Consider the following 57,671-nt stretch of genomic DNA (forward strand, 5'->3'; position numbering starts at 1 on the left):
GACGAGCCTGGGGTCAGCCCTCCCGTCCGGAAAAAGGTGAAGGCCGTCATCGCCGAACTGGGATATCGGCGTAACGACAGCGCCCGGGTGCTTCGCATGGGCACAACCCACAGCATCGGCTTTATCTGTGAGGATCTTGGCGAACCCTTCGTCTCGCAGCTGATCAGAGCCATCGAGAGCGTGAGCCTTGAAAACAGCTCGATGCTGATCGTTGCGGCGACCGGAGGCAATCTCGAGCGAGAACAGGAAGCGGTACGGGCGCTGGCTTCCCGCCAGGTCGACGGCCTGATCATCGCCCCGACCGGCCGGGAACAACCCTACCTCGGCCGCGAATTGGGCAACGGATTGCCGGTGGTATTCGTCGACCGTCCGTCGCTGCATCATCAGGTAGACGCCGTCCTGACCGACAATCACGCCGGCGCCCAGATGGCGACACGCCAGCTGGTGAAATGCGGCCATCACCGCATCGCCTTCTTCAGCAATGTCGATCAGCTGTTCACCCAGGTCGAGCGGATCGAGGGATATCGGCAAGCCTTGACGGCCGAGAGCATTGCCTTTGATGAGGCGTTGGTCTGCTCGGCATCCGGCAACCCTGCGGCCACCTTGGCTTCCCTCAAAAAGATGCTCGCTCTCGATGAGCCGATCACCGCCGCGATTACCGGCGACTCCCTTTGCACCTACGCCTTGCTCCGGGCCTTCAAGGCCGTCGGTCTGCATCTGCCGTTCATCGGCTTCGATGATTTCCCGCTCGCTGACCTGCTGGAGCCTGGAATCAGCGTCGTCGAACAGAACCCTTACGATATCGGCCGTGTCGCAACCCAACTGCTGTTCCGCAGGATTGGCGGCGACACCTCGCCGCCCCAGACGATCAAGCTGGGCACCAGACTGATACGGCGGGGATCCGGCGAAACCGGCCTTCAATCCTCCGACGGTTCACCCCATGCGAAGTTGGAATAGTATTCTCGTCGAGAATCGATATATCCGATCCTGTCCGGAGCAAACAACGCTCGCCTTCTGACGCTAACCAGCTAGTTTTCGATTGTTGACTTCTATCGAGGTCGCTGACCGGTCTCTTGATCCTTCATGGACCGCATTGACCGGCAGGCTGATGACGTGAGCGAACAGACCATTTCTGCTGTCGCCGTCCCAGTCCGACAGCATCTCCCAGAGATCGGGCGATTCCTTCGGAAGCGCCCTCGCCCAGCTTTCATGCCGAACACCGATGGCCTCCGCCGAGGCGCTGTCGTTCAGAAGATCGAGTACGCCGCTGAATGACGGCCGGCCGTCGGCCTGATACTTGCGGCTCGGCGGCACCGACAGAGCCTGACAGCAGCCCTCCTGCGGCAGGCGACGGAGGCGATGGTTGCGCGCCCGCAGGCCGGTCGAAGCGCTCGATTACCAGGGCGGTCGTGCCGCCGAAGCCGGCCAGCTCGCATCTTTCGATGCTGGTACTATCAGGATGTATTCGAAGCATCGCGATCGCCGGATGAAGGAGAAAGCCCCTCCGGCCCGATCGGAAGGCTCTGGCTCGGGTGCTCAATCCCGTCCTGCGATGAAAGCGCGCCAGCCGCCGAAATCCGAGATGTCGCGGGCGCCATCGAGGGCGATCGGCTCCGTGAGGAAACCCTTGGCGGTGCGACCGTCCTCGAGTTCGACGTTCCCTATGGCGAGCGGCGGCGGCACATTATCGACGAAGACGCCAAAGGCGGCCGGGGCGAGGCGCCAGACTTCGACCTCGATGCCGACGCCCGAGCCGCTGGCAACGCGCCTGAGGCCGGGCTTGGCCGGGCTCTGGCCGGAAAGCTCGTAGAGCCGATAGCTGGCGCTGGTGCGGGTGGCTTCGACGAAGGTGGCGCCGAGATCGACGAGCTGGCGGTTGAGCGGCATGCCCCGGAGATGAGCGCCGACCACCACGAGATCGATGCCGTCTGGCTTGCCGGCCGGCTGCTGCCAGCCGGCGGCCCCTGGGGCGAGGCCGCTGTTCCGGTGGAGGAGATCGGCCAGGCCGGCGGTGAGACCGTCGCGGCTGGCGGCGGCGAGCAGCGTGACGCTCATCGGCCGGCCGTCGACCCGGCGGCCGGTCGGCACGGCGATGCCGCAGAGGTCGAGCAGGTTGACGAAATTGGTGTAGGTGCCCAGGCGGGAATTCTCGCGGATCGGCTCGGCGTTGAGTTCGGACCGGGTGAAATGTCGCGGCGCCGTCGGCACGCATAAGAGGTCGACCGAGGCGATCAGCGGTTCGATCCGCCGCTTGAGATCCTTGAGGGCATAGAAGCCGTCGAAGGCGTCGGCGGCCGACAGCGCCTTGGCGCCGGCGTAGATCCGGCGCGTCACCGGGTGGAAACTGTCGACGTGACTGTCGAAGAAGTCGCGGACGGCGGCGTAGCGTTCGGCCACCCAGGCGCCTTCGTAAAGCAGGTCGGCGACGCGATAGAAATCGGCGAACGGCAATTCGACGATGCGATGGCCAAGTGTCCGGAGGCGGTCGAGAGTGGCCCCGAAGCCGGCGGCCATGGCGTCGTCGCCGAAGAAGCGGCGGTCCGCCGGCGCCGGTACGCCTATGGCAAGCGCGGCCGGTGCCGCCAGTGCGCCGACTGCGATGTCGCGGCTGTAGGCATCGGCGGGATCGGGCCGGGCGGCGGCGGCGAACACCCGATAGGCATCGTCGGTGGTGAGGGCAAAAATCGACACGCAGTCGAGCGTTCGGCAGGCCGGAAGGACGCCGGTGCAGGACAGGGCGCCGAACGTCGGCTTCAGGCCGACGATGTTGTTGAGACCGGCCGGCACGCGACCGGAGCCGGCCGTGTCGGTGCCGAGCGCGAAGCTGACGATGCCCTGCGCCGTGGCGACGGCCGAACCGGAACTCGATCCGCCCGGCACCAGCGCCGGGTCGATGGCGTTGACCGGCACCGGATACGGCGTGCGTACGCCGACGAGGCCGGTGGCGAACTGGTCGAGGTTGGTCTTGCCGACAACCAGTGCGCCGGCGTCCTTGAGGAGAGCCACGACGGTGGCGTCGGCAGCGGGCACGCGGGCATAGTCGGGACAGGCGGCGGTGGTCGGCATGCCCGCCACGTCGATATTGTCCTTGACGGCGAAGGGAATGCCCCAGAGCGGCTTTGCCGCCGGGTCGAAGGCGCCGAGCGCCGTCGCCTCGGCCTTGAGGGTGGCGGGATCGGCGAGATGGAGGAAAATGCCGGGATCGGCGACCTCGGCGATGCGCGCGTACACCCGGTCGATCACGGATTCGACGCTGCCGCCGGTGGCGTAATAGGCGTGGAGCGCGGCGATGTCGAAAACGGGAACAGGCGTCATGAAGAGGTTTCCTCGAGAATGATGACCGGCGTCTGCCACTGGATCAGCACGACGCAGCCGGGGCGGCTCCAGACCGAATGCTGGCTGCCCTCGGCGTTGACGATGAAACTGCCGGGACCGTAGTCACCGGCCTCGTCGGACTGTTCGCCGTCGAGTACCAGGATGGTCTCAAGCCCGGCATGGCGGTGGCGCGGCACGCTGGCGCCGGGTTGGTAACGCAACAAGGCAACGCCCGGAGCATCGGCTGCGAAGCGGTGAATCCAGTGGATGTCGACGCCCTGCCGGAAGGGCTCGAAGGCGAGCGCGTTCCAATTGCCGGCAGAAAGAAAACGCGTCGTCTCAGGCATCGAGCGCCTCCAGGATGGCATCGACACTGGCCGTCCAGCCGACGATCGCCCCCTGCGCCCGGATCATGGCAAGGGTGGCGGCCTTGAATTCGGGGAAGTAGCTCTCGGTGGCGTCCTCGGCCAGCAGGCATTCATGGCCGCGGTCGTTGGCCTCGCGCATGGTCGTCTGGACGCAGACCTCGGTAGTGACGCCGGCGAAAATCAACTGAGTCAGCCGGCGCCTCTTGAGTTCTTCGCCAAGCGACGTCGCGTAGAAGGCGCCCTTGCCCGGCTTTTCGATCACCAGTTCGCCCGGCAGCGGCGCCAGGTCGTCGAGAATGGCCGTGCCCGGTTCGCCGGCGATCAGGATGCGGCCCATCGGCCCCGCATCGCCGATGCGCAGGCGCGGATTGCCGCGGTGGCGTTTGGCGGCCGGCAGATCGCTGAGATCGGGCTGGTGACACTCCTGCGTGTGAATGACCGGCACGCCGGCGGCGCGGCAGCCTTCGATCAGCCGCTTCACCGCCGGCACGATGGCGAACAGGCGGCTCACGTCGTTGCCAAGGCTTTCGCCAAAGCCGCCGGGCTCGACGAAGTCGCGCTGCATGTCGATGACGATCAGCGCCAGTTCGTTGCGCCGCAACGGAAAGGCGTAGGGAAGGGCTCGAATGCCGGTCATCAATGGTGTCCCGCCATGTGCGCGCCGATCACCGCCACGTCGGCGGCCTGCGCCTTGGTCTCATAGACGATGCGGCCCTCGGACATGACGAGGATGCGGTCGGAAAGCTCGAGAAGCTCGTCGAGGTCTTCGGAGATCAGCAGGACCGCCGCGCCGGCGTTACGGGCGCGCATGATCCGGGCGCGAATCTCGGCCACGGCCGAGAAATCAAGCCCGAAGCAGGGGTTGGCGACAATGAGGAGGTCGACATCGCCGGTCAGTTCGCGCGCCAGCACGGCACGCTGGACATTGCCGCCCGACAGCGCGGCGATCGGCGAATCGAGCGACGACGTCCTGACCTTGAAGTCGGCGACGAGACGGCCGGCGTATCGGCGCATGGCCGATTTCGACAACCGGAAGCTATGGCGGCCGCCGGCCCGGTCGAAGGCGCGGAAATAAAGGTTCTCGGCGACGCTCATCTTCGGAGCGCAGGCATTTTGAAGGGGCTCCTCGGGAATGAAGCGCACCCGGTGTTCGACCGTCTCGCCGCGGCTCGCCGCATAGGACCGGCCGCCCACCAGGATTCCGCCGGACGCGAGCGGCCGCTGTCCCGCCAGCATCTCGGCGAGTTCCTTCTGGCCATTGCCGGAGATGCCGGCGATGCCGACGATCTCGCCGGCGCGGACATCGAGATCGGCGATCTCCACCGCCTTGAGGCCGGAACGGTCGGGCGCCACCGCCCGGCTGATCCGCAGCACCGGCTTTGCGCCGGCGTCGGTGGGGACGCGGTCGTCGAGTTCGGCGAGCTTGACGTCGCCGATCATCATCGCCGCCATTTCGGCGGTCGGGATGCCGTCGACCCGGCCGCCGCCGACCAGCCGGCCGCGACGCAGGATGGCCACCGTGTCGGCAAATTTGCGCACCTCGTGGAACTTGTGGCTGATCATCAGCACCGTCAGTTCGCCGCGCTCCGTCATGCCGCGCACGAGGCCGAGCATTTCGTCGGCCTCGGCCGGCGTCAGCACCGACGTCGGTTCGTCGAGCACCAGGAAGCTGCGGCCGAGGTAGAGTTGCTTGACGATCTCCAGTTTCTGCTTCTGGCCGGCAGCGAGATCGCGCACCGGCCGGTCGAGCGGAATGTCGAAGGGCATGCGGTCCATGAAATCGGCGAGCGCGCGCCGTTCCTGCGCCCAGTCGATCACCGCCGGCACCTCGGCGCGGCTGATCACCAGGTTTTCGGCGCCGGTGAGCGAGGGGACCAGCGTGAAATGCTGGTAGACCATGCCGAGCCCATAAAGCGCCGCGTCGCGCGGCGAAGCGACCTCGACCTCGCGGCCGCCGACCATCAGCGAGCCGGACGTCGGCCGGTAGAAGCCCATGATGCACTTGACCAGCGTCGACTTGCCGGCGCCATTCTCGCCGAGCAGGGCGTGAAAGCCGCCGGCCGGAAAGCGCAGCGACACGTCGTCGAGGGCGGTGAAGCTGCCGAACCGCATGGTCATGCCCAGCGTTTCGACGCTCACCGCCTGGCCGGCGGCGGGCAGCGGTCGATCGCGGATAACGGCCATGGTGCGCTCCTTTCGGGATCGGGCGGCGGCGGCGTCAGCCGAGCGCTTCGATGAGAGTGGCGGAATCGGCGACGGCGCCGAACACGCCGCCCTGCATCTTGACCATCTTGATCGCCGCGAGGTGGTTGCCATGGTCGGTGGCGCCGCAGCAGTCTTCGAGCAGCAGGCATTCAAAGCCGCGGTCGTTGGCCTCGCGCATGGTGGTATGGACGCAGACGTCGGTGGTGATGCCGGTCAGCACCAGGTTGTCGATGCCCTTTTGCCTGAGGATCAGCTCCAGGTCGGTGGCGCAGAACGAGCCCTTGCCCGGCTTGTCTATGATCGTCTCGCCGGGAAGCGGCGCCAGCTCGTCGATGATCTCCCAGCCGGGCTCGCCACGCACCAGGATGCGGCCGCAAGGGCCGGCGTCGCCGATGCCGGCGCCGATGCGTCGCGAGCGCCAGCGCTTGTTGTTCGGCAGGTCGGACAGGTCGGCCCGGTGACCCTCGCGGGTGTGCAGGACGTGGTAGCCCCCGGCGCGGAAGGCGGCGAGCACCCTTGAGATCGGTTCGATCGGCGCCCGGGTGAGCGACAGGTCGTAACCCATGGCGTCGACATAGCCGCCCTTGCCGCAGAAGTCGGTCTGCATGTCGATGATGACGAGGGCGGTGTTTTCCGGCCGGAGGTCGCCGTTGTAAGGCCAGGGATAGGGATCGGCGGCGAGTGTGCGGGACGTTGCGGTCATCTTTGACTCCTCAGAACTCACGCGGATTTCTCGCCGTAGCGGCGGTTCGGCGCGGCAAAGCCGCAGGACGTGCCGTCGGTTACCCTGACGCCATCCTCCCACGGCAGCCGGTAGCGGCCGGCCGCCAGGTCGTGCATGTAGGTGTAGGGAGCGTCCCCAGCGCCGCCGGCCACCGCGACGTAGCCTCGGTGGCCGAACTGGTAGATGTTGTTCTCGACGCCCCATCCGAGACGCGCCTCGCGCACGAGGTCCGGCCGCACTTCGGCGGTGATGATCTCATTGGCCCGTCCGGCCGTGCCGTGGGCGATGATCGAGCCGTCGAAGTTGCAGATCATGCCTTCGCCCATCGAATCGAAGGTGCCGTCGGAGCCGCACATGCAGACGCTCGCCGTCACCATCAGATTGCAGAAGGCGTTGGCCTGATTGGTGAAGCGCCAGGCGTCGCGGATCGGCGCCGTGTAGCCGGCGGTGCGGATCATGATCTCGGCGCCCTTGTAGGCGCATTCGCGGGCCATCTCCGGGAACATGCCGTCATGGCAGATGATCAGCGCGAGCTTTGCGCCCTTCGGACCATCGATCACGGGAATGCCGAGATCGCCCGGTTCCCAGGGCTCGACCGGTACCCAGGGGTGCATCTTGCGATAGTAGAGGCGAAGTTCGCCGGTATCGTCGATGACGACGCCCGAATTGTAGGGGTTGCCGCTCGGGTTGAACTCCATGATGGAGAAGCAGCCCCAGATGCGGTTGGCACGGCAGGCCGCGCGGAAGGCGGCGATCTCCGGCCCGTCGAGACGGCACATGATCGCCGGGTTGGTGTCCATGGAGAGGCCGTGCAGGGCGTATTCGGGAAAGACGACGAGATCCATACCCGGCTGGTTGCGGCGCGCCTTGCCGACGAGGTCGACGATCACCTGCGTCTGACGCGCGAGGTCGTCGGGCGTCACGGTCGTCGGCAGTTGCAACTGGACGAGGCCGATCCCGACACCGTTGTCCGACTTGTTGAGACCTCCGAGGCCGTTCATGCTGGATTCCTTGGCTGAGAGATTACTTGGTGAGCGACAGAGCGCCCGGCATGCCGGGCACCGGCCGGTTCGGCGACGAGGTGGCGATCATGATGACCAGCGTCAGCGCGTAGGGGGCGGCGTAGAACAGGTAGTAGCCGGAGGTGACGCCCACCGACTGCAAGGCCGGGCCGAGAGCGCCGGCGCCGCCGAACAGCAGGGCGGCGAGAAAGCAGCCGACCGGGTTCCAACGGGCGAAGATGACGAGAGCGACGGCCATCAGGCCCTGGCCGGAGGAAATGCCCTCGTTCCAGGCACCGGGATAGTAGAGCGACAGATAGGCGCCGCCGACGGCGGCGAATGCCCCGCCGATGGCGGTAGCGACAAGGCGCACCCGGTCGGGGTTGATGCCCATGGCGCGCGCCGCGTCGGTCGAGTCGCCGACGACGCGCAGGGTGAGGCCGAGACGGGTATTTGCGAGCGCCCAGCGCAGGGCGAAGGCCAGCGCCGCTCCGGCAAGGAACAGCACGTTGATGTCGAGGGCGGCCCGGACCTGCGGCAGGCCGGACCAGAAGCCGAAGGGGATCGACGGCAGATGCGGCGCCGCCGGCTGGATGTAGGACTTGCCGAGGAAGAAGGCGAGCCCGAGGCCGAACTGCATCATGGCGATGCCGATGGCGATATCGTTGACCTTCGGCAGACGGCAGATGAAGCCATGCACCAGGCCGAACGCCGCGCCGACCACCATGGCGCCCGCGACGCCGAGCCACGGAGAGCCGGTGACGACGGCAATGGCGTAGGCGGTCATGGCGCCGAATACCAGCGTGCCTTCGAGGCCGAGGTTGATGCGGCCGGACCGCTCGGTGATGGTCTCGCCGAGACTGACGAAGATGAAGGGCGTCGACACCCGGATGGCGCCGGCGAGAATGGCAAGGGGAACGCCCCAGAGGCCGATGGCGGTGTCGTCCATCAGAGGTTCCTCCTCCAGAGTTCGGGGTTGAACAGCTTGAAACGGCCGTAGAGGGTCTCGCAGGCCAGGATGACGATGAACAGCGTTCCTTGCAGCACCAGCACCGTGGCGTCGGGCAGCCCCATGCGTCGCTGGATCAGGCCACCCGAGGCGTCGATGCCGCCGATCAGGATGGCGATGGGGATGATGGCAAGCGGGTTGTGACGGGCGAGAAAGGCGACGAGGATGCCGGTATAGCCGTAGCCGGCGATGATGGCGCCGTTGGCGCTGCCCTGCACGGCGGCCACTTCGATCATGCCGGCGAGGCCGGCACAGGCGCCGGCCAGCGCCGTGAACCCAACGATCAGCCGGCCGACCGGCAGCCCCTGCACCTCGGCGGCCCGCGTGTTGCCGCCGGCGATCCGGGCGGCGAAGCCCCAGGTGGTGGTCTCGATCAAGAGGTAGGAGACGACGCAGGCGGCGATGCCGATGGCAAAGCCCCAGTGAACGTCCATGCCGGGCAGCGCGCCGATCATGTAGTCGGCCGGCAGCGGCGGGGTCGACGGCTTGTTGAGACTGGCCGGATCGCGCAGCACGCCCTCGACCAGTTGGTTCATGACGGCGATGGCGATGTAGGACATGAGCAGCGACGAGATGGTCTCGTTGACGCCGCGATAGTGGCGCAGGGCGCCGACGCAGCCGATCCAGACACCGCCGGCCAGCATGGCGGCAAGCGCCATGCCAATCAGCGCGGGAAACGGCGACAACAGATGGGTGAGCGGCAAGGCGGCCGCGGCGGCCGCCACGCCGCCGAGGGCAAGCGCCCCCTCGCCGCCAATGACAATGAGGCCAAGGCGGGCCGGCAGCGCCACGCAAAGCGCGGTAAGCAGCAGCGGGGCCGCCCGGCTGAGGCTGTTCTGGATGGAGAACCAGCTGCCGAAGCCGCCGGTGTACATCAACTGGAACAGCATCAGCGGCGATTTGCCGAGCGCCAGGATGAACAGCGAGAACAGCATCAGGCCGATCAGGATGGCGCCGAGGCCGATAGCCACCGGTTCGAGGCGGCGGGCAGTCCATTCGGCAAGGCGCCCGGCCCAGGAGCCGGCAGCCGGGATGGCTGCTTCACTCACCTCATCCATTCCGATCGTCATCGGCGCTCTCCGTTCAGCATGTCGCGCGGGCTGGCCGGGGGCCTCAGGAGGCCGAGCCGACGACGCCCTCGACGAGATAGTCCATGCTCTCAAGCTCGATGGCGTCCTCGGGATAGGCGGCGCCGGCGGTGATCACCTCGTTGCCCTTGTTGTCCTTGAGCGGCCCCTTGAAGACCGAGTATTTGGTCTTCATGATCTCGGCGAGCGTCGCCTCGAACCTGTTGCGCGCCTCGGCGGACACGGCCGGGCCGAGCGGGCTCATCTTGACGAAGCCGTCTTTCAGGCCGCCACGCACGAAGTTGCCGAGCTTCTCGCCGGCCAGCGCCTTCTTGACGAAGTCGGTATAGACGTTGCCCCAGGCCCATTCGGCGCCGGTGAGGTATTTGTCGGGGGCGAGCGGCGACTGGTCGGCGTGATAGCCGCAGACGAAGGCGCCGCGGCCGGCAGCGGTCTGCACCACCACCTTCGGGCTGTCGACGTGGCAGGTGATGACGTCGGCGCCCTGGTCGACCAGCGCGTTGACGGCTTCGGCCTCCTTGACGGCCAGCGACCATTCGCCCGTGAAGATCACCTGACAGGTGATGGCGGGGTCGACCGAGCGCGCGCCGAGCAGGAAGGCGTTGAGGTTCTGCAGCACCTGCGGGATCGGCTTGGCGGCGACGAAGCCGATCTTCTTGGACTTGGTGGCGTAGCCGGCGGCAATGCCGTTGAGATACTGGCCCTGATGGATGTAGCCGAAGTAGGAGCCGACGTTCTCGGGATGCTTGCCCGCCTGCCAGAGACCGCCGCAATGGCGGAACTGAATGTCGGGATACTTGGCCGCCACGGCCAGGACGTGCGGGTCGAAATAGCCGAAGGACGTCGGGAACAGCAGCGTGGCGCCGTCGAGGTTGATCATCGATTCCATTGTCTTCTGGACGTCGACGGTCTCGGGTACGTTCTCTTCCTCGACGACGGTGACGCCCTCAAGCGCCTTGACGGCGGCGGCGCCTTCCGCATGGGCCTGGTTGTAGCCGTAGTCATCCTTGGGGCCGACGTAGACGAAGCCGACCGTCAGTCCACCGGCGGCAAAGGCACGTCCGGAGGCAAGGCCCGGCACCGCGCCGGCAAGCAGCCCGGTGGCTGTGGTCTGGAGGAAACGGCGGCGGTTGAGGGAAAAGCGATCGATCATCAGCAGGCACTCCCAGGTCGCGGGTCTAGCGAACAAGAAAGTGTATGCAATCGCTGTGCCATAAGTTAATATATTGAAATTATTAAATAATGCGTGCCTCCACTCAAACGGCCGCAAAAAGTGCATGCAGTTTTCCGTTTGATAGCCTAATTTATGATCGGTGATCGAAATATATGCGATCATGCATCATTCTTGAGCGAAAGGGATGATTCAACCGCTTGGTGATATGAGAAAATATCGATATATAACAGTGGTGTGAGCCGCCATTTGACTTCCCGGTCGATACTTAGCATGTGTATGCAGATGAGGAGATCCGATGTGAAGCAAGGGCGAAGCCGCGATATCATCCGGGCCGGCACCACCGTCGAGCAAATGGTGCGCGCCATCTCCGGCCTGATCGTCACCGGCAGCCTCAGGCCCGGCGACAAGCTTGACGAAGGCTCGCTGGCCGGCCGCTTCGAGGTATCGCGCACGCCGGTACGCGAAGCCCTGCGCCAGCTCGGCGCCATGGGTCTCGTCAAGCGCGAGCCAAACCGCAGCGCCGTGGTGAGCACGGTCGACGAAAACCACCTCAACTCGATGTTCGAGGCGATGGCCGAACTCGAGGGCATTTGCGCCCGCCTCGCCGCGCTGCGCATGACGGTCGACGAGCGGCGCAGCATTGAGGCCGGGCACCGGGCGTCGCACAGGTTGATCCGCGATGGCGCCGAGGACGAGTACGCTGCCCACAACACGCGCTTTCACACGGCGCTCTATCTCGGAGCCCACAACGAACACATCTACGACCTGGTGACCCAGACGCGGGCGCGTCTTGCCCCCTTCCGGCGAGCGCAGTTCCACTTGCCCGGCCGCCTCGTTCGCTCCTTTGAGGAGCATGAGGCAATCGTCACGGCCATCCTGCGCGCCGATGCCGCGACTGCCGGCAATGCCGCCTATGCGCACGTGGCGACTGTCCGGACGGCAGCGGCGAGTGTCGTCGCCAATCCGCAGGTATTCGCCGATCTCTAGCTGTCTGATCCCGGACCTTGATGGCGCAGCCTTTTCAGGGGAGCGGACCGAAGCCCTGTGGGCCATGTTCTTCACCGGGGCGCCATGACAAACGGCCCCTCGGTCGCCGAGCTACACCACCTCAGGGGACACGACCCAATAAGTCACGCTTGTTCGTCCCGGTATCGACTTGGGCTCAGCCCCATCCGCTTGCGGAACATCTTGGAGAAATGCAGCGGGTTGGCATAGCCAACCCGGATCGCCACCTGCTTGACCGGCGCGTCGGTCATCTTGAGGATGCGGCAGGCGAGCTGCATCCGGAGGTCGTCGCGCCAGCTCATGATGCTGCAGCCGTAACGGTCCTGGAACAGATGCGACAGGCGCGACACCGACAGCCGCGCGTGGTCGGCGATGACTTCGAGGCTGAGCGGCCGGTCGATGTTCTCGGCGATATAGGAGCAGATGCCGGCCAGCCGTGGATCGTAGTCGGCCACCGGCTTTTCATTGTAGCGGCTGCAAATCAGGATGGCGCGCTCCAGGAGATTGAATGACATCTCCGTGGCGAAGGCGTCGGCGTTGATCGACCAGGCGTCGATCTCGGAAAAGATGCGGTCCAGCTCGCGGCGGAAGTCATCGTCCTGTCCACGCAGCAGCGTCGCCCTGGCACCGCCGCCGCGCCAGGACAGCTAGGGCAGCCAGGTCTGGCGCGGCTGGAAATACACCCAGCGGTGCCACCACGACGAACACCCGTCGCAGCGACGGTAGCGGTGCTCCACCCTCGGCGGGATCAGCAAGACATCGCCCTCCCGGAGTTCGACCTCGCCGGGCCGATCGAGCAGCAAACCCCGACCCCGCACGGTGAGAAGCAGCGTCCAGCCGTCGAGGCCGTTCGGCCGCTCGATGGCAAAGTCCAGAAGCCCGTCGCGCTCGATCGGCGTCAGGCCCGACATCAGCCTTTGGCCAAAAGTATATCCGGGTAATAACGGAGCAACCTCCGGGTCCTGCTGTCCATCCGAAAAGTTGTTCATGAATGCAAGGCGATGGATGAGGCGATCGGCCTTGGCATCCGTCACGCCGATCCTCTCAGCAAGATCTGACATACTCATAGCCAGTTCGCCCTCTGTCGCCGGCCGTCGGATGGGACTATAGCCAAATCAAATAGCCTATAAAACCGGCTCAACCAAGCGGGATGGCGAGAATCCGCGGCCGGACGGAACGACGACCACGGAGACAGATATGCACATGTCTTCTGGGCCGTATGATCCCCTTTGAACGGCTGCGGGGATTTCTGCGCTTGCCCGGAGAGACTGCCGGACAACGGCGCTCTATTTCGTGAGTTTGGATATCTTGTTTACCTACGGTCTCTTTTACCTCGTGCGGGCAAGCCAACACCGATCCATCGGAGAGTAGTGTGAAAAAGACGTTCGATGAAAAGCTGGCGATCCTCCAGGCGGATCCGTCCGCCGATTGCTTCATCCTGGCCGACGCCAAGGACCCCGACATGGCCCGTGGCGTTGCCTCGGCCGGCCGGACGGCGGACGGCAGACTCAGGTCGATCGACGACCTCCGCCAGGACATCCGCGACATCGTCAAGGCGGAGATGGTGGACATCATGCTGATGTCGGCGAGCACATCGGCCAGGTTGACCATCGAGGAGCGCATCTTCGACGGATCGCCGGTGCTGCCGGCCGTGCGCGCCAACGACACCACCGATCTCCACGTGGTGCGCGGCGGTCGCTATGTGACGGCCCCATCGGCTCCCTTCAGCACCGCCACCATCGACCATATCCAGGCCGGCAAGCTGAACCCCTCGGCCAGGGAACGCACGCGCGGCGCCAACCTCGGCCTCTACTCGGTGACCTTCAACAACATTCCCGACGCCGATCTCCTGACGCTCGAGCGCTACAACGCCTTCCGTATCGAGGCCGAGGAGAAGGGTTTCGACCATTTCCTCGAGGTGTTCCCGCCCAACGTGTCGCCCGAACTGCACGGCCTCGCGCCGGAAGCCATCCCCGGCTTCGTCAACGACCATATCGTCCGCCTGCTGGCCGGCGTGCCGAAGTCGGCCCGGCCGCTGTTCCTGAAGCTGCCTTATATGGGTGGCCGGGCCGTCGCCGAACTCTGCCACTATGATCCCAGCATCATCGTCGGCGTGCTCGGCGGATCGGCCGGCACCAGCCATGACGCCTTCTTCCTCATCGAGGACGCCAAGAAGCATGGTGCCCGCGTCGCGCTGTTCGGCCGCAAGATCGTCGCGGCCGAGGATCAGCTCATCTTCATCGAGCACCTGAAGCGCGTCGGCGACGGCGACCTCAAGGCCGCCGACGCCGTGAAATCCTACCATGCAGCGATCGGCAAGAAGGGCCTCAAACCCCACCGCTCGCTGGCCGACGACCTCGCGCTGACCACCAATACCACGGCCTACGGCGGCTGACCGAACGAGGGAGGGACAGATGACCAAGTCGACCAATCCGGAGCGGACCACCTTCGCGCTCTATTTCGGCAATCGCGGCTTCTTTCCGGCGAACCTGATCGCCGGCGCCCGCGAGGAGGTCGCCAGGGCGGTCGGCGATGCCGGCTACGGCTATCTTCTGCCGCCGGTCGAGATGACCCGCCATGGCGCCGTCGAGACCCGCGACGAGGGTCGCGGCTATGCCGAGTGGCTCTCCGCCAATCGCGGCCGCTATGACGGCGTCATCCTGTCGATGCCGAATTTCTCCGACGAGAACGGCGCCATCGCCGCCTTGCAGGATTGCGGCGTGCCGATCCTGTTGCAGGCCTATCCCGACGAGATCGGCAAGATGGACTTCGAGCACCGCCGCGATTCCTACTGCGGCAAGTTCTCCATCGCCGACGTCTTCCACCAGTACGGCCTGCCCTTCACCATGCTGGAGCCGCATGTGGTGCATCCGCTGACGGCGGCCTTCCGGCGCAACCTCGACGACTTCGCCGCCATCTGCCGGGTGGTCAAGGGCATGCGTCGCTTCTCGATCGGCTGCATCGGCGCCCGCACCACCGCCTTCAAGACCGTCCGCTTCGACGAGATCGCCTTGCAGAAGGCCGGCATCACCGTCGAGACCTTCGACCTCTCCGACCTGTTCCGGCGCGTCGCCGGCCTCTCGGACACCGCCGCCCGCGTTACCGACAAGCGCGACCGGCTCGCCGGCTATACAAACTGCGGCAAGGTGCCGGCCGACAAGATGCTGACGCTGGCCAAGGTCGGCGTCGCCCTCGACGACTATATCGACGAATACCATCTGGACACCGTCGCCATCCGCTGCTGGACGGAGATGCAGGCCGAGCTTGGCATCGCCCCTTGCGTGCTGCTCAGCGAACTCAACGACCGGGGCGTGGTATCGAGCTGCGAGATCGACATCTGCAGCGCCGTCACCATGCGGGCGCTGAACCTTGCCAGCGGCCGGCCGGCCGCCTGTCTCGACTGGAACAACAACTATGGCGACGACCCGGACAAGGTGATCCTGTTCCATTGCGGCCCGGTGGCCCAGTCGCTGATGACCGAAAAGGGCGAGGTCACCGACCACAAGATGTTCGCCAAGAGCCAGCCGGGTTGCGGCTGGGGCAGCAACGAAGGCCGGATCGCCGCCTTCCCGACCACGCTGTCCAACTGTAAGACCGAGGACGGCAAGCTGACCGTCTACGTCACCGAGGGCGAGTTCACCGCCGACCCGATCGAGAAGGAATTCTTCGGTTGCGCCGGCGTCTGCGCCATTCCCGGCTTGCAGAAGAAGCTGATCCGTCTGGGACAGGGCGGCTTCCGCCATCACACCACCATCGGCGTCGGCCACCTGAAGACCGCCCTCGATGAGGCCTTCATCCGCTACCTCGGCTATGACGTCGTCGAACTCGGCTGATCAGCCATGACGCGCTGCCGGCGCCGACATCCCGGATGTCGGCGCCGCTGCCACATTTTCCGGAAAGCGGAGTGTATCGTGGCGTTACTCGGCATCGATGTCGGCTCGACGGCCCTCAAGGCAACGCTCTACGCGCTCGACGGCGAAAGGCTCGCCGGCGCATCCCTCGAATATGGCGCCGCCAGATCCGGCGGCGGTCTTGCTCCCGACAGCCTGTGGCGGGCGCTGACCGACGTCATCCATCGTCTGCGGGCGGCCGCTCCGGCGACGGAGATCCGGGCCGCCGCCATCTCCAGCCACGGCGAGAGCTTCGTGGCCACAGACCGGGCCGGCCGGGCCATCGGCCCGTTCATTCTCAACACGGCGCCGATCGCCGAGGGCGAGGCCGCCGCCTTCGCCGACCGTTTCGGCAAGGCGGAGATCTTCCGCCGCACCGGCCTGCCCGTCCATTCGATGTACACGCTGCCGAAGATCGCCTGGCTCCGGGCCAACCGGCCGGACATCTTCGCCGCCGCCGATCGCTTCCTGTGCGTCGAGGACTATATCCTGACGCGGCTCGGCGTCGGCCCGTTCATCAGCACCTCGCTCGCCTCGCGCACCATGGCGCTCGATCTCGAAAGCTGCGCCTGGATCGACGACTATCTCGCCTTCGCCGGCATCACCAAGGCGCAACTGGCAACGCCGGTCGCCTCCGGCACGCCGGTCGGCCGCGCCGCGCCGGACGCCTGCGACGAACTCGGCCTGCCGCGCGACGTGGAATGGGTGACCGGCGGACATGATCAGGGCTGCTGCTCGCTCGGGGCCGGCGGCATTGCCGAGGGCATCGCCGTCGACGGCACCGGCACCTTCGAATGCGTTTCCATTCCCGTCCGCGACGCCATGCCGGCACCGGCGGCGCTCGACTGCAACTTCCCGATCGAGCGCCACACCGTAGCGCCGCTCAAGCTCACCTTGTCCTACATTGCCGGCGGCGTGGCGCTGAAATGGTTCCGCGACGTGGCGAGCCGCCACACCCTGGAGCTGGCAGCCGCCAGGGGCGTCGACCCCTACGAGTTGATCCTCGCCGATCTGCCCGAGGAACCGACCGATATTCTGATGTTTCCTCATCTGATCGGCACCGGCACGCCCTGGCTCGACGCCCGGGCGCGCGGCGCCGTGGTCGGCATCGACGCCGGTACCAGCTACGAGGAGTTCGCCAAGGCGGCCATCGAGGGCATCACGCTGGAGATGGGCTGGAACCTCGAACTGCAAGCCGCGATCGGCACCGAGATCGGCCGCATCCACGCCGTCGGTGGCGGCGCACGATCGGACCGCTGGCTGCAGATGAAAGCCGATATCTTCGACCGCGAAGTGGTGGCCGTCCCCGGCGAAGCCAGTTGCGCCGGCGCTGCCATGGGCGCCAGCGTCGGCATTGGCGCCTTCGGCTCCTATGGCGAGGCGGCGGCGGCTTTCGTCCGCGAAGGCAAGGTCTTTGCGCCACGGCCGCATCAGGTGGCCGCCTATCGCCAGAAGGCGGCGCACTACCGCGACATGGCCGGCCGCCTCTATGGCTTTGTCGCGCCGATAACACGCTCGGCGGGCGACCCTCCGATGGCAACGCCTCGTCAGATTTAGCTGGTCGGCGCGTCTGCGGAATTGATCCCGCATACGAAAAGGTGCCGGTCCGGTCAGGACATCGGGCGCCCGACGCCGGCCGGAGTGTTCGGGTGGCGGATCGAAGTGTTGAGGGCCACAGAAGCGGACGGTCCGGTTGGAGCCGCCGTGGCTGAGGTTGCGCTGGCGCCGCTCCGGCCGATGCGGAGCGCCATCGCAGCCTTGTGCCTGGAGCAAGGCGTCAACTTCCTCCGCCTCGACCGGTTGCTTCCTTCGCGATTGTCTGCGCCGTTGTGGCGAAGGCGACCGGCGGCGCCATGCCCGCCATTGAGCGGCCGCGGGAAGCCGCGTATAGAGGCCGCACCTGACGTCCTTGCCTGGCGCTCCTCGTGCCCCACCGCGCTTCGACCTATCTGAGATATATCCTGCGCCGGGCAATGTCGCCCCGGCGTTACCGGGAGATCGGCCTGCTGGTGCTGGCGGCGGCGATCGGCTGTCTGGCGGGCGGCGTGGTCACGGCGATGAGCTGGATCACCAACTACGCGCACGTGCTGCTGTTTGGTCTGCCCATGCACGCGCGGCTGAGCGGGCAGGACGCTCTCGCCTCCCCCTGGCTGGCGCTGGTGCCCATGGTCGGCGGCACTCTCCTCGTTGTCCTCGGGCTTGCCGTGCGGCGTGTCATCCGGCGGTCGCCGGTCGACCCGATCGAAGCCAACGCCCTGCACGGCGGCCGCATGTCGGTCGGCGAAAGCCTCTACGTCGCCGCCCAGACCATGATCTCCAGTGGCTTCGGCGCCTCGGTCGGTCTCGAGGCCGGCTACACGCAGGCGAGTTCCGGCATCGCCTCGCATATCGCCCTGGCATTGCGGCTGCGCCGCTCCGAGGTGCGCATGCTGGTCGGCTGCGCGGCGGCCGGAGCCATCTCCGCCGCCTTCGACGCACCGATCGCCGGCGCCTTCTATGGTTTCGAGCTGATCATCGGCACCTATACGGTGACGCTGGTGGCGCCGGTGCTTGCCGCCTCGCTGACGGCAAGCCTCACCGCCGACTGGCTCGGCGCGGTCCAGACGCCGGTTCAAATGGGCACGGTCCCGCCGACAAGTGCGGTGGAGTTGTTGCCTTTCCTCGCCCTCGGCGTTCTCGGCGGCCTCGCCGCTGTCCTGGTGATGCAACTGGTCACCGGCGTCGAGCAACTGTTCCGGCTGGCCCGCTGCCCGGCCTGGCTGCGCCCCGTCACCGGCGGCGTGCTGGTCGGCGGTCTGGCGCTGATCTCGCCGCACGTGCTGTCGTCCGGCCACGGGGCCCTGCATGTCGAGCTGCAATCGTCGTCGACCTGGCAGGCGCTGATCATCCTGTTCGCCCTGAAGACGGCCGCGTCCGCCATCTCGCTCGGCTCGGGCTTTCGAGGCGGTCTTTTCTTCGCCTCGCTCTATCTCGGGGCCCTGCTCGGCAAGGCCTATGCGCTGATCCTTGTCGCGCTCGGCTGGACGACCGACCTGCCGCCGATCCTCGCCACGGTCGTCGGCATGGCGTCGATGGCGGTGGGCGTCGTCGGCGGTCCGATGACCATGACCTTTCTGGTGCTGGAGACGACGCGCGATCTCGCCATCACGGGCGCCGTGCTGGCCGCCTCGATCATGTCGGCGGTGATCGTTCGCGAAACCTTCGGCTACTCCTTCTCGACCTGGCGTCTGCATCTCCGGGGAGAAACCATCCGCAGCGCCCATGACGTCGGCTGGATGCGCAATCTCACCGTCTCCCGCATGATGCGGGCGGGCGTCCGCACCGTGTCGTCCGGACAAAGCCTCGAGACCTTCCGCAAGCAGTTCCCGCTCGGATCGACGCAGCGGGTGATCGTCGTCGACGACGACGGCCGCTACGCCGGCATCGTGGTGGTCGCCGACGCCTATGCGCTCAACGTCTCCGGCGACGACGTCGCCCGCATGACGCTGGCCAAACTGGCGCGGCACCCCGGCGTCGCCCTGGTGCCGTCGATGAACGTCACCGACGCGGCCAAGATGTTCGAGGTGACCAACAGCGAAGAGCTGGCGGTCGTCGACAGCTTGAAGACGCTGAAGGTGGTCGGCCTGCTCACCGAGCAGCACCTGCTCCGCCGCTATGCCGAAGAACTCGACAAGGCCCGCCGGGATCTGGCCGGCGAACCGTAGCCGCGGCGGGGCTAGAACCGCGGGAATACCGCGATGATGCCGGCGAAGACGATCAGCGAGGCCAGCGTGTGGACAGTCAGCACCTGCAGGACCAGCGGGCGCTCGGCAACCGCCACGGCATCATCAGGCATGAACAGCGGCACGATGAACGGCGGCGGCAATACCATCAGCGTGAACAGCGCCACCTGGAAGCGAAGCTCGAAACCGAGCATGGCACCGAGCACCAGGAAAGACACCAGCAGGGCGAGCGGGAGCTGAACGACGAGCCGAAGGCCGATGATGCGGGCAATCTTGCCGGCGTCGACCGATTCGAAGCGCAGGCCATGGCCAACGACGATCAGGACCGCCGGCACGATCATCGCCGAGAGATAATGCAGCGTCACCATCACCGCGTCGACGCCGGGTATGGCCTGGAGTGCGGCTGTCCTGAGACCCAGGACGTTGCCGACCAGCCCCAGAAGGATGGCCGCCGTCACCGGATTCCGCAGGAAACCGAGAAGGAGACCTGCCGACCTTGCCGAACCATCGCGGGCGGCGATCAGCAGCGCGAAGAACACGAACCAGATGAACAGTTCATGGCCGAGCGCCACGACGGCGATCGACGACAACGCACCGGCGCCATAGGCCCCGACGAACAGGCCGACGCCCAGCATGCCGAACTCGTACCCGCCCATCATGAACGGCGTGTAGCGGTCGGCGGGAAAGGCTCGCCGCGCCAGCCGCCAGCCGATCGCCAGCCCCACGGTACAGGTGACGAACACGATCGCCACCAGCGACAGGTAGCTTGGTGTCAGATCCATATCCAGGAAGGACAGAAACAGCACCGACGGCAGCACCATGCGGACGACGATCTGCCGCAGCCCATCCACCGCGGCATCGCTCAGCCAACCGAAGCGGTGGCCGGCAAAGCCGATGGCGATCAACAGGAAGATGGGCACAACCTGACTGGACAGCGACATGAAATGATCCGGGGATTGGCAATTCCGCCGGCACTATATGACCGGACCGGCGACGGAAAATAGTCAGATAAATGGCAGATGCCGCTTGCGAAAGCCGAACCGGAACAACTGGAAGTCCGCCGGGATCCCGATGCTCATCGACGCGGCAATGCCGTCGCCTCGGCAAAAGAGAGTTGCAGGCGGCATCGGCCGCGCCCGGCCATCGGCAACATGCCGCCGCCGGTATCTCGGCCGTTGCCGATGGACAGCCGCGGCGCGGGACGGCATGTTGTGCGCCCGATCATCGGCCGATAGTGCAAGGACAGACCGCCATGTCGTCTTGGGACGAGGAATTCTCCAAACCGGGTCACCGCTACGGCACCGAGCCCAACGGATTTCTCGTCGAGACGGCCGGACGCCTGCCGCCGGGCGCCAGGGTGATCGCCGCCGGAGATGGCGAGGGGCGCAACGGCGTCTGGCTGGCCGGACAGGGACACCATGTTCTGGCGCTCGACGCCTCGGCGGTCGGCCTTGCCAAGGCGCGGGCGCTGGCCGATCAACGCGGCGTTGCGATCGAGACCGCCGTCGTCGATCTGTCCGCCTATGACCCCCAGCCCGGCAGCGCCGATGCCGTGGTGCTGATCTACGTCCACATGCCCGCGGGCGTCCGACGCGCCGCCCACCGCAACCTGATGCACGCCCTGAAGCCGGGCGGGCTGGTCATCCTCGAAGCCTTCCATCGCAACCAGCTCGGACGCCACAGCGGCGGGCCGCCGGATGTCTCGATGCTGTTCGACCTGGCGCTGCTTGAGGAAGACTTCGGGCCTGACATCCGCGCCATCCACGCCTTCGAGGGCGATGTCGAACTCGACGAGGGACGCGGTCATCGCGGCAGAGGCGCCGTCGTCCGCTTCGTCGGCGTCAAGGTCTAGCCGCGCCACGGCTGGATTTCGTCTTCCGCCCAGGTTCGCAGGAAAGTTCCGATTTCCCGGAACGTCTTCGCCCGCCCCGACTGGCGCCGCCAGGCGAGGCCGATGCTGCGCACATTGGTTTCGCCCGACATCGGGCGGACGGCGATGTCGCCGCCGGCAATGCCGCCGGTGATCGCCAGATCGGGCAGCAGCGTCGTACCCATGCCCTCGGCCACCATGGCGACCAGCGTCGGCAGACTGGTGGCCGAAAAGGCCGCCTCGGCCACCGCCGGCACCGCTTCGAGCAGCGGCAGCGCATGGCTGTGCAGACAGTGATCGCGTTCGAGCAGCATCAGCGGCTCATCGGTGAGCTGCGCCAACTCGACGCGCGCGGACGCGGCGAGCGGGTGGCTGGCGGCGCAGGCGAACCGATAGGCGTCGTCGAACAGCATCATCGTCTCAAGGCCTTCCGTCTCATAGGGAAAGGCGATCAGCACCAGGTCGAGCCGGCCATGGGCGAGGCGATCGAGCAGCGCGCCCGTCTTGTCCTCGCGCAGCGCGAAGCGCAGCGCCGGAAAGCGCTCGCGGAGCGCCGGGATGATGCGAGGCAGCAGGTAGGGACCGATGGTCGGGATCGTACCGAGCGCGATGGTGCCTGAAAACGGCGTGGTCGACTGGGTGGCGATGTCGAGCATGTCGTCGGCCGCGCGCAACAGTCTGGCCGCCTTCTCCGCCAGTTGATGGCCGATCGGCGTCAGGATCACCGAACGCTTGGTGCGCTCGGCCACCTGAACGCCGAGGATCGTCTCGAGTTCGCGAATGCCGGCACTGAGCGTCGACTGGGTGACGGCCGACGCGGCGGCCGCCTTGCCGAAGTGCCGGTGCTCGGCCAGCGCCACCAGATAGGCGAGATGCCGAAGGTTGGGATAGGCCCGCATGCTGATCGCCATCCTCGATCACGGTGACAGGAATTATTCGTTTCCCAGTGATTTAGAGACTCCTTATGTAAGGAGCAACAGATAAACGCGGGATGGAAGCGATGAGCGAGAAAACCCGAGACGGCATGGGCAGGCCGGACGTCACCGCCTTCCCGGATCCGGACACCCACACCATCAGCTACGTCGTCGCCGACCCGGCCACCGGCGCCGCTGCCATCGTCGACAGCGTGCTCGACATCGACTACGCCGCCGGCCGTCTCTCCTATCGGTCGGCCGACGCCGTCATCGCCTTCGTCGAGGAGCGCGGCCTCGGGGTGGAATGGCTGATCGAGACGCATGTCCACGCCGACCATCTGTCCGCCGCCCCCTACATTCAGGCGCGTGTCGGCGGCCGGATCGGCATCGGCGAAAAGATCACCATCGTGCAGGACACCTTCGGCAAGGTGTTCAACGAGGGCACCGAGTTCGCCCGCGACGGCAGCCAGTTCGACCGGCTGTTCCAGGACGGCGACCGCTACGGCATCGGCGGCATCGAGGCGGTGGCCCTGTCGACTCCCGGCCACACGCCGGCCTGCATGACGCATGTGATCGGCGACGCCGCCTTCGTCGGCGACACGCTGTTCATGCCGGATGCCGGCACCGCCCGCGCCGACTTTCCCGGCGGCGACGCCCGCGCCCTCTACCGCTCCGCCCGGCGCATCCTGGCGCTGCCGGCCGAGACGCGTCTGTTCATGTGCCACGACTACGGCACGTCGACACGCGGCATGGCCTGGGAAACGACGGTGGCCGAGGAGCGCGCCCGCAACATCCACGTCGGCGACGGCATCGACGAACAGACCTTCGTCGACAAGCGCACCGCCAGGGACGCGACGCTCGACATGCCCCGCCTGATCCTGCCGTCGCTGCAGGTCAACATGAAAGCCGGCCGCCTGCCCGAGGCGGACACTTCCGGCAAACGCTTCCTCAAGGTGCCGATCGACGGCCTTTGAGATCCGAGCCCGACAACCAGGCCCAACCAAAAGGAAACATCATGAGCTGCACCGATTCCGCCCCCAAGACCGTCGCCGCGCCGACCGCCGCCGCCCCCGTGGCCGCCGCTCCGGTAGCCGCCGCTCCGGCCGCCGCCGCCGTCGTCAGCCTGCCGCGCATCAACGAGCAGGCGCCCGCCTTCTCCGCCAAGACGACCTTCGGGCCGCGTTCGCTCGCCGACTACAAGGGCAAGTGGCTGGTGCTGTTCTCCCACCCGGCCGACTTCACGCCGGTCTGCACCACCGAGTTCATGGCCTTCGCCAAGGCGGCCGGCGAGTTCAAGTCGATCAACACCGAGCTGCTCGGCCTGTCCATCGACAGCATCTTCTCGCACATCGCCTGGGTGCGGAACATCGAGGAGAAGTTCGGCGTCACCATTCCCTTCCCGATCATCGAAGACCTCAAGATGGAGGTCGCCATGGCCTACGGCATGATCCATCCGGGTGCCGGCGACACCTCGGCGGTGCGCGCCACCTTCATCATCGATCCCCAAGGCATTCTCCGGGCCATGGTCTATTATCCGATGACCAACGGCCGCTCGGTTGCCGAGATCATGCGCCTCGTCAAGGGCTTGCAGACCAGCCTCAAGAACGGCGTCGCCACCCCCGAGGGCTGGCAGCCGGGCGACAAGGTGCTGGTCGGCGCGCCTATCACCGTCGACGACGTCAAGACCCGCCTCGCCGAAGGGCTGGAGACCACCGACTGGTACTTCTCGCGCAAGGTGCTTGCCTGAGCCAGCCGACGGCCGGCACCGGCATGGACGAACCCGCGCCTCCCCCGAGGGGAGGCGCGTCTTTTCCGGGGGATGAAGCGTGATCTTCGAGGCGATTGCAGCCGTCCTGTCGGGCGCCCTGTCCGGCTTCGTGCTCGGCCTGATCGGCGGCGGCGGCTCGGTGCTGGCGACGCCGCTGCTGCTCTACTTCGTCGGTGTCGCGTCGCCGCACGTGGCGCTCGGAACCGGCGCGCTGGCCGTGTCGCTGAACGCCTTCGGCAATCTCTACGGCCACGCCCGCAAGGGCCATGTGCTCTGGCGCTGCGCCATCGTCTTCTCGGCCTTCGGCATGGCCGGCGCCTTCGCCGGCTCGACGCTCGGCAAGCTGATCGACGGCGACGCGCTGCTGTTTCTGTTCGGTCTCGCCATGGTCGCCGTCGGCGCCTCCATGCTGCGACCGCGCCGCCCGATGCCGGACGGCAATCCGCCCATCACCCGCCGCAGCTGCTATCGCGCCGCCGGCATGGCGGTGCTGGCCGGCGCCGCATCCGGCTTCTTCGGCATCGGCGGCGGCTTCCTGATCGTGCCGGCGCTGATCTTCGCCACGGGCATGGCGACGATCAACGCCGTCGGCTCGTCGCTGATGGCGGTCGGCGTGTTCGGGCTGACGACGGCGGTCAACTACGCCGCCTCCGGCCTGGTGGATTGGCGCGTCGCCGCCGAATTCCTGGCCGGCGGGCTGACCGGCGGCCTCATCGGGCTCAACCTGGCCAGCCGGCTGTCGGTCAACAAGGACGCGCTCAACCGGATCTTCGCCGCTGTCGTGTTCTGCGTTGCCGCCTACGTCCTCTACCGGGCGGGAAGCGCGCTCGTCGCCCGATGAGTCCGGCGGGATAGCTTGGATATCAGGAAAGACGTCTCGTCGAATTGCGCTCGATCAGCTTGCCCGAGAGCATGACGACGCGCGGCGCCATCTCCGGCGTCTCGATGCGCTCGAACAGCAGGCGCATCGCCGAGTGGCCGATGTCGGCCACCGGCTGTTCGATCACCGTCAGGCCGGAGCCGATCAGGCCGGTCCAGATCTCGTTGTCGAAGCCGGCAACGGCGAGATCGTCAGGCGCCCGCAGGCCAAGCTCCTGCATCGCCTGGGCGATACCGAGGAGAATGAGGCCGTTGGAGGCGATCAGCGCATCCGGACGATCCTTGCGCGACAGGATCTGGCGCGCCACGACGGCGGCGGCGTCTGGGTTGGGCGCCACGAAATCGGTGCGCGGCTTCAGACCGCGCTCCTGCATCGCCTCGGTATAGCCGCTGAGGCGGTCGCGGGCGGTGGACGAGGTGTTGCCGAACAGCCCGGCGATCGACCTGAAGCCGCGGGCATGGAGATGCTCGACCAGCGCCGCCGACGCCTGACGGTTGTCGAGCACCACCGAATCATGCTTGCCGGCCGGACCGTAGCGGTCGACCAGCACCACCGGGAAATCGAAGTTGAGCCGGTCGAGCTGCGCCGCCGTCTCGCGGGTGGGCGCATAGATGACGCCGGTCACCCGCTCTTCCTGCATCAGCCGCAGATACATCGTCTCGCGGCTGGGGTTCTCATCGGTATTGCACAGCACGACCCGCATGTTCGCCTTGTAGGCGGCGTCTTCCACGGCGCGACTCAGCGTCGTGAAGAAGGGATTGCGGATGTCGGGAACGATCAGGCCGATGGTGTTGGAATGCTGCGAGCGCAGCCGGCGCGCCGACAGGTTGGGGCGATAACCCGTCAGCCGGATGGCGGTTTCCACCCGCTCGCGCAGCTCCGGCTTGACGTGGTGGTTGGCGAGAACGCGCGAAACCGTCGCCGGCGAAACACCCGCTGCAACAGCCACATCCTTGATGCCGACGCTCATGGCTAAAATCGTTCTCCGTCTGCGGCGAAAACAATCACGTCTGGGAACTGCCTTCAATACGGGTTTTCCCAGCTTTTCAAGGAAAGATTGCCCATGATATGGGCTTGAATCAATCTGAAAAGGTTTTCAGTTTTTTGATGAGCGGGGAGAGGGAAATCTCATGTCGATCAGCACCAAACCACTGCTCGCACCGGAACTCACGCGCCTCAAGGCGGCGCCGGCCTCCAAGGAAGCGGCCATCCGCGAGGCGTGCGGCCTGCTGGCGAGCGGCGGCTACATCGATCCGGCCTATGCCGACAGCATGATGCGCCGCGAGGCGGTGGCCGAAACCTATCTCGGGCACGGCGTTGCCATTCCGCACGGCATGAATGCCGACCGCGGCCTGATCAAGCACAATGGCCTCGCCATACTGCAGGTTCCCGGCGGCCTGACCTGGAACGAGGGCCAGACCGTCAAGCTGATCGTGGCGATCGCCGCCCAGTCGGACGACCATATTGCCGTGCTGCGCCGGCTGACCCGGCTGTTCCAGGACGAGGCGGCGCTGGAGGCGCTGTTCGAGGTCGACGACCCGCTGGCCATCATCGCCGCGCTGGACGAGACGGTCGCCGCCAGCCTGACGGCCGAAACCGCCGTGCCGGCCGATCTTCCCCTGAAGGTCGAGTGGATCGTCGACTATCCCAACGGCCTGCATGCCCGTCCGGCCAGCCGCTGGGTCGATGCGGCCAAGGCCGCCGGCGTGCGCCTGCAGGTGCGGCGCGGCGCTGACGCCGCCGACCCGACGCGGCTGGTTTCCCTGCTGCAACTGGGCCTGCGCGCCGGAGAAACGCTGACGATTTCCGCCGAAGGCGACAATGCCGCGGTGGCTCTCTCCGCCTTCGTGCAGGTGATCGAGCGGTTGTCGTCCGAGGAGAAGGCCGACGCCGCCAGGGCGCCCGCCCCGACCGGCCGCAAGGGCTGGACGCCAGCCAGCAATCTGAAAACGTTTTCCGGCGTTGCTGCCGCTCCCGGCGTCGTCATCGCCCCGGTTCACGTGCTGAAGAGCGCCGCGGTGGAGATCGCCGACACGCCGATGGATCTCGTCTCGGCCTCCGCCGCCCTCGATCAGGCGATCGCCGCGACGCTCGACGACCTCAAGGCCGTTGCCAGCGAGGCCGCCGTCAAGGTGGGACCGGCGGAAGCGGCGATCTTCGAGGCGCATGCCGAGTTGCTCGCCGATCCGGAAATCCTGACCAAGGCGTCCATGCTGGTCGTCGCCGGCCACGGCCCGGCCTGGTCCTGGCGGGCCGCCGTCGACGAGGTGGCGGCATCGCTCGAGACCAACGCCAACGCGCTTTTGGCCGCCCGCGCCTCCGACGTGCGCGATGTCGGCCGCCGCGTGCTGGCCAAGCTGGCGCCGGAAGCGGTGCGCGGCTCGGCGATCACCCTGCCCTCGACGCCGTCGATCCTGGTTGCCGCCGACCTCACCCCGTCCGATACCATCGGCCTCGACACCCGGCTGATCGCCGGTCTGGCCACCGCCCAGGGCGGCCCGACCTCGCACACCGCCATCCTCGCCCGCACGCTCGGCCTGCCGGCGGTGGTCGCGCTGGGCGCCGGCCTCCTCGACGCCAGGGCGGGAACGACTGCCATTCTCGACGGCGCCGCCGGCCGGCTCTACCTCGACCCCAGCGAGGCGGACCTCGCCTCGGCGCGCGCCTACATCGAGGCCGATGTCCAGCGCGCCGCCACGGAGGCCGAGGGGCGCGCGCTCTCGGCCTCCACCACCGACGGTCACCCCATCGAGATTGGCGCCAACATCAACAAGCCCCAGGAGGTCGCCGGCGCCATCGATCAGGGCGCCGAGGGCGTCGGCCTGATGCGCACCGAGTTCCTGTTCCTCGACGGCGGCCACACGCCGAGCGAGGACGAGCAGTTCGCCACCTACAGCGCCATGGCCGAGAACCTCGGCGGCCGGCCGCTGATCGTCCGCACGCTGGATATCGGCGGCGACAAGCAGGCGCCGCACCTGAAGCTGCCGCGCGAGGAAAACCCGTTCCTCGGCGTGCGCGGCACCCGCCTGACCCTGCGCCGGCCCGACCTGATGCGGCCGCAATTGCGCGCCCTCTACCGTGTCGCCAAGGCCGGCGCCAACCTCAAGATCATGCTGCCGATGATCACCTCGCTCGACGAGATCCTGGCCGTCCGCGCGGTGGCCGAGGAGATCCGGGCCGAGGTCGGCGCGCCCGCCGTGCCGCTCGGCATCATGGTCGAGGTGCCGTCGACGGCGGTGATGGCCGACGTCTATGCCGAATATGTCGACTTCTTCTCGATCGGCACCAACGATCTCACCCAGTACACGCTGGCGATCGACCGGCAGCATCCCGAACTGGCGGCCGAGGCCGACAGCCTGCATCCGGCGGTGCTCCGCCTGATCCGGAAGACCGTCGAGGGCGCGGCGATGCACGGGCGCTGGGTCGGCGTCTGCGGCGGCATCGCCGGCGATCCGTTCGGCGCCTCGCTGCTGGCCGGCCTCGGCGTCAACGAGCTGTCGATGACGGTGCGCGACATCCCCGCCGTCAAGGTGCGCCTGCGCAGCGCCTCGATGGCCGATCTCAAGGCGCTGGCCGACAAGGCGGTCGCCGCGCGGACCGCCCGTGACGTGCGGGCGCTTGAGACCTCCTTCGGTTCGGGAGACGAGGCATGAAGCCGATCGTTACCATCACCTTCAACCCGGCGGTCGATCTGACCATCGAAGTCGACGGCCTCGTTCAGGGCGGCGTCAACCGCGCCGAGCGGGGGCAGGCCAATGCCGGCGGCAAGGGTGTCAACGTTGCCGCCTGCGCCGCCGACTGGGGCGGACAGGTAACCGTGACCGGCGTGCTGGGGCGCGCCAACGACGGCGCCTTCGTCGAGTTGTTTTCGGCGAAGGGCATCGCCGATCGCTTCATCCGCATACCCGGCGACACGCGCACCAACATCAAGATCGCCGACACCGCCTCCGGCGAGACCACCGACCTCAACACGCCGGGCCTCGTCGTCGACGCGGACAGCCTGAAGCGGGTGACCGCCGCCGCACTCGGCGCCGTGACGGCCGGCACCATCATGGTCATCGGCGGCTCGTTGCCGGCCGGCATCGAACCGGAAGCGCTGGTGTCGCTGGTGGCGACGCTGAATGGCGCCGGCGCCAAGGTGGTGGCCGACACCTCGGGCGCGCCGCTCCGGGCCTTGCTCGCCGCCGAGGGCGGATCCCTGCCCTTCGCGGTGAAGCCCAACCGGCATGAACTCGAGGAACTGGTCGGCCACCCGTTGCCGAACCTCGATGCGCTGATCGGCGCCGCCCGGGACATCGTCAAAAGCGGCGTGCGGCTGGTCGTCGTCTCCTGCGGCGAGGAAGGCGCGCTGTTCGTCACCGATGACAGGACGCTCAACGCCCGCCTGCCGGTGGTCGAGGCGCTCAGCACCGTCGGGGCCGGCGACGCCATGGTGGCCGGCATCGCCACCTCGCTCGCCGAGGACCTGCCGCTCGAGGCCCTTGCCCGGCAGGCGGTCGCCTTCGCGGCCGCCAAGCTGGCGCGCATCGGCCCCCACCTGCCGGAACGCGCCGTGGTCGTCGCGCTGGCCGGACGGGCGGACATCACCCGCCTCTAGGACCTGAAATTGGTGAGTATCCCTGAATTCTCGCGGGGGGTCTGGCGCGGGAAAAGCACTTCATCGGAGGATGACAATGGCAAAGTTAGCAGTCGTGATCGGCGTCAAGGAGACGGGGAGCAAGCCCCTGATCGCCGCCGAGGCCCTGAAGAAGGCGGCAGAGGCCGCCGGTACCTCCCTCAGCATCGAGACGCAGACGCCGGCCGGCGTCACCGCGCCGCTCGACGCGGCGACGATCGCCGCCGCCGACGCGGTGCTCATCCTCGGCGACGTGGCCGATGAGGCGCGCTTTGCCGGCAAGACCGTCCGCCGGCTGACGCTCGACGCCGCCCTGACCGATCCGGCCGGCGCGGTTGCCGCGTCGGCGGCGGTCAAGCTGATCGTCGGCATCACCTCCTGCCCGACCGGCATCGCCCATACCTTCATGGCGGCCGAGGGTGTCGAGCAGGGCGCCAAGGCGCTCGGCTACGCCGTCAAGGTGGAGACGCAGGGCTCGGTCGGCGCGCAGAACACGCTGACGGCGGAAGAAATCGCCGCCGCCGAGCTGGTGATCATCGCCGCCGACACCAACGTCGACATGTCGCGCTTCGCCGGCAAGCGCGTCTACACCACCGGCACCAAGGGCGCGATCGCCAACGGCAAGGCGCTGGTCGAGAAGGCCCTCGTCGCGGCGACGGTCCAGGGCGCGCCGGCCGCCGGCGGCAAGCGCGATCTCGCCCAGGAAGTGGCTGCCGAGAAGGCCGCCCGCGCCGCGCAGCGCTCCGGCCCTTACAAGCATCTGATGACCGGCGTGTCCTACATGCTGCCGTTCGTGGTGGCCGGCGGCCTGCTGATCGCCCTCGCCTTCGCCCTCGGCGGCATCTACGTCTACGACGACGCGCACGCCGGCACGCTCGGCCAGGCACTGTTCACCATCGGCAAGCAGGCCTTCTCGCTGATGGTGCCGATTCTGGCCGGCTTCATCGCCTATTCGATCGCCGATCGACCGGGCATCGCACCGGGCGCCGTCGGCGGCGTGATCGCCGGTACCATCGGCGCCGGCTTCCTGGGCGGCATCGTCGCCGGCTTCCTGGCCGGCTACGTGGTGCTCTACCTCAACCGCTACATCAAGCTCGGCCGAAATCTCGACGGCCTGAAGCCGGTGCTGATCCTGCCGCTGCTCGGCACGACCATCGTCGGCCTGCTGATGGTCTATGTGCTCGGCGAGCCGGTCGCGGCGGCGCTGACCTGGCTGACCGAATTCCTCAAGGGCATGCAGGGGGCCAATGCCATCGTGCTCGGTGCGATCATCGGCATGATGATGGCCTTCGACATGGGCGGCCCGGTGAACAAGGCGGCCTACACCTTCGCCACCGGTCTGATCGCCAGCCAGCTCTACGAGCCGATGGCCGCCGCCATGGTGGCCGGCATGACGCCGCCGCTCGGGCTGGCGCTGGCCACCAAGCTGTTCGCCGACCGCTTCTCGGCCGACGAGCACGAGGCGGGCAACGCCGCGGCGGTGCTGGGCATCTCCTTCATCACCGAAGGCGCCATCCCCTTCGCCGCCAAGGACCCCTTCCGCGTCATCCCCTCGCTGATGGCCGGCTCGGCCGTGGCCGGTATGATCTCGATGGCGGTCGGCGCGCAGCTGCGCGTGCCGCATGGCGGCATCTTCGTGCTGCCGATCCCCAACGCGGTCTCCAGCCTCGGCGGCTATGTCGTCGCGATGATCGCCGGCACGATCGTCACGGCGGCGCTGCTCAGGATCCTGAAGAAGCCGGCCGCCGTCTGACCGGCCGGGATTGAAACGGGGGCGGGCACCTTGGGGCGCCCGCCCTTTTTCTTTGATGAAGATGGGCCCTGAGGCAAACCTCCGGCATTTCAGCCGAGGCGAGCCGCGCCCATGCTCGCTACACATTTGCGCGATCGGACATCGACATCGATGGTTAGCGGCCGGTTTCGTCCGCCCCACAGCGCAAGCAGGATGCAGCCGACCGGGCTGCCATGTACATTTCTGATGACTTGCGCCGCGATCCGCCGCGGACGATCCGCACGGGACCGGTGACGGGCGCGGCCGGGATTTCCCCGCTTTCCTGATCGGCTACCGCGCCGGCGATGCGCCAGTCCCCGCCTTGATCGCCTCCGCATTGCGGTCCGCGGCTTCCCACGCCCCATGCAGGCAACGGTTGCCGTTGGTAGCGGTATGCATTCCATATCCGGTATTTATCGCGGGAACCAAGAACATCCGAGGTCGTTACACCCCCAACGTGCGCGATCCTGGCCTGAAAGCCGGCGCGGATTTTGTGTTTGATGTACCCGAGGATCATACCGCGATGATCGTGGTGTTTACCGGACGTGCAACGATCGAAGGAAGCCCCGAGGCTGGTGAAGCCGAGGTGACGCTGCCGGCCCGTTGCGGACCCTGTCTCAAGGTCCACGCCAGAAGCGACGGCGATCGACCGCCGTAAGCTCATCGCGACCGTGCTCTGGACAAAAGCGTCCAGCCCTTCCGACCCTTGATGCGGTTCAGGAAGGTTACGAGGTCGATAGACAGCCAACCGCGATCCACCTTTGAGAATTTCTCCTCACGCCTTGAAGTCGATACACGCGTCCAGGCGCCGGGACATTTGTCTCGGCCAGCAGGTCAATTGAATCTTCGGTGTCGTAACAGCTCCGCATCAAGTTCATCAGAGTAGTGGAGAGCGTTCATGAGTTTCTTGACTGATATCCTCAAGCAGTCTCCCGAAATCGCCTTATTCCTCTCACTGGCGATCGGCTATTGGATCGGCAAGTTTCAGTTCGGCAAGTTCCAGCTGGGCGGCGTCGCCGGTTCGCTCCTCGCCGCCGTCGCCATCAGCCAGCTCGGCGTGCCCATCGACAACGGCATCAAGGCAGTGCTGTTCGCGCTGTTCATCTATGCCGTCGGCTTCGAGAGCGGGCCGCAGTTCTTCCGGTCGCTGGGCCGCAAGTCGATCCGTGAAATCGTCATGGCCGTGGTGCTTGCCGTCAGCGGTCTGGCGACGGTGGTGATTCTGGCCAAGATCTTCTCGCTGGACAAGGGCATCGCCGCCGGCATTGCCGCCGGTGGGCTGACCCAATCCGCAATCATCGGCACCGCCGGTTCGGCGATCAGCAAGCTCGGCCTCGCGGCGGATGAAACCCAGCGCCTTCAGGCCAACGTCGCCATCGGCTATGCGGTGACCTACATCTTCGGTTCGCTGGGCGCGATCATCCTCTGCGTGAACGTCCTGCCCTGGTTCGTCGGGCGCAGCATCCGCGACGACGCAGTCAAGGCCCAGTCCGAGATGCTCAAGGGCGCCCGCATCTACGGCGTCGACGAGTCGCCGGCGATGCCCGAACTGGTCGGCCGCATCTACAGGATCGACGCGGCCTCCGGATCGACGGTCGCGGCGATCGAGTCCTCGGCACAGGGCGGCGCCATCACCATCGAGCGCATCAAGCGCAAGGGCAAGATCATCGGTGTCGACCCCGGTTTGAAGCTCCAATCCGGCGACCTGGTCCTGGTGGTCGGCAGGCGCGCCGGCGTTGTCGGGCTCGATGACAAGCTGGGCCCCGAGACACCCGACGCCGACGGCATGGACCTGGTGGTCACCACCCGCGACATCGTCATCAGCGGCAAGGACTTCGTCGGCCGCACGGTCGGCCATATCCTCAAGGCCAACCCCGATCTGCGCCACGGCATCTACGTGCTCGCCGTGACGCGCGGCGGCATCAAGCTCGACCTGAAGGACGACACCGTCATCCAGGCCGGCGACATCGTGACGGTGCATGGCGTGCAGGAAGATCTGCAGAGACTGGCCGGTCACGTCGGCCCGGCCATCGTCCCGAGCGACAAGACGGATCTCGTCTTCCACGGTCTGGGCCTGGTGGTGGGTCTGCTCATCGGTCTTCTGGTGTGGCGCATCGGCTCGATCCCGCTGACCCTCGGTTCGGGTGGCGGCGCGCTGCTGTCGGGCCTCCTGTTCGGCTGGTATCGCAGCCGGCACATGACCATGGGCAACATGCCGACCGCCGCCTCGACGCTGCTGCGCGATCTCGGTCTTGCCGGATTCGTCGCGGTCGTCGGCCTGCAGTCGGGCCAGCAGGCCGTGCATACCGTCATGCAGAGCGGCATTTCCATCTTCCTCATCGGCGTGGTGGTCACCGTCCTGCCGCTGCTGATCACCATGCTCGTCGGCCGCTACATCCTGCGTTACGACAACGTCGCCGTCTTCGCCGGTGCGCTGGCCGGCTCGCGCAGCGCCAACCCCGCCCTGGGCGAGGTCCTGGCCAAGGCCGGCAACTCCATCCCGACCACCCCGTTCGCCATCACCTATGCGCTGGCCAATGTCTTCCTGACATTGCTCGGCCCGCTGGTGGTCGCCTTCGTCTAGAGCATTTCCGGTGAAATCCGGTTCGCCGGAAATGCTCTAACTCTTTGTTCAGACGCAATTCCAGACGCAAAACCGGTTCCCACTTTTGCTGGAATTGCTCTAGCCGCATCGGAGCCATTTTTATGACCGACTACAGCAAGTACTCCAAGCTCAGCCCCTTCGAGCTGAAGGACGAACTCATCAAGCTCGCCTCGAGCAAGGCCGACAAGGTCATGCTGAACGCCGGCCGGGGAAACCCCAACTTCCTCGCCACCCTGCCGCGCCGCGCCTTCTTCCGGCTGGGCCTGTTCGCCGCCACGGAATCGGAACTGTCCTTTTCCTACATGCAGGAGGGCGTCGGCGGCCTGCCGAAGATCGAGGGTATCGAAGCCCGCTTCGAGCGGTTTACCAGCGAGAACCGCGATCAGGACGGCGTCGATTTCCTTCGGCGCGCGCTGAGCTACGTCCGCGACCAGCTTGGCCTCTCCGCCTCCGAGTTCCTGCAGGAAATCGTCGAGGGCGTTCTGGGCTGCAACTATCCCGTTCCGCCGCGCATGCTGCGCATCAGCGAGGAGATCGTCAGGCACTATCTCATGAAGGAGATGGCCGGAGGTCGCATCTCTTCCAAGAACATCGATGTCTTCCCGGTCGAGGGCGGCACCGCCGCCATGACCTACATCTTCGATTCCCTGAAGGAGAACCAGCTGGTGAAGGCCGGCGACAAGGTGGCCATCGGCATGCCCGTCTTCACCCCCTACATCGAGATCCCGCAGCTCGACTCCTACGGACTGGAGGAGGTGACGATCAACGCCGATCCCGACGCCGGGTGGCAGTATCCCGACAGCGAGCTGGAGAAGCTGAAGGATCCGGCGATCAAGATCTTCTTCTGCATCAACCCCAGCAATCCGCCGTCGGTCAAGCTCGACGAGCGCAGCCTGAACAAGATCGCCAAGATCGTGCGCGAGGACCGGCCCGACCTGATGATCCTGACCGACGACGTCTATGGCACGTTCGCCAACGACTTCCGGTCCCTGTTCGCGGTCTGCCCGAACAACACCATCCTGGTCTACTCCTACTCGAAGTATTTCGGAGCGACGGGGTGGCGCCTGGGTACGGTCGCCCTGCATCGCGACAATGTCCTCGACGCCAAGCTGGCGCAACTGCCGAAGGACGCCAAGGCGCTTCTCGACCGGCGGTACTCGTCCCTCACGACGGACGTCCCGGCGCTGAAGTTCATCGATCGCCTGGTGGCCGACAGCCGCACGGTGGCGCTGAACCACACCGCCGGCCTGTCGACGCCGCAGCAGGTGCAGATGGTGCTGTTCTCGCTGTTCGCCCTGATGGACGAGCACGACAGCTACAAGACCACCTTGAAGAAGGTGATCCGCCGTCGCCAGGCGGCGCTCTACGGCGAGCTTGGCATCGACATGCCGGACGATGAGAACTCCGTCGACTACTATACCCTTCTCGACCTCGAAAAGATCTGCGCCAAGCTCTATGGAGAGGAGTTCGCGGCCTGGGCGAAGACCAAGTTCGCCGCCAACGAGCTGCTGTTCCGGATCGCCGACGAGACCGGGATCGTGCTGTTGCCGGGGCGCGGGTTCGGGACGCAACACGCCTCGGGACGCGCGTCGCTCGCCAATCTCAACGAGTATGAATACGCCAGCATCGGGCGTTCGCTGCGCAAGCTGGCGGACGAGTATCACGCGGCCTTCGCCAAGTCGGGCAAGAAAGGCTGAGCTGCCTTGGGATCGCCGCCGCGCGCGGCGGTCATCCACGGCAGGCGGTTGCCGCCCGAGAGTTCACGCGAAGGGTGTTTGTCCCCCGCGTTTGCCGAATGAGCAATGCCACACCTCGCCGCCAGGGACGTCGCCGCAAGGCGGCGGCGTCCTCGTGCTGTCCGGGCCGGAAAGGCCGTCGCAGGGAAATCCGGCATTGCCAAGTTGAAAGGATGTCAAATGACCAAGGTGCCCTCTCTTCAGGCCGACAACAACGGCCCGTTCAAGGTCGAGAACGACGCCACCGCCGGCTACTGGGGCTACAACCCCGAAAACACCCTGCCGCCGCCGGACATGATGGGCGCCTACATGCGCAACCGGCCGGTGCCGGCCGATCAGGTTGAGGGACGCAAGGCCTGGATCATCGGCAGCGGCATCGCCGGGCTCGCCGCGGCGTTCTACATGATCCGCGACGGCGGCATGCCCGGCGAGAACATCACCGTTCTCGACGCCATGAACGTGGCGGGCGGATCGCTCGACGGCGCCGGAAACCCCGATGACGGCTACATCATCCGCGGCGGCCGCGAGATGAACTGGAACTATGACAACATCTGGGACATGTTCCAGGACGTGCAGGCGCTCGAACTGCCGAAGGGCTTCAGCGTCCTCGACGAGTATCGTCTGGTCAACGACGCCGATCCGAACTACTCGAAGGCCCGCCTGATGCACAAGCGCGGCGAGATTCGCGATTTCTCGATGCTGGGGCTCACGCGTTCGCAGCAGTGGGAGCTGGTCCGCCTGTTGCTCAAGCGCAAGGAAGACCTCGACGACATCACCATCGAGCAATATTTCAGCCCCGGCTTCCTCGAGACGAACTTCTGGTTCTTCTGGCGGACGATGTTCGCCTTCGAGAACTGGCACAGCCTGCTCGAGATGAAGCTCTACATGCACCGCCTGCTCGATGACATCGACGGGCTCAACGACATGTCGGCGCTCGTCTTCCCGAAGTACAATCAGTACGACAGCTTCGTCCGTCCGCTGATCGATCATTTGCGCCAGCGGGGCGTCAAGGTGCAGTTCAACACCCGCGTCTATGACCTGGAGATGAGGGTCGCGGGAGACACCTATACCGTGACCGCGATCAGGGCGGAGATCGGCGGCAAGGACGAGACGATCACCGTCGGGCCGAACGACGTGGTCTTCGCGCTGACCGGTTCGATGACCGAGGGCACCGCTTACGGCGACATGGATCACGCGCCGGTCCTCGAGCGGGGGCGGCACGAGCCCGGCGACGCCAGCGAGTGGGCCCTCTGGAAGAATCTTGCCAGGAAGTCGCCGATCTTCGGCAAGCCGGAGAAGTTTTACGGCGACACCGACAAGTCGATGTGGGAGTCGGTCACGCTGACCTGCAAGCCGTCGCCCTTCGTCGACAAGCTGAAGGAACTATCGGTCAACGATCCCTATTCGGGCAAGACAGTCACCGGCGGCATCATCACCTTCACGGATTCCAATTGGGTGATGAGCTTCACCTGCAATCGGCAGCCGCACTTCCCGAACCAGCCGGACGATGTCCTGGTGGTCTGGCTCTATGCCCTGCTGATGAGAGAGGACGGCAACTACATCAAGAAGCCGATGCCGGCCTGCACCGGGCGGGAGATCATCGCCGAACTCTGCTATCACCTCGGGATCGAGCAGCATCTCGACACGGTCGTCGCCAACACCAAGGCGCGACTGGCGCTGATGCCCTACATCACCTCGATGTTCATGCCGCGTGCGGCGGGTGACAGGCCGCGCGTCGTGCCGGCGGGATGCACCAACCTGGCGCTGCTCGGGCAGTTCGTCGAGACCTCGAACGACATCATCTTCACGATGGACAGTTCGGTGCGCACGGCGCGCGTCGGCGTCTACACGCTGCTGGGCTTGCGCAAGCAAGTGCCGGACATCAGCCCGGTTCAGTATGATATCCGCACGCTTCTGAAGGCGGCGCGTGCCATCAACAACAATGCCCCCTTCCCCGGCGAGCGTCTGCTCCATCGCTTGCTGGACAAGACCTACTATGCCCACATCCTGCCGCCGCTGCCGGACAAGGACTCCACCAAGCCCGGCAAACTGGAAAGCGAGATCGCCGAGTTCTTCGGCGACGGGCGGCAGACCGTCACGCGGCTTGTCGGCTGGCTGGACAAGGTGCGCGAGAACTTCAGGGGCCGCAAGCAGGACTGACATCGGGAAGTCCCGGAGAACCGTTCGTTGGCGCCCCAACGCTGTGTCACCGTTTCGGTGATCTCAGGGGATGGATGCGCGGACGAGCGGCTCTTCGGGACATCGACGCGCGCGATGCACGGCCGAGCAAGGTGGGCGATCCACTGGAAACGCCCTTCCGGTTTGGCGGCGCAAAGCACGGCATCAAGCCTGCCGGTCAAGGGGGTGCCGGCAGGCTGACCGGTCACGCGAAGGGTGGCGCACCGAGCGGAACGCTTACCGGGCGCCGATCTCTTCCACCCTGACGTCGAACACATAGCCGTGGCCGCGCTCCGTCTTGATGAAGCGCGGGCTGGTCGGGTTCGGTTCTATCTTGCGGCGAAGGCGAAGGATCAGCACGTCGATGGTGCGGTCGAAGATGTCGTCGGCCGCCCGGTGGGTGATCTCGAGAAGCTGGTCGCGCGACAGTACCCGGCCGTGGCGCTGCACCAGGGCATGCAGAAGGTCGAACTCGGCCACCGTCAGCGCCACGGGCGCGCCGCTCGGCGCCGTCAGCCGCCGCCGGTCGACGTCCATGACGTAACCCAGGAACCGGTAGCCGTTGCGGATGGGCCGGGCGGCGTCGAAATCGTTGGTCATGCGGCGACGCACCGCCTTGACGCGCGCCAGCAGTTCCCGGGCATTGAAGGGCTTCACCACATAGTCGTCGGCGCCGATCTCCAGCCCCATGATGCGATCGAGATCGCCGCCGCGCCCCGTCAGCATGATGATCGGCAGCGGGTTGGTCGCCCTGATGCCGGCGGCGATGCCGAAGCCGTCGCCGTCCGGCAGTTGCAGGTCGAGGATGATCATGTCGAGCCCTTCGGGCCGCGCCACGGCCGCGAAGAGATCGGCGGCGCAGGCGCAGGCAACCGTCTCGATGCCGTCGCTTTCCAGGGTATCGCAGACGACGTCGCGGACCGCGCGGTCGTCGTCGACGACCGCGACGCGCAGTCTCCGCGCCGCCTCGCGCACCTCGGTGTCCGGCATCAACCTCGCCTCCCGGACGGCCTTCCCCGTCTGCCGCCAATCCCGGCAAGGTTTCATGCGAGGTCAAGGGCTTCAAGTGGTTTTTCGCAGCAGCAGATCGCCTCGCCGGCGGATCGATGAACAGTATTACAAACGCACCGCCAATCGCGAAATACTGCGTTCACATGCCCCGCCAACTCTGATGCCGTTATCTGCGGTGGAGGGGACGGGGGATGTTCGCACCCTCTGTCGGCCGGTATGCCCGGACCGCAGGCGACGGAGGAGCGATCATGACAGTCCCCAGCCAGAGGCCCGCCCGGCCATTTCGAGGCCTGCCGCAGCCTGCGGTCAACGCCCCATCGATCCCCGTGCCGACAGGCCGGAGCGCCGCGGCACGGCGCTAGCCCGCCTTTGCCGTCCACCGAATGCCGTGTCCGGATTGCTTTGCTGACATAGGGATGGTGTCCGGCAATCATGGTCGGCAGGACGTTGACGCAGGAGATCGCAGGCATGGCCGTTTCGCCGCACCCAGTTTCCCTCACTCCGGCGCCTGCGCGCCAGCGAGGGCTGCGCCGAAGCCTTTTCCTGGCATCGGCGATCGTCTTCGGCGCCATCGTGCTGGTGGAGGGCGCGGCGCTGGTCGGCCTCGAACGGCTCGACGGGCTGCTGTCGGAGATGCAGCGCGAGTCGATCGCCGATGCACGGCGCATGGTGGAGCTTTCCGAGAGCACGTCCAACCTGTCGCTGGCGGCGCGCCGGTTCCGCGACATCGGCGACCGGGAAGACCTGTCGCAGGCGGAAATGGCGTTGCGGGACGAGTTGCGGCGGTTTTCGACGCTCACGCAGTCGCTGCCCGCCCTCAAGCCTGCCGAGCCGGCGTCTTCCGGCGTCCCGCCCGTCGTGCCGGCTCTCGTCCAGGCATCCGACCGGCTGAATGCCATCGTCACCGATCTGGCCGCCACCGTGGCCGAAGCGATCGACGCCGGCGCCGGCATGCGCACCGCCACCCAGGATCTGGCGCTCCTCAAGAGCGTCCTTCTCGCCGACGACGGCAGCCATCCGACCATCGCCGTCGCCCTGTCGCTGGCCAGCGCGGCGATCGCCTCCTCGGACAGCGCCGAGGTGGAACGCCAGCAGGCCGCTTTCCTGAAGCTGCTCGGCCACGACGGCCGGCCGATGGCGCTGACGCTTCTGGTGCCGCTGTTCGAGCGCCGCCTGACGGTGATCGACGTCGAGAGCCGCCAGCGTCAACTGATCGCCTCGGCCGACACCGCCGCCCGCGACATCGCCCGCCTCAGCCGGGACTATTCGGAGCTGCTGGCGGACGCCAGCGGCGCCCGGCAGGCCGAGACGGCAAGGGTTCTCCGGATCGGCAAGATCGCGGCGGCGATCATCGGCCTGGCGGTGCTCGCCGCCGCCTTCGTCGCGGCCAACGCCTTCCTGCGCGGCGCCATCGCCGACCTCACCGGCATTGCCGACGCCATGCGCCGCCTGGCGGCCGGCGACACCGCGGTCGAGGCGCCGGGCACCGGCCGCCGCGACGAGATCGGCGCGCTCGCCGCCGCCTTCGGCGTCTTCAAGGCGCAGGTCGCCGAGCGGGAGCAGTTGCAGCGGCAGTTGCACCAGGCCGAGCGGCTGGAGGCGATCGGCCGTTTCACCGGCGGCATCGCCCACGACTTCAACAACGTGCTGACGGCGATCTCCGCCAACGTCCAGCTCATCCAGGAGACCACCGACGCCGGGTCGCCCAACAACCAGCGGGCGTTGCGCGCCCTTGAAGCCACGGAAAGCGGCTCGTCGATGGTCCAGCAGTTGCTGACCTTCGGCCGCCGCCGCTCGCTCGAACCCACTCCGACCGATATCGACGCGGTCATCGAAGCGCTCGCCGATCTGCTGCACGACAATTTCGGCGGGCCGATCCGCCTGGAAACGGTCAAGGAAGGCGAACGGGCCGGACCGCTGGTGGCGCTCATCGACGCGGGGCAGCTCGAGAACGCCCTGATCAACCTGCTGTTCAACGCCCGCGACGCCATTTCCGGCGAAGGCGTCATCCGTCTGGCCGCCGGCCCGACGGCCGACGGCAAGATCCGCATCCGCGTCGAGGACAACGGATCGGGCATGACGGCCGAGGTGCTCGACCACGTCTTCGAGCCGTTCTTCACCACCAAGCCGGCGGCGCAGGGCAACGGCCTCGGCCTCGCCACCGTCTACGGCTTCGTCCACCAGTCCGGCGGACGCATCGACCTCACATCGCACCCCGGACAGGGAACGGTGGTGGAGATCGAATTGCCGCGCTACCCGCCGACCGGCGGCGCCGCGCTGGCCTGAGGGGAGCCGCCGGCGGCGCCAGCCCGCCGGACGACCGAACGACGACACCGAAGGGCGACGGCTGGCCCGCCGCCCCGACCCCATCGATGCCGGCATGGCCGAGCCGGCATCGGCATTCGACACCGAGGGGAGTTCGGCCCGCTACGGCCCGAAAAGCCGATTTTGGAGGAAACCATGAACAAGCAACTTCTCGCCGCCCTCGCCGTCCTCGCCGTCGCGGCGCCGTCCATGGCGCTCGCCGACGACGGCAAGGTCATCGTCTACACCGCCGCGCCGCAGGAGATCGTCGACAAGATCATTCCGGCCTTCGAGGCATCGTCCGGCATCAAGGTGGAGCTGATCAAGGCCGGCGCCGGCGAACTGATCAACCGCCTCAAGGCCGAGAAGAACCGCCAGACCGCCGACGTGCTGTGGTCGGTCGGCGGCGAGATCCTGCAGGCCAATCCGGACCTCTTCGGCGACTACACGCCGAAGGATGCCGACAAGATCGTCCCCGAGGTCAAGCCGAGTGGCCACTGGACGCCGTTCACCGTCGTCGCCACCAGCTTCGTCATCAATACCAACGAGCTTGCCGAAGCCGACCGCCCCAAGACCTGGGAGGATCTTGCCGATCCCAAGTACAAGGACAAGATCTCGATCGCCCGCCTCGACAAGTCGTCGTCCGCCTATATCCAGCTCGCCGCCCTGTTGCAGATCTACGGCCTCGACAAGGGCTGGGACCTCTACAGCCGCATCCTCGACAACACCCAGCTTGCCAACTCGTCCGGCGCGGTGCCGAAGTTCGTCAACGACGGCGAGGCGGCCATCGGCATCGCCAACGAGGACGTCGGCCTGCGCTTCAAGATCGGCGGCGGCCCGGTCGACGTGATCTATCCCGCCGACGGCACCACGGCGCAGGCGGACGGCATGGCCATGCTGGCGACGCCCGCCAACCCGGAGGCCGCCAAGACCTTCATGGACTTTGCCCTGTCCGAGGAAGGACAGAAGCTGGTGGCCTCCATCGGCCGCCGCCCGGTGCGCGTCGACGTGCCGTCGGCGGACATGCTGACGCCGCTGTCGTCGCTGAAGCTCATCAAGTACGACCTCGAATGGGCTGCCGGCTATCAGAAGACCGCCCTCGCCAAGTGGAATGAAGTCATCATGACCAAGTAACGCCGGACCGGGCGGCCGGCGCGGCCGGCCGCCCATCTTGCCGAATGACCCGATTATCTTCGCGGGGGGCTGCCGACATGGCGCGCGTACAAATCACCGACCTCAAGAAAAGCTATGGCGACTTCACGGCGCTGAAGAACATCTCGCTCGATATCGCCTCCGGCGCGTTCTTCACGCTGCTCGGGCCGAGCGGCTGTGGCAAGACCACGCTCCTGCGCGCCATCGCCGGCTTCCACATCCAGGACGAGGGGGGCATCCACGTCGACGGCGTGTCGATCGGCGACAAGCCGGCGCACCTGCGCGACGTCGGCATGGTGTTCCAGGACTATGCCGTCTTCCCCCATCTCAGCGTCTTCGACAACGTCGCCTTCGGGCTTCGCCAGCGCAAGGTACCGGCCGCCGAGCTGAAGGCGCGCGTCGGGCAGATGCTCGACATCGTCCAGCTCGGGCCGCTCGCCAGCCGCATGCCGCACCAGCTCTCCGGCGGCCAGCAGCAGCGCGTCGGACTGGCGCGCGCCCTGGTCATCCGGCCGAAAGTGCTGTTGATGGACGAGCCGCTCAGCAACCTCGACGCCAAGCTGCGCGTCGAGCTGAGGCGCGACATCCGCGACCTGCAACGGGAATTCGGCATCACCACCGTCTACGTCACCCACGACCAGGAGGAGGCGCTCGCCATCTCCGACCAGGTCTGCGTAATGTACGGCGGCATCGCCCAGCAGGTCGCCGCGCCCTGGGACATCTACAGCCGCGCCGCCAACCTGTTCGTCGCCTCCTTCGTCGGCTCCAACAACCGGCTGAAGGCGGTGGCCGCCGATGGCCGCCTCGAACTCGCCGGCACCTCGATGCCATGCCTGGTTCCCGGCCTCGCCGGACCGGCCATCGCGACGATCCGCCCGGAAAAGGTACGGCTCGGGGCGGGCGAACCGGATGCGGCCGTCACCCTCGGCGGCACGGTGCGCCACGCCATGTTCATCGGCCGCGAGCTTGAGATCGCCGTCGACACGGGCGACGTCGCGATCACCGCGCTGGTGGCGCCGGAGGCGAACGCGGTGCGCCTCAAGCCGGGCGACCCGATCGAGATTTCGCTGCCGCACGCCGATTTCGCGCTTTACGAGGATGCCGACAACGGGAGGCTGCTGTCATGACCGTCACAGCCGCTCCCGCTTCCCGCCGGCGACGGATCATGCCGTTGTTCAACTTCTGGAACGTCGTCTTCGCCCTCTGCCTGGCGATGATCGCCATTCTGCTGATCGCCCCGCTGTCGGAGGTGTTCGTCGTCGGCTTCGTCGATCCCGAGACGGGCGGCTACACCCTCGCCAACTACGCGACGGTGCTCAGCCATCCCTACTATCTCGGCGCGCTCGGCAACACCATGCTGGTCGGCGTCGGCGGCATGGCCGGCGCCTGCCTGATCGGCGTGCCGCTCGCCTATTTCGTCGCCCGCTTCCAGGTGAAGGCCCGCAGCCTGATCTCGACGGTGGCGGTGCTGGCGCTGGTGTCGCCGCCGTTCATCGGCGCCTATTCCTGGATCCTGGTGCTCGGCAACAACGGCTGGGTCACCAGGCCGCTGCGCGAACTCGGCCTCGCCGTGCCGTCGATCTACGGCACGCCGGGCATCATCCTGGTGTTCACGCTGAAGTTCTTCCCCTTCGTCTACCTGATGACCGAAAGCGCGCTGCGCTCGATCAACCGGTCGTTCGAGGAGGCGGCCGCCAACCTCGGCTGCTCGCCGACCTCGCGCTTCTTCCGGGTGACGCTGCCGCTGGTGTTCCCGGCGGTCAGCTCGGGCGCCATCCTCGCCTTCGTGCTGTCGATCGCCGACTTCGGCACGCCGGCGATCATCGGCCGGAACTTCCGCACGCTGTCGACCATCGCCTACAACCAGTACACCGCCGAAATGGGCGGCACGCCGTCGATCGCCGTGGCCATCTCGATGCTGATGATCTTCATTTCCATGGCGGCGGTGTTGCTGCAACGCTATTTCCTGAGCAAGCGCCGCTATGCCGGCGCGCTGACCAACCTGCCCGAACAGAAGCCGCTGTCCGGCCTGTTCGGCGTGCTGGTCCATGCCTTCTGCTATCTGGTGGTGCTGCTGGCGGCGCTGCCGATGATCGTGGTGTTCTATACCTCGATCCTGGCGACCAAGGGTCCGGTGTTCACCGGCGCCTTCGGCCTGACCAGCTATGCGCGGGTGTGGAACGAGCTGCCCAACGTCGTCGGCAACTCCTTCGCCTTCGCGCTGGCCGCGGTGGCGATGATCACCGTCACCTCCGCCTTCATCTCCTATATCGTGGTGCGCCGGGAGACCTGGCTGTCGGGCCTGCTCGACAGCCTCCTGATGGTGCCCTACGTGGTGCCCGGCGTCGTCATGGCCATCGGCTTCGCGCTGACCTTCAACCGGCCGCCGGTCGACCTGATCGGCACGGCGCTGATCATCATCCTGGTGGTGTTCATCCGCCGCCTGCCCTACGGCGTCCGCTCCACTTCGTCGATCCTCAGGCAGATCAAGCCGTCGATCGAGGAGGCGGCCGTCAACCTCGGGGCACCGCCGGCGCTGGCCTTCCTGAAGGTGACGGTGCCGATCATGATCCCCGGCATCGTCGTCGGCGCCATGATGAGCTTCATCACCGCCATCAACGAGCTGTCGTCGACGCTGCTGCTCTACACCGGCGCCACGGCGACCATGCCGATCAAGATCTACTCCGCCGTGCTCGACGGCGAGTTCGGCCTGGCGGCGGCGCTGTCGACCATCCTGCTGGTCAGTTCCGGCATCTGCGTCTTCATCGTCTTCCGCCTGTCCGAGAACCGCGAGGGCGCCTTCGTCTGACGTCTCGCCCCGGCACGCCGCCCGCCACCGAGCGGGCGGCATCCGTATGCCCGAGGATCGTTTCATGCGTATCGATTGCCTGTCCGTCTCCAAATACACGACGCCCGGAAAAGCCGGCGACGACATCCCGGTGGTGGTTCCGGGGCGCTGCTACGCCGTCTTCGACGGCGCCACCGACGTCAACGGCACGTTGGTCGCCGGCGTCGGCAGCGGACGCTTCGCCGCGTTGCAGGCCTCGGCGGCGCTGATCGACACGCTGGCCAATCACAAGCCGGGAACGAAGACGCCGGAGGAACTGGTCGCCATCCTCAATGCCCGGCTCAGCGCAGCGCTCGAGATGGAAAGCCGGTCGCGCGGCCGGCCGATATCGGCGGCCACCACCATGGCGCTGGTGGAAGAGATCGGCGACAGACTGCGCTTCACCCTGGTCGGCGACAGCGGCATCCGCGTCAATGGCACGGAGACCTTCCAGAGCCTCAAGCCGATCGACGACATCATGTCGGCCGGCCGGGTGGCGCTCTACCACCACCTGAGGCGTCGCGGCCATGCCGAAGCGGCGCTGGAGCCGGACTCGCGACGCGGCGTCTTCCACGGCTTCGACGAGGCCGTTCCGGCGCTGATGTCGGCAGACGAGGCGGCCGACGTCGTTGCCGAGGCGCGACGGATGCTCACCGGCCGGCTGGGCGACGCCCTCCTCGATTTCGTCGAGCCGATGCTGAGGGCCGGCATCGCCAAAGGGCAATACGGCTACGCCAACAAGGCCGATCATCCGCTCGGCTATGCCGTCATCGACGGCACGGTGTCGCGCGGGTTCGGGCTGATCAGTTTCGAGCGGCCGCGCGGCTCGGTGCGGTGCGTGGAAATCTTCAGCGACGGCTATCTCGAACCGCCGACGGGAACGGCGCTCGCCGACTGGGAGGCAGTGGCCGCGCGCATCGAGCGCGAGGACCCGACCAAGACCCTGAGCCACTGGGGCGTCAAGGGATCGGGACCGGAGCAGTTGTTCGACGACCGGACCGTCATCATCCTCTCGACTTGAGCCTTGCTGATCGAGCCTTGAGCGCCTTCGCCACAGGTCACGGCGTCGCCGCCCGCCGGAGAGGTTGCGGAACCGCACGTCCGATGCCGCGTTCTGGATTTGATCGTCGGTCACGGATTCCATTTCGCGGCAGTTCATGGAGGCGACCATGGCGCTCGAAACCTATCGCCAGAAGCGCGACTTCTCCGCGACGCCCGAACCCCAGGGCCGGCTCGCCCCGGCGGGCAGCATGAGCTTCGTCGTCCAGAAGCACGATGCGACCCGCCTGCACTACGACTTCCGGCTGGAGATGGACGGCGTCCTGAAAAGCTGGGCCGTCACCAAGGGGCCGAGCCTGGTGGCCGGAGAACGGCGCCTTGCGGTAGAGGTCGAGGACCATCCGCTCGATTACCGGGATTTCGAGGGCACCATCCCGAAAGGCAAATACGGCGGCGGCACGGTCATCGTCTGGGATCGCGGCACCTGGTCGCCGATCGGCGATCCACGGGAGGGCTATGAAAGGGGCCGGCTCGAATTCGAACTCGACGGCCGCAAGCTCGCCGGCCGCTGGTATCTGGTGCGGATGTCGAGACGTCCCGGCGAAAGGCGCAACAACTGGCTGCTGATCAAGGCCGAGGACCTATTCGCCCGGCCGCAGGGCGCCAAGGACATCCTGGAGGAACGGCCGGAATCGGTCAAATCCGGGCGACAGCTCGCGGACGTCGCCGGCCGGTCGCGGACGTCGCCGGGGACCGGGAAAGCACCGGGCCGCCGGCCCGCCAGACCGGCGACGGCTGGCGAGCCTGCCCTGCCGGATCTGGCGACGCTGACGGGCGCGAAGGAAGCCGCCCTGCCCGCTTTCGTCGAGCCCATGCTGGCGACGCTGGTCGCCGCCGCCCCCACCGGCCCGCAATGGCTGCACGAGATCAAGTTCGACGGCTATCGGCTGGAGGCGCGCATCGAGGCGCGCCGGGTCAAGCTGCTGACGCGCGGCGGTCTCGACTGGACGAAGAAATTCGGCAAGGCCGTCTTCACCGACCTTCAGAACCTGCCCGTCGGCGCCGCCCTCATCGACGGTGAAATGGTCGTTGAAACCGATGCCGGCGCCTCGGATTTCTCCGCCTTGCAGGCCGACCTTAGCAGCGGGCGCCACGATCGCCTCGTCTTCCATGCCTTCGACCTCATCCATCTCGACGGCTACGACCTCAGGGGCCTGCCGCTCATCGAACGCAAGGCGCTGCTCGAACGGATCGTCGCCGGTGCCGGGGGCACCGTGCGCTTCAGCCGCCATTTCGACGACAGCGGCACCATGGTGCTGCGCCACGCCTGCCGGCTGAGCCTCGAAGGCATCGTCTCGAAGCTGCGCGATGCGCCCTACCGGGCCGGCCGCGGCCGGAGCTGGGTCAAGTCCAAGTGCTCGGCGCGGCAGGAATTCGTCATCGCCGGCTACGTGCCCTCCACGGTGTCGCGCAAGCTGGTCGGCTCGCTGGTGCTCGGGATCCACGAGGGGGGCCAGCTGCATCACGTCGGCCGCGTTGGGACCGGCCTCAGCCACGCGGTGGCCGAGGATCTTGCCCACCGGCTCGAACGCCTGCGGATCGACACCTCGCCCTTCGGCTCGCCGCTGACCACCGACGAGGCGCGGCAGGTGACGTTCGTGCGACCGGAGCTGGTGACGGAGGTCGAGTTCCGCGCCTGGACGGCCGATGGCCAGCTCCGCCACGCCGCCTTTCGCGGGCTGCGCGAGGACAAGGCGGCGGAGGAGATCGTGCGGGAAAGCCCCAAGTCGGCCAAGGCACCAAGGCCGCAGCGCCGGACGGTCCGGCTCACGCATCCCGACCGCCTCTACTGGCCGGACGAGGGCGTCACCAAGGAGGGACTCGCCGACTACTATGCCGAGGTCTGGCGCCTCATCGCGCCCTTCGTGGTGGGGCGGCCGCTCGCCCTCCTGCGCTGCCCGAAGGGCATCAACGGCGCGCGGTTCTTCCAGAAGCACGCCTGGAAGGGCATCAACCCCAACATCGTGCCGGTCGATGATCCGCAGGACCCGAACGGCGAGCCGTTCCTCGCCATCAACGATCTCGACGGGCTGATGGCCCTCGTCCAGTCGGCCGTCCTGGAGATCCATCCCTGGGGCTCGACCCTGACCGACTGGGAACGGCCGGACATGATCATCCTCGACCTCGATCCGGGAGAGGACGTCGCCTGGCCGGCAGTGATCGAGGCAGCGCGAGAGGTGCGCGAACGACTTGTCCATGCCGGCCTCGCCGCCTTCGTGAAGACCTCGGGCGGCAAGGGCCTGCATGTCGTGGCGCCGCTGAAGCCGGAAGCCGAGTGGCCCGAGGCAAAGGCCCTCGCCAGCACTCTCGCCGAGGCGATGGCGGCGGACAGCCCCGAGCGGTTCGTCGCCACCATCAGCAAGTCCAGGCGGCACGGCAAGATCCTCGTCGACTACCTGCGCAACCAGCGCGGGGCGACGGCGGTCGCTCCCTATTCGACACGGGCGCGGCCGGGCGCCACCGTTTCGACGCCGTTGACCTGGGAGGAACTGGGGCCGGATATCGGCCCCGGCCATTTCACGGCCGTCAACCTGCCGGCGCGGCTGGCGGCGCTGGCCGCCGATCCGTGGGACGGCTTCCGGGCGGCGGCGGTGCCGCTCGACGCCGCCCGGCTCGACCGGCTCAGGAAGGCGTGAGCGCCGCGCCTATCGGGAAGCCCTGAGTTTGAAATACGCCCGGTACCCGGCTACCACCTTGGCGACCAGCGCCGGCCGGTCGTAGAGATCGTAGCGGCTTGCCCCTTCGACAACGACCAGATCCTTTTCGCCGGTGATCCGCTCGAAGACCCTCCGGCCTTCCTGCATCGAGCCGAACCCGCCGGGCACGCTGCCGGTGACGATCTGGACCGGCTGGGTCAGCAGGTCCTCCACCAGATGGAAGGCATCGAAGGCGAGGATCCCGGCCAGGCTGGGGAAGCGCAGCTTGTTCGGCGTGCGGGCGTTCTGGCCGCGCCGGGTTCGGTAGTCCTCGACGGCCTCGATGCCGGCCTGCCGCCGCTCGCGCCCTGGATGGAAGCGGCGAAGGCAAGGGCGCCCTCCTCGGCCAGCTTCTCGGCATAGATGCCGGCGGTCCGGCCCTTGCAGCTACGCCCCGGACGCACGCAGACGGTCGCCGCGTATCGGCGGGTCCGATCGAAACTTCGCGGCAGATGGACGGTGGCGGCCATCGCAACCGAGACAACAAGGACATTTTTGTCCTTTTAAAGGACTGGCGACAGCCGGTCGGCTGGCGAGACAGCTGGAATTGCGCGATCCACCGCTTTTTCTGCGTATATTCACGCACTCGTCATAGCCGCCAAGCCCAATGTAAGGACCGCTGACATTGACAAACGGACTCTTCTGTCTGATTTGAGACCCATGACAAAGCTCAGGAAAGACGCCGAGGAGAACCATTCGGATATCCTCGATGCGGCCGATATCATTTTCGCCAGCCAGGGAATCACCGCGCCGCTCGATCTCGTCTGCCGGAAGGCCGGCGTCGGACGGGCGACGCTCTACCGGCACTTCCCGGACCGTCACCACCTGATCGTCGCTCTCCTGGAGCGGGGAATCGAGGAGACCGCAGCCAAGGCCGACGAACTCGGCGAGCGCGACGACGCCTTCTTCGTCCTGCTGCGCTTCCATGCCGAACGCATCCATGCCCGTTCGTCGCTGATCGACTACTGGCGCGTGCTCGACCGCACCGCGCCGGAGGTACGGCGAGTGCGCGAACGCTTCCACCAGATCTTCTCGCCGCTGATCTTCCGCGCCGTCGAGGCAGGCGCCTGCCGGCCCGACATCCAGGTCGATGACGTGACGCTGCTGGTCAGCATGCTCGGCTCTGCCTTGCGCGGCCGCACCGCCGACGAGCAGGCCCGGCTCAGCCTGCGTGCCTTCGAGCTGATGATCGAGGGCCTGCGGCCGCGCGCCGGCGGCGGCGCCCGCGAGGCCGCGGCGTGAACCAGCAGCCGCTCGATCCCCTGCCCGACTGGGACCCCGAGGAACGGCCCCGCATGCCGGGCTCGCCGGCCCTCGTCAAGCACTCGCCCGGGCGCCGCCTCGCCTACGGCCTGGTCGGGCTGCTGGTCATCCCGACCAGCGGCCTCGGCACCGGTCTGGTCGCCGCCAATCTGCAGAACATCCAGGGCCATCTCGGCCTGACCCCGTCGGAGGCGGCGTGGCTGTCGGCGGTCTATGTCATGTTCAATGCCTCGGCCAACCTCGTGCTGTACAAATGCCGGCAGAGGTTCGGCATCCGGCATTTCGCCGAGGCCGGCATTGCCGCCTACGTCGTCATCTGCGTGCTGCACCTCGTGGCCGCCGATTATCCGACGGCGCTGCTGCTGCGCGCCGTGGCCGGCTTTGCCGCCGCGCCGATGAGCGCGCTCGGCATGTTCTACCTGATGCAGGCTTTCCCGCTGAAGCATCTCGGCCGCGCCCTTTGCCTTGCCCTTGGGCTGATGCAGGCCATGACGCCGCTCGCCTGGGTCCTGTCGCCGGCGCTGGCCAGTACCGGCGACTTCCGGGAGATCTACCGGCTTGAGCTGGGCATGGCGCTGCTCAGCTTCGCGGCGATCGTCGTCGTCAAGCTGCCGCAGGGCATCCGCATCCGCACCTTCGAGCCGCTCGACTTTCTGTCCTTCGCCCTGCTGGCGCCGGCCATCGCCCTGGTGGGCGCCGTGTTCGCGCAGATGCGCTATGAATGGTGGGAGGACAATCCGTGGATGGCCTATGCGGTCATTGCCGCCCTGGCGATGGCGATCGTGGCCGGACTGATCGAACACTATCGAGCCCATCCCCTTGTCATGACCCGCTGGCTCGGCACCGGTGATGCCTTCCGGTTCGGCATGGGGGCGGTCGGCATGCGCTTTCTGCTCTCCGAGCAGAGCTACATGGCGCCGGGCCTGCTGAGGACGCTCGGCATGGGCCCGGACCAGTTGCAGCCCCTCTATGCCATCATACTGGTCGGCACCATCGCCGGCGCGGCGATCTCGGCGCTGATGTTCGGTCCCAGGCGGATACTGGCCATCCTCGGCGTGTCGATCGCCCTGGTGATCGCCGGCAGCTACCTCGAGCACAGCGCCACCAACCTCACCCGGCCGCACGACGTCTACCTCAGCCAGCTGATGATCTCGCTCGCCACCGGCATGTTCATGGGGCCGCTGCTGCTTATGGGCATCACCAAGGCACTGGCGCGCGGTGCCGATCACATCGTCACCTTCTCGGTGCTGTTCAGCCTGTCGCAGGGTATCGGCGGCCTTGCCGGACCGGCGGTGCTCGGCACCTATCAGCTCTACCGGGAGCATGAGTATTCGGCGGCCCTCGTCGCCACGCTCGATCCGGCCGATCCTCAGGTGGCGCAGAGGATCAAGCTCTACCAGGGCGCTTATGCCAAAACGATCGTCGATCCGGCGCGGCGCGACATCCAGGCCCGGGCCTTGCTGGCCCAGGTGGCGACGCGCGAGGCCAACGTGCGGGCCTACAACGATGCCTCGCTTCTCAACAGCCTGATCGCTTTCGGCTTCCTGTTCTGGACCTTCGCCAGCGACATCCTCCGCGTCCTGACCGGCGGCGTCGAGAAGGCCGGCCGGCTGACCCGCCGCCGCCTGTCCGTCGCCCGCTACAGGCGATCGCGCAAACTCAGGACCCTTCCGCAATGAACCAACGCGTCCGCCCGCCCGCGCCGGAATCGACCACCGCGGTCACCGCCCATGCCCGTCGCAGCATGGATAGCGAGACCACCGATGCGGCGCCGTCCCAGCGGCCCGCGCCGCCGCCCAAGGTTGCCAAGGCCGGCGTTGCCACGGTGGTCGCCATGCTGCTGGTGGCGCTCGCCGGTGCGGCCGCCGTGTTGTGGGCCTGGCACCTCTGGCCGTTCACCAGCACCATCGAGGTGACCGAGAACGCCTATGTGCGCGGACAGGTCACGGCGCTGGCCTCGCAGGTCAGCGGCTACGTGACCGACGTGCCGGTGCGGGACTACCAGGTTGTGACGGTCGGAGAGCCGCTGGTCCGGGTCGATGACCGCATCTACCGCCAGCAGCTGGAGCAGGCCGAGGCGCAGCTCGACATCGCCAGGGCCTCGCTCGCCAACGTCGACCAGACCATGGCCCAGACCGTCGCCACCGTCGCCGTGCGCAAGGCCGCGCTCGATCAGGCGGCGGCCCAGCTCGCCCAGGCCAAGGCCAGCTACGAGCGCGTCAACTCCCTCACCCAGAAGGGGATTCGCGCCGAGACGGACCTCGACAGCGCCGTTGCCAATCTCAAGGTCGCCGAGGCCGGCGTGGCGGCGGCCGAGGCCAACGTCAGCCTGGCGGAAGCGCAGGTGCGGGCCACCGACGTGTCGCGCTCGGGGTTGGCGGCCCAGGTGCACGCCGCCGAGGCGACCGTCGACCTCGCCCGCATCAACCTCGGCAACACGGTGATCGCCGCCCCGGCCGACGGCCAGATCAGCGAAAGCTCGGTGCGCAAGGGGCAGTATGTGGCGGCGGGCACGCAGCTGATGTTCCTGGTGCCGCCGGCCCGCTGGATCGTCGCCAACTACAAGGAAACGCAGACCGCCCAGATGGCGGTGGGGCAGCAGGCGACCATCGAGGTCGACGGGCTGGACGGCGCCGCCCTGCACGGCGTGGTCGAGGACCTGGCGCCGGCCACCGGGTCCGAGTTCAGCGTGCTCAAGGCCGACAACGCCAGCGGCAACTTCACCAAGGTGGTGCAGCGCATCCCGGTGCGCATCCGCCTGCTGGAAGGCCAGCCGCTGGCGGAACGGCTGCGGCCGGGCATGTCGGTGATCGCCAGGGTCGACACCGCGCCGGCGGACGTCGCGCCAAGAAAGCCTTGAGGCGGCGGCGCGGCGGATGGAACGGCTGCCCTGAAACCCCGCTTATGCCGGACTTGCCTCAATCGTCCAGCCACAGGACCGACTGAAGATCGGGGTCCTCGAAGGTCTCGGGGGTCCGGTGCGACACGAAGGCGGTGTCGCCGAGACTGTAGAGGCTGTTCAGCACCTCGTCGATGTCCCTGGCGTAGAAGGGCTTCTTCAGGAAGAACTGCACGCCGATATGGGCAGCCGCCCGGCGGATCGCCTCGTCGCCGTTGCCCGACATCAGGACGACGTGCGTCTCGCCGGAGGAATAGAGCAGTTCGCCCGCCGCTTCGAGCCCGTTGATGCCCGGCATCTCGACGTCGATGAAGGCGATGTCGAAGCGCTGGCTGCGGACCAGGCGGATGGCTTCGGCACCGTTGGCGGCTTCCTCGATGTCGAGATTGAAGCGGCTGTGCTCGACGATCCGCCGGACCACCGTGCGGACGGTGGCGCTGTCGTCGACGATCATCACGCGCCGCCGCTGCACCATTGTCACGACCCGCAGCAGGATCATCGCCACTTCCGCCCTGTCGAAGGGCTTGGGCAACAGGGCATAGGCGCCGCGCTCCTTCAGCGCCTGCAAGGTCGGCGGCGACATGTCCGAGGAGATGGAGACGACGATCGGCGGCCGCCGGCTGCCGAGCACGGCATCGAAGCGCTTCAGGAGTTCGATGCCGTTGATGTGCGGCATGTTGAGGTCGAGGAACAGGACATCCGGCACGCTGCGCAGCAGAAAGCGCCCGGCCTCCAGCACGCCGCTGCATTCATAGACGTGGCATTCGGGCGCGACGGCGCCGATCTCGCCCCGCAACTGCGTCCGGACGATCGCCGAATCGTCGACGATCAGGGCGCTCAGATTCAGCATCGCTTGCCCTCGAACGACATGGGAACCCCCACTCGCCGGTCCGCCGGCCGGCCCCGGTCAGGCGACCAGGGCCAGTGCCGGACGACCGGTCTCGCACTCCACGGCAACTTTCTCGAAAACGCGCACCAGGTCCGGGTCGAGCTTTTGTCCGGCCATCGAACTCAGGATCGCGTAGGCCTCTTCCGGCGGCTTGGGCGGCTTGTAGGCCCGCTTCTCGGTAAGCGCCGCGAAGATGTCGCAGATGGTGATGATCCGCGTCAGATCGTCGATCCCGTCGGCCGCGATGCCGTTCGGATAGCCGGAGCCATCGAGATATTCATGATGGTCGCGGGCGACGCGGGCGATCTCGCCGGCCGTGTTCTCGTCGCGCGACAGGATGTCGTAGCTGTAGAGCACGTGCCGCTTCATGATCTCCCACTCTTCGGGCTCGAGCTGGCCGGGCTTGTCGAGGATCTCGAGCGGAATCATCGCCTTGCCGACATCGTGGAAGAAGGCGGCGCCGAACAGGCGCCCGGTCTCGCGGTCGCCGAAGCCGAGCACGCGCGCGAAGGCCAGCGCATAGCCCGAGACCAGCGAGCAATGCTGGGCGGTGCCGTCGTGATAGTTCTGGATGAGGTCGATCCACACCGACATCGGCGACAGGCCGATCAACTCGTCCATGGCCCGCCGCTGGCGGCTGGACTCCTCGATCGTCGGCGCCACCGGCCTGGCGCGCAGCCGGCTGAACAGATCGACGACCGAGCCGGCGATCCGGTTGGTCATCGACGTCCGCATGGCGACCGTCCGCGACGCCTGGTAGACGGCGTGGGCATCGATCTGCGCCACCAGGCTGACGAGGTTCTGCGTCGTCCTGGTGGTGGTCATGTTGATGCAGGAGAAGCCCTCCCGCTCGAAGGCCGCGAAGGAATCCGGCTTCATGCTGTCCAGAAACAGCACCGTCCGGGCGCGACGCTCGCCGCAGAGGGTGCGCAGCCTGCCGGGACTGTTGGCGTCGATTCCGTACTGGCCCAGGATGACGAGAACGTCGTTCCGGCCGATCTCCGAGATGTCTTCCCTGCGGGGAGGCAGTTCATTGACGGCAAATCCCAGCGCGTGAAGCCCACGCAGGAAAGGAGTGGCCTGCTCCGGCTGGTCTGCCACCAGATGGACCCTTATGCCAGAACGGCTCATTACGTCTTTTCCTGGAACCCAATTATGGGGACTGCCCGGCTCTGTGAATAAGTTTTTATAACATGATGAGGGTTTAAAATTTTCTTTTGTTAAAAGTGCTTGTTCGCATAAAATTGTACGACTTAACCGTTTCAGCCCGGGATTCAGGACACCCGGCAGCAAAGCGCCGAATCCGGAATCGCGATATCCGCAACAAGTCCTTGATGACTTGGCCATAATGCGAGAGACGCCGGCCGGGGCTGGCGTAGTTATGCCCTGCCGGCATGACCGTCCAAGAAAAAAGACCTTCCGATACCCCTTCCGTTCGATGAGCATCCGCCATCGTCACGGGCTCCAGTTCCGGCGAGTGAAACCACGGCCATGCTGTTCGCCAGGCGGCGCTGGCGGGGGCGCGGATGATCAGGGCCGGCGACGCCGAGATGGTGGTGGCCGGCGGCCGGGAAAGGAGGAAAGACTAATCGCCCTCGACGCCGCCGAGATCGCCAGGAGACGGAAAGGCCGCTGAACCACTTCCCCGCGCCAATTGGCCGCCGACCCGCCGATACCGCCCCCCTTGTCGTCGCTGTCCTCCCGCCCGGAGACCCATCGGCGGCTCGTCCTCAGGAGGCCTGTCCGCGCGTCCTCGACGACCAAGGCGCCATCATCGAGGCCTGCTGCCAAGCCTGGGCAGGAGTCCCCGAGAACCGCGACCGTATCGCCTCCCTCTGCAACCATCCATCGACCGGACAGACCGGTTGACGGGCATACCAGCATCGGCCGGGATCGAACCTACTTGACCATTCGGCTGATGTGATATAATAGGCACCTATTATACCCCTTGAGGATGGATGCAATTGGAAAAGCGCAACGATCCCGAAGACATCGAATTCGATCCGCTGGGCACGCCCTCCTTCCTCATCAAGCAGTTGGCGAAGGAGCTGACGCGTCTGGCGGAGGCCGAGCTGCGCCCTCTGGGCGTGGGGATCGGCAGTCTGCCGGTGCTGGCGGCTTTGAAGTCGGGAGCCGCGATAACGCAGGCGGATCTGGCGCGGTTGCTCCACGTCGAACAGCCGTCCATGGCGCAAACCCTCTCGCGCCTCGAACGCGACGGCCTGATCCGCCGCCGGCCCCACCCCGCCAACCGGCGCATACAGCTGATAGAACTCACCGCGGCGTGCCAGGAAATCCTGCCCCGCAGCAAGGCCATTCTTCTCAAAGGCAACGAGCGCCTTCTTGCCGGCTTCAGCGCGGACGACGCCAGCCTGTTGCTGTCCTTGCTCAAGCGCGCGTCCAGCAACCTCACTCCGAACGACACCGACACGCCCGGAGACGAACAATGACCGCCCTAACGACGAGCGGCGGGTTCGCCGCCGCATGTCACTCCCCTTTTGCCGTCCGGGGTAGATTTCATACGCCAACAACAAATCGAACTTGATCGTAACGAACACGTTCGTTATAAGGTCGACATGACACTGAAACCGCCATCCACCGCCGCCCGTCCCATCAGCCGCCGCGACCGCCCTGCCAAGGCGGCGCTGACGCGTGAGCTGATCATCGCCACAGCGCTGGCCGTGCTCAACGAGGAGGGCCTGGAGAAGGTGACGATGCGGGCCATCGCCAGTCGCCTCGATACCGGCCCGGCCTCGCTTTACGTCTACGTCCGCAACACCGAGGACCTGCACGCGCAGTTGCTCGACGCGCTGATAGCCGGCGTTCCGGAAGCCGCCACCGAACGTCCGGGTGCGGCCGTCGACGCGGCCGACTGGCGAAGACAACTGGTCCGGCTGCTGATGACCTACACCGAGCGACTCTTCAGCCATCCCGGCATTGCCCGGCTGTCGCTGTTCGCCCGATCGAATGGCCCGAATTCACTGCGGATGGCCGATGCGCTGCTGAAGCTGCTGCGGCAGGGCGGCGTTGCAGACGCCTCCGCTGCCTGGGCGATCGACCTGATGATGCATTTTGCGACCGCCACGGCGGCCGAGCAGAGTTCCGACCAGCACGAGAGCAAGATCGCCGCCACGGCGGATGCCATCGAGGCGGCGGACCCCATCCTCTATCCCAACCTCGCGGCAATCGATCCGCTGCTGCTGTTCGGCGGCGACGGCATCCAGCGCTTCGAATGGGCTGTCAACGTGCTGATCGACGGCGTGCTCGCCGCCACCCCGCCGGTACCGGGAGACCATCCGCCGATATTCCGACGAAGCTGATTGCCGGCGGCTGACGCCGACATCCGTTTTCTCCTGACCGAAATCGCCCGCCGCGGATGCCCCAGCGTCCGCGAACGCTGAAACCTTGTCGTTTTCCGGATGCCGGCCGCACACACGCCGGCGGAAAGGATAGTTCATTGTCTTCTTCCCGTCAGATCCGGGGGCCTAGCCTTGTCGCCGTCCTCGCCGTGGTGCTCGCCGCCGATATGCTCGACCTCATCGACGGCACGCTCACCAGTATCGCCGCGCCATCGATCGCCCGCGACCTCGGCGGCGGCGAGGCCTTCATCAGCTGGCTCGGCACCGCCTATGCGTTGGCGCTCGGTGTATTCCTAGTGCTGGGCGGCCGGCTCGGCGACCGCTACGGACAGCGCCGGCTGTTCCTGACGGGCATCGCCGGCTTCACTCTGGCC

Annotated in this window: 47 protein-coding genes and 1 pseudogene (1 of these 48 running past the window's edge); 29 read left to right on the plus strand and 19 right to left on the minus strand. The window is 66.9% G+C overall.

Annotated features, from left to right (window positions below; genetic code table 11):
• On the plus strand, window positions 1-957 hold a 957-nt coding region (locus H512_RS24575), incomplete at its 5' end, for a LacI family DNA-binding transcriptional regulator (RefSeq protein WP_036792337.1).
• 123 nt (window positions 958-1,080) lie between these two features.
• Here H512_RS24575 and H512_RS27095 read toward each other — a convergent pair.
• The 10 genes and pseudogenes from H512_RS27095 to H512_RS0116965 form a co-directional block, all read right to left on the minus strand.
• A pseudogene (locus H512_RS27095) lies at window positions 1,081-1,251 on the minus strand (DNA-binding protein); the annotation flags it as partial.
• 285 nt (window positions 1,252-1,536) lie between these two features.
• The gene (gene atzF / locus H512_RS0116925) at window positions 1,537-3,315 is read right to left on the minus strand and encodes an allophanate hydrolase (RefSeq protein WP_026784455.1); all 1,779 of its coding nucleotides are present in this window, start codon (window positions 3,313-3,315) and stop codon (window positions 1,537-1,539) included.
• The gene (locus H512_RS0116930; protein WP_026784456.1) at window positions 3,312-3,662 is read right to left on the minus strand and encodes a cupin domain-containing protein; all 351 of its coding nucleotides are present in this window, start codon (window positions 3,660-3,662) and stop codon (window positions 3,312-3,314) included. The genes atzF and H512_RS0116930 overlap by 4 nt, the downstream gene beginning before the upstream one ends.
• Window positions 3,655-4,320, minus strand: coding sequence for a cysteine hydrolase family protein (locus H512_RS0116935; protein ID WP_026784457.1), 666 nt, complete (start codon window positions 4,318-4,320; stop codon window positions 3,655-3,657). The genes H512_RS0116930 and H512_RS0116935 overlap by 8 nt, the downstream gene beginning before the upstream one ends.
• Window positions 4,320-5,867, minus strand: coding sequence for an ABC transporter ATP-binding protein (locus H512_RS0116940; RefSeq protein ID WP_026784458.1), 1,548 nt, complete (start codon window positions 5,865-5,867; stop codon window positions 4,320-4,322). The genes H512_RS0116935 and H512_RS0116940 overlap by 1 nt, the downstream gene beginning before the upstream one ends.
• A 34-nt stretch (window positions 5,868-5,901) precedes the next feature.
• On the minus strand, window positions 5,902-6,591 hold the full coding sequence (gene biuH / locus H512_RS0116945; protein WP_026784459.1) for a biuret amidohydrolase: 690 nt from the start codon (window positions 6,589-6,591) through the stop codon (window positions 5,902-5,904).
• Between the two features lie 17 nt (window positions 6,592-6,608).
• Window positions 6,609-7,613, minus strand: coding sequence for a formamidase (locus tag H512_RS0116950; protein WP_026784460.1), 1,005 nt, complete (start codon window positions 7,611-7,613; stop codon window positions 6,609-6,611).
• A 22-nt stretch (window positions 7,614-7,635) separates the two neighbouring features.
• A complete protein-coding gene (locus H512_RS0116955) occupies window positions 7,636-8,562 on the minus strand; it encodes an ABC transporter permease (protein ID WP_026784461.1) in 927 nt (308 codons plus the stop codon).
• The gene (locus H512_RS0116960) at window positions 8,562-9,680 is read right to left on the minus strand and encodes an ABC transporter permease (protein WP_425414184.1); all 1,119 of its coding nucleotides are present in this window, start codon (window positions 9,678-9,680) and stop codon (window positions 8,562-8,564) included. Before H512_RS0116960 ends, H512_RS0116955 begins: the two co-directional genes overlap by 1 nt.
• Window positions 9,681-9,735: 55 nt before the next feature.
• The gene (locus H512_RS0116965) at window positions 9,736-10,863 is read right to left on the minus strand and encodes a BMP family ABC transporter substrate-binding protein (protein ID WP_026784463.1); all 1,128 of its coding nucleotides are present in this window, start codon (window positions 10,861-10,863) and stop codon (window positions 9,736-9,738) included.
• Window positions 10,864-11,160: 297 nt separating this feature from the next.
• Here H512_RS0116965 and H512_RS0116970 point away from each other — a divergent pair, with 297 nt between their 5' ends.
• Window positions 11,161-11,871 carry a GntR family transcriptional regulator gene (locus tag H512_RS0116970; RefSeq protein ID WP_053239992.1) on the plus strand — a complete coding sequence of 237 codons (711 nt, stop codon included), beginning with the start codon at window positions 11,161-11,163 and terminating at the stop codon, window positions 11,869-11,871.
• A 143-nt stretch (window positions 11,872-12,014) separates the two neighbouring features.
• Here the strand turns inward: H512_RS0116970 and H512_RS25955 are convergent, their stop codons facing one another.
• A complete protein-coding gene (locus tag H512_RS25955; RefSeq protein WP_026784465.1) occupies window positions 12,015-12,404 on the minus strand; it encodes a helix-turn-helix domain-containing protein in 390 nt (129 codons plus the stop codon).
• Window positions 12,405-12,536: 132 nt separating this feature from the next.
• Window positions 12,537-12,950: an AraC family ligand binding domain-containing protein gene (locus H512_RS25960; protein ID WP_169507172.1), complete on the minus strand. Its 414-nt coding sequence runs from the start codon at window positions 12,948-12,950 to the stop codon at window positions 12,537-12,539.
• Window positions 12,951-13,261: 311 nt separating this feature from the next.
• On the opposite strand from H512_RS25960, the gene H512_RS0116985 reads away from it, so the two are divergent.
• The 4 genes from H512_RS0116985 (at window position 13,262) to H512_RS0117000 (ending at window position 19,483) form a co-directional block, all read left to right on the plus strand.
• Window positions 13,262-14,284 carry a hypothetical protein gene (locus H512_RS0116985; protein WP_026784467.1) on the plus strand — a complete coding sequence of 341 codons (1,023 nt, stop codon included), beginning with the start codon at window positions 13,262-13,264 and terminating at the stop codon, window positions 14,282-14,284.
• Between the two features lie 19 nt (window positions 14,285-14,303).
• Window positions 14,304-15,722 (plus strand): L-fucose/L-arabinose isomerase family protein, encoded by a 1,419-nt coding sequence (locus tag H512_RS0116990; RefSeq protein ID WP_026784468.1) that lies wholly within the window; start codon window positions 14,304-14,306, stop codon window positions 15,720-15,722.
• Between the two features lie 78 nt (window positions 15,723-15,800).
• Window positions 15,801-17,336, plus strand: coding sequence for an FGGY-family carbohydrate kinase (locus H512_RS0116995; protein ID WP_026784469.1), 1,536 nt, complete (start codon window positions 15,801-15,803; stop codon window positions 17,334-17,336).
• Between the two features lie 416 nt (window positions 17,337-17,752).
• Complete coding sequence (locus tag H512_RS0117000; protein ID WP_084798566.1) at window positions 17,753-19,483, plus strand: chloride channel protein; 1,731 nt, start codon at window positions 17,753-17,755, stop codon at window positions 19,481-19,483.
• 11 nt (window positions 19,484-19,494) lie between these two features.
• Here H512_RS0117000 and H512_RS0117005 read toward each other — a convergent pair whose 3' ends face one another.
• Complete coding sequence (locus H512_RS0117005) at window positions 19,495-20,442, minus strand: AEC family transporter (protein ID WP_026784471.1); 948 nt, start codon at window positions 20,440-20,442, stop codon at window positions 19,495-19,497.
• A 311-nt stretch (window positions 20,443-20,753) separates the two neighbouring features.
• Between H512_RS0117005 and H512_RS0117010 the strand changes: the two genes are divergently transcribed.
• Entirely contained in the window at window positions 20,754-21,353 is a 600-nt protein-coding gene (locus tag H512_RS0117010) for a class I SAM-dependent methyltransferase (protein WP_026784472.1), read from the plus strand.
• On the opposite strand, the gene H512_RS0117015 is transcribed toward H512_RS0117010, so the two are convergent.
• Window positions 21,350-22,282, minus strand: coding sequence for a hydrogen peroxide-inducible genes activator (locus H512_RS0117015; RefSeq protein WP_245585440.1), 933 nt, complete (start codon window positions 22,280-22,282; stop codon window positions 21,350-21,352). The two genes, H512_RS0117010 and H512_RS0117015, sit on opposite strands and share 4 nt — an antisense overlap.
• 89 nt (window positions 22,283-22,371) lie before the next feature.
• On the opposite strand from H512_RS0117015, the gene H512_RS0117020 reads away from it, so the two are divergent.
• The 3 genes from H512_RS0117020 to H512_RS0117030 all read left to right on the plus strand — a co-directional run bounded on the left by H512_RS0117020 (window position 22,372) and on the right by H512_RS0117030 (window position 24,894).
• Entirely contained in the window at window positions 22,372-23,259 is an 888-nt protein-coding gene (locus H512_RS0117020; RefSeq protein WP_084798577.1) for an MBL fold metallo-hydrolase, read from the plus strand.
• Window positions 23,260-23,300: 41 nt separating this feature from the next.
• Complete coding sequence (locus H512_RS0117025; protein ID WP_036792324.1) at window positions 23,301-24,032, plus strand: peroxiredoxin; 732 nt, start codon at window positions 23,301-23,303, stop codon at window positions 24,030-24,032.
• Window positions 24,033-24,111: 79 nt separating this feature from the next.
• Window positions 24,112-24,894 (plus strand): sulfite exporter TauE/SafE family protein, encoded by a 783-nt coding sequence (locus H512_RS0117030; RefSeq protein WP_026784476.1) that lies wholly within the window; start codon window positions 24,112-24,114, stop codon window positions 24,892-24,894.
• 22 nt (window positions 24,895-24,916) lie between these two features.
• On the opposite strand, the gene H512_RS0117035 is transcribed toward H512_RS0117030, so the two are convergent.
• Window positions 24,917-25,903, minus strand: coding sequence for a LacI family DNA-binding transcriptional regulator (locus tag H512_RS0117035; protein ID WP_026784477.1), 987 nt, complete (start codon window positions 25,901-25,903; stop codon window positions 24,917-24,919).
• 160 nt (window positions 25,904-26,063) lie between these two features.
• Here H512_RS0117035 and ptsP point away from each other — a divergent pair, with 160 nt between their 5' ends.
• The 6 genes from ptsP (at window position 26,064) to H512_RS0117065 (ending at window position 37,820) form a co-directional block, all read left to right on the plus strand.
• A complete protein-coding gene (ptsP, locus tag H512_RS0117040; RefSeq protein ID WP_026784478.1) occupies window positions 26,064-28,586 on the plus strand; it encodes a phosphoenolpyruvate--protein phosphotransferase in 2,523 nt (840 codons plus the stop codon).
• Complete coding sequence (gene pfkB / locus H512_RS0117045) at window positions 28,583-29,530, plus strand: 1-phosphofructokinase (RefSeq protein ID WP_026784479.1); 948 nt, start codon at window positions 28,583-28,585, stop codon at window positions 29,528-29,530. The genes ptsP and pfkB overlap by 4 nt, the downstream gene beginning before the upstream one ends.
• 76 nt (window positions 29,531-29,606) lie before the next feature.
• Window positions 29,607-31,301, plus strand: a complete 1,695-nt coding sequence (locus H512_RS0117050; RefSeq protein ID WP_026784480.1) for a PTS fructose transporter subunit IIC — start codon at window positions 29,607-29,609, stop codon at window positions 31,299-31,301.
• Between the two features lie 916 nt (window positions 31,302-32,217).
• Window positions 32,218-33,903 carry an aspartate-alanine antiporter gene (aspT, locus tag H512_RS0117055; RefSeq protein WP_026784481.1) on the plus strand — a complete coding sequence of 562 codons (1,686 nt, stop codon included), beginning with the start codon at window positions 32,218-32,220 and terminating at the stop codon, window positions 33,901-33,903.
• Between the two features lie 122 nt (window positions 33,904-34,025).
• Window positions 34,026-35,621 carry a bifunctional aspartate transaminase/aspartate 4-decarboxylase gene (locus H512_RS0117060; protein ID WP_026784482.1) on the plus strand — a complete coding sequence of 532 codons (1,596 nt, stop codon included), beginning with the start codon at window positions 34,026-34,028 and terminating at the stop codon, window positions 35,619-35,621.
• A 219-nt stretch (window positions 35,622-35,840) separates the two neighbouring features.
• Window positions 35,841-37,820 (plus strand): oleate hydratase, encoded by a 1,980-nt coding sequence (locus H512_RS0117065; protein WP_026784483.1) that lies wholly within the window; start codon window positions 35,841-35,843, stop codon window positions 37,818-37,820.
• A 255-nt stretch (window positions 37,821-38,075) separates the two neighbouring features.
• On the opposite strand, the gene H512_RS0117070 is transcribed toward H512_RS0117065, so the two are convergent.
• Window positions 38,076-38,828, minus strand: coding sequence for a winged helix-turn-helix domain-containing protein (locus H512_RS0117070; protein WP_053239994.1), 753 nt, complete (start codon window positions 38,826-38,828; stop codon window positions 38,076-38,078).
• 489 nt (window positions 38,829-39,317) lie between these two features.
• Between H512_RS0117070 and H512_RS0117075 the strand changes: the two genes are divergently transcribed.
• The 6 genes from H512_RS0117075 (at window position 39,318) to ligD (ending at window position 48,827) form a co-directional block, all read left to right on the plus strand.
• A complete protein-coding gene (locus tag H512_RS0117075) occupies window positions 39,318-41,135 on the plus strand; it encodes a sensor histidine kinase (RefSeq protein ID WP_026784485.1) in 1,818 nt (605 codons plus the stop codon).
• Between the two features lie 174 nt (window positions 41,136-41,309).
• The gene (locus H512_RS0117080; RefSeq protein WP_053239995.1) at window positions 41,310-42,287 is read left to right on the plus strand and encodes an extracellular solute-binding protein; all 978 of its coding nucleotides are present in this window, start codon (window positions 41,310-41,312) and stop codon (window positions 42,285-42,287) included.
• Between the two features lie 77 nt (window positions 42,288-42,364).
• On the plus strand, window positions 42,365-43,432 hold the full coding sequence (locus H512_RS0117085) for an ABC transporter ATP-binding protein (protein WP_026784487.1): 1,068 nt from the start codon (window positions 42,365-42,367) through the stop codon (window positions 43,430-43,432).
• Complete coding sequence (locus tag H512_RS0117090) at window positions 43,429-45,114, plus strand: ABC transporter permease (RefSeq protein ID WP_026784488.1); 1,686 nt, start codon at window positions 43,429-43,431, stop codon at window positions 45,112-45,114. Before H512_RS0117085 ends, H512_RS0117090 begins: the two co-directional genes overlap by 4 nt.
• 64 nt (window positions 45,115-45,178) lie before the next feature.
• Window positions 45,179-46,153 (plus strand): hypothetical protein, encoded by a 975-nt coding sequence (locus tag H512_RS0117095; protein ID WP_026784489.1) that lies wholly within the window; start codon window positions 45,179-45,181, stop codon window positions 46,151-46,153.
• A gap of 148 nt (window positions 46,154-46,301) precedes the next feature.
• A complete protein-coding gene (ligD, locus tag H512_RS0117100; RefSeq protein ID WP_026784490.1) occupies window positions 46,302-48,827 on the plus strand; it encodes a DNA ligase D in 2,526 nt (841 codons plus the stop codon).
• 9 nt (window positions 48,828-48,836) lie between these two features.
• Here ligD and H512_RS27665 read toward each other — a convergent pair whose 3' ends face one another.
• A complete protein-coding gene (locus H512_RS27665; protein ID WP_026784491.1) occupies window positions 48,837-49,061 on the minus strand; it encodes an alpha/beta hydrolase family protein in 225 nt (74 codons plus the stop codon).
• Window positions 49,062-49,064: 3 nt separating this feature from the next.
• Between H512_RS27665 and H512_RS27670 the strand changes: the two genes are divergently transcribed.
• From H512_RS27670 to H512_RS0117125, 4 genes are all read left to right on the plus strand, one after another.
• Window positions 49,065-49,250 (plus strand): hypothetical protein, encoded by a 186-nt coding sequence (locus H512_RS27670; RefSeq protein ID WP_026784492.1) that lies wholly within the window; start codon window positions 49,065-49,067, stop codon window positions 49,248-49,250.
• 297 nt (window positions 49,251-49,547) lie between these two features.
• The gene (locus tag H512_RS24590) at window positions 49,548-50,129 is read left to right on the plus strand and encodes a TetR/AcrR family transcriptional regulator (protein WP_036792327.1); all 582 of its coding nucleotides are present in this window, start codon (window positions 49,548-49,550) and stop codon (window positions 50,127-50,129) included.
• Complete coding sequence (locus H512_RS24595) at window positions 50,126-51,829, plus strand: MFS transporter (protein ID WP_245585441.1); 1,704 nt, start codon at window positions 50,126-50,128, stop codon at window positions 51,827-51,829. The genes H512_RS24590 and H512_RS24595 overlap by 4 nt, the downstream gene beginning before the upstream one ends.
• A 155-nt stretch (window positions 51,830-51,984) precedes the next feature.
• The gene (locus H512_RS0117125; protein ID WP_210162717.1) at window positions 51,985-53,010 is read left to right on the plus strand and encodes an HlyD family secretion protein; all 1,026 of its coding nucleotides are present in this window, start codon (window positions 51,985-51,987) and stop codon (window positions 53,008-53,010) included.
• A gap of 58 nt (window positions 53,011-53,068) precedes the next feature.
• On the opposite strand, the gene H512_RS0117130 is transcribed toward H512_RS0117125, so the two are convergent.
• The gene (locus H512_RS0117130; protein WP_026784494.1) at window positions 53,069-53,899 is read right to left on the minus strand and encodes a response regulator; all 831 of its coding nucleotides are present in this window, start codon (window positions 53,897-53,899) and stop codon (window positions 53,069-53,071) included.
• Window positions 53,900-53,956: 57 nt separating this feature from the next.
• Window positions 53,957-55,069, minus strand: coding sequence for an HD-GYP domain-containing protein (locus H512_RS25970; protein ID WP_053239996.1), 1,113 nt, complete (start codon window positions 55,067-55,069; stop codon window positions 53,957-53,959).
• 833 nt (window positions 55,070-55,902) lie between these two features.
• On the opposite strand from H512_RS25970, the gene H512_RS0117140 reads away from it, so the two are divergent.
• From H512_RS0117140 to H512_RS0117150, 3 genes are all read left to right on the plus strand, one after another.
• Window positions 55,903-56,388 carry a MarR family winged helix-turn-helix transcriptional regulator gene (locus H512_RS0117140; protein WP_169507173.1) on the plus strand — a complete coding sequence of 162 codons (486 nt, stop codon included), beginning with the start codon at window positions 55,903-55,905 and terminating at the stop codon, window positions 56,386-56,388.
• Between the two features lie 126 nt (window positions 56,389-56,514).
• Window positions 56,515-57,258 carry a TetR/AcrR family transcriptional regulator gene (locus H512_RS24605; protein ID WP_036792330.1) on the plus strand — a complete coding sequence of 248 codons (744 nt, stop codon included), beginning with the start codon at window positions 56,515-56,517 and terminating at the stop codon, window positions 57,256-57,258.
• A 137-nt stretch (window positions 57,259-57,395) separates the two neighbouring features.
• A protein-coding gene (locus H512_RS0117150) for an MFS transporter (RefSeq protein ID WP_026784496.1) crosses the window boundary here: on the plus strand, window positions 57,396-57,671 show its start. 1,122 nt of this gene lie beyond the right edge of the window; 276 of the gene's 1,398 nt are visible here — the first part of the coding sequence; it begins with the start codon at window positions 57,396-57,398; its stop codon lies beyond the right edge, outside the window.

Source organism: Pleomorphomonas koreensis DSM 23070, from assembly GCF_000425185.1.
Classification (GTDB): Bacteria; Pseudomonadota; Alphaproteobacteria; order Rhizobiales; family Pleomorphomonadaceae; genus Pleomorphomonas; species Pleomorphomonas koreensis.

Coding starts and splice junctions, on each gene's coding strand:
- H512_RS0117020 (WP_084798577.1), top strand. CDS start 22,372: ATGAGCGAGAAAACCCGAGACGGCATGGGCAGGCCGGACGTCACCGCC.
- H512_RS25960 (WP_169507172.1), bottom strand. CDS start 12,950: ATGTCAGATCTTGCTGAGAGGATCGGCGTGACGGATGCCAAGGCCGAT.
- H512_RS0117130 (WP_026784494.1), bottom strand. CDS start 53,899: ATGCTGAATCTGAGCGCCCTGATCGTCGACGATTCGGCGATCGTCCGG.
- H512_RS25955 (WP_026784465.1), bottom strand. CDS start 12,404: ATGTCATTCAATCTCCTGGAGCGCGCCATCCTGATTTGCAGCCGCTAC.
- H512_RS0117080 (WP_053239995.1), top strand. CDS start 41,310: ATGAACAAGCAACTTCTCGCCGCCCTCGCCGTCCTCGCCGTCGCGGCG.
- H512_RS0116960 (WP_425414184.1), bottom strand. CDS start 9,680: ATGGATGAGGTGAGTGAAGCAGCCATCCCGGCTGCCGGCTCCTGGGCC.
- H512_RS25970 (WP_053239996.1), bottom strand. CDS start 55,069: ATGAGCCGTTCTGGCATAAGGGTCCATCTGGTGGCAGACCAGCCGGAG.
- H512_RS0117090 (WP_026784488.1), top strand. CDS start 43,429: ATGACCGTCACAGCCGCTCCCGCTTCCCGCCGGCGACGGATCATGCCG.
- H512_RS0117060 (WP_026784482.1), top strand. CDS start 34,026: ATGACCGACTACAGCAAGTACTCCAAGCTCAGCCCCTTCGAGCTGAAG.
- aspT (WP_026784481.1), top strand. CDS start 32,218: ATGAGTTTCTTGACTGATATCCTCAAGCAGTCTCCCGAAATCGCCTTA.
- H512_RS0116940 (WP_026784458.1), bottom strand. CDS start 5,867: ATGGCCGTTATCCGCGATCGACCGCTGCCCGCCGCCGGCCAGGCGGTG.
- H512_RS0116950 (WP_026784460.1), bottom strand. CDS start 7,613: ATGAACGGCCTCGGAGGTCTCAACAAGTCGGACAACGGTGTCGGGATC.
- H512_RS24605 (WP_036792330.1), top strand. CDS start 56,515: ATGACACTGAAACCGCCATCCACCGCCGCCCGTCCCATCAGCCGCCGC.
- H512_RS0116970 (WP_053239992.1), top strand. CDS start 11,161: ATGCAGATGAGGAGATCCGATGTGAAGCAAGGGCGAAGCCGCGATATC.
- H512_RS0117065 (WP_026784483.1), top strand. CDS start 35,841: ATGACCAAGGTGCCCTCTCTTCAGGCCGACAACAACGGCCCGTTCAAG.
- H512_RS0117075 (WP_026784485.1), top strand. CDS start 39,318: ATGGCCGTTTCGCCGCACCCAGTTTCCCTCACTCCGGCGCCTGCGCGC.
- H512_RS0117000 (WP_084798566.1), top strand. CDS start 17,753: ATGTCGCCCCGGCGTTACCGGGAGATCGGCCTGCTGGTGCTGGCGGCG.
- H512_RS0117010 (WP_026784472.1), top strand. CDS start 20,754: ATGTCGTCTTGGGACGAGGAATTCTCCAAACCGGGTCACCGCTACGGC.
- biuH (WP_026784459.1), bottom strand. CDS start 6,591: ATGACCGCAACGTCCCGCACACTCGCCGCCGATCCCTATCCCTGGCCT.
- H512_RS0117125 (WP_210162717.1), top strand. CDS start 51,985: ATGCTGCTGGTGGCGCTCGCCGGTGCGGCCGCCGTGTTGTGGGCCTGG.
- ligD (WP_026784490.1), top strand. CDS start 46,302: ATGGCGCTCGAAACCTATCGCCAGAAGCGCGACTTCTCCGCGACGCCC.
- H512_RS0116935 (WP_026784457.1), bottom strand. CDS start 4,320: ATGACCGGCATTCGAGCCCTTCCCTACGCCTTTCCGTTGCGGCGCAAC.
- pfkB (WP_026784479.1), top strand. CDS start 28,583: ATGAAGCCGATCGTTACCATCACCTTCAACCCGGCGGTCGATCTGACC.
- H512_RS0117095 (WP_026784489.1), top strand. CDS start 45,179: ATGCGTATCGATTGCCTGTCCGTCTCCAAATACACGACGCCCGGAAAA.
- H512_RS0116955 (WP_026784461.1), bottom strand. CDS start 8,562: ATGGACGACACCGCCATCGGCCTCTGGGGCGTTCCCCTTGCCATTCTC.
- H512_RS0117025 (WP_036792324.1), top strand. CDS start 23,301: ATGAGCTGCACCGATTCCGCCCCCAAGACCGTCGCCGCGCCGACCGCC.
- H512_RS24590 (WP_036792327.1), top strand. CDS start 49,548: ATGACAAAGCTCAGGAAAGACGCCGAGGAGAACCATTCGGATATCCTC.
- H512_RS0117035 (WP_026784477.1), bottom strand. CDS start 25,903: ATGAGCGTCGGCATCAAGGATGTGGCTGTTGCAGCGGGTGTTTCGCCG.
- atzF (WP_026784455.1), bottom strand. CDS start 3,315: ATGACGCCTGTTCCCGTTTTCGACATCGCCGCGCTCCACGCCTATTAC.
- H512_RS0117005 (WP_026784471.1), bottom strand. CDS start 20,442: ATGTCGCTGTCCAGTCAGGTTGTGCCCATCTTCCTGTTGATCGCCATC.
- H512_RS0117015 (WP_245585440.1), bottom strand. CDS start 22,282: ATGGCGATCAGCATGCGGGCCTATCCCAACCTTCGGCATCTCGCCTAT.
- H512_RS0117070 (WP_053239994.1), bottom strand. CDS start 38,828: ATGCCGGACACCGAGGTGCGCGAGGCGGCGCGGAGACTGCGCGTCGCG.
- H512_RS27670 (WP_026784492.1), top strand. CDS start 49,065: ATGGAAGGCATCGAAGGCGAGGATCCCGGCCAGGCTGGGGAAGCGCAG.
- H512_RS0116930 (WP_026784456.1), bottom strand. CDS start 3,662: ATGCCTGAGACGACGCGTTTTCTTTCTGCCGGCAATTGGAACGCGCTC.
- H512_RS0117085 (WP_026784487.1), top strand. CDS start 42,365: ATGGCGCGCGTACAAATCACCGACCTCAAGAAAAGCTATGGCGACTTC.
- H512_RS0116990 (WP_026784468.1), top strand. CDS start 14,304: ATGACCAAGTCGACCAATCCGGAGCGGACCACCTTCGCGCTCTATTTC.
- ptsP (WP_026784478.1), top strand. CDS start 26,064: ATGTCGATCAGCACCAAACCACTGCTCGCACCGGAACTCACGCGCCTC.
- H512_RS0116965 (WP_026784463.1), bottom strand. CDS start 10,863: ATGATCGATCGCTTTTCCCTCAACCGCCGCCGTTTCCTCCAGACCACA.
- H512_RS0117050 (WP_026784480.1), top strand. CDS start 29,607: ATGGCAAAGTTAGCAGTCGTGATCGGCGTCAAGGAGACGGGGAGCAAG.